Here is a 45,943-nt window from a genome sequence, read left to right on the forward strand (position 1 = left end):
CGCCGAGGTGCACGGTGCCCGCCCCGCGGACGTCCTCGGCGGTCCACGGGATCGGCTTCGACAACGCCCAGTCCACCTTGACCGTGGCGTCGTCCCAGACGAAGTTGTCCAGGTCCGCGCGCAGGCGCGGCGGCAGGTCACCGGGGTCGAGCAGGTCGCGGTAGAGCACCGGCGCCGGCACGGTCGCCAGCACCGCCCGCCGCGCGCGGGTGGTCTCGCCGGTGGCGTCGACCACCCCCCGGGCCGCCCCACCGGCGGTGAGCACCTTGGTGACCGGCCGATCGCAGAGGACCCGGCCCCCGCGCGCCTCCAGCCGGCGGAGGAGCGCGGTGCTCAGGCTGCCCGCGCCGCCCTCCGGCACCGGGAAGCCCTTGTCCTGGCCCAGCATGCCGAGCAGCCAGCCGAAGATGGCGCTGCCCGCCTGGCCGGGGCCGAGATCGGTGTGCAGCGCGTTGCCCGCCAGCAGCAGCTGACCGCCTTCGCCGGCGAACCGGCGGGTGCCGTAGGTCCGCACCGGCATGGTGGCCAGCCTGCCGAACCGCAGCAGGTCGGCCAGGCCCATGTGGCGGGCCAGCTTCAGCCCGGAGCGCACCGGCGGGAACGGGGTGAACAGGGCGTCGAGCAGGTGGTCGCGGATGCCGCGGAAGTTCTCGTACTCGCTCAGCCAGGCTTCGCCGTCGGCTTCGGCGAACTCGGCGACCGAGGCCGCGGTGCGGTGGGCATCCCGCGAGAGCAGCACCGTGCGGTCGTCGGGCAGCACGTGGGCCAGCACCTCGGGCGCGTGCCGCCAGCGGATGTCCAGCTCCAGCGACGCGAGCACCGGCGAGGCCGCGCCGAGCGGGTAGAAGGCGCTGAACAGGTCGTGCCGGAAGCCCGGCTCGATCAGCTCGGCGGTGCGGACCGCGCCACCCGGCTGGGCGGCGGCCTCCAGCACCAGCACCTCCCAGCCGGCGTCGGCCAGCAAGTTCGCCGCGACCAGGCCGTTCGGGCCCGCACCGATCACCACCGCGTCCGCCGTCATGCCCGGAGACCTACCCGGTGCGCTCATCCGCCAATCGTGTTTCCGGGCACCGCCGACCGGCAATCCGGGCGGATGCGCATCGTGGTGACGGGAGCGAGCGGCAACATCGGGACGGCGCTGCTGCGGGTGCTCGACGGCGACGAAGTGATCGGCCTCGCGCGCCGCCCGCCGGCGAACCCGCCGGTGCAGTGGGTGGCGGCCGATCTGGGGACCGCGTCGCAGGCGACGCTGCGGGAGGTGTTCAGCGGCGCCGACGCGGTGGTGCACCTGGCGTGGGCGATCTCCCCCGCCGCCGGTGACCCGCCGATGGCCAGGACGAACGAGAGCGGCACCAAGGCGGTGCTCGACGCGGTCGCCGCGACCGGGGTGCCCCGGCTGGTGGTCGCGTCCTCGATCGCCGCCTACCGCCCGGCACCGCGCTGGACCCGGGTGACGGAGGACTGGCCGATCGGCGGGATCGCCGCCAGCGCCTACAGCCAGAGCAAGGTCGTCCTCGAACGGCAGCTCGACGAGTTCGCCGCGGCGAATCCCGGGGTCCGGCTCACGCGCCTGCGCCCGTGCGGCGTGGTGCAGCGCGAGGCGGCCGGGGAGTTCGACCGCTGGCTGTTCAGCCCGCTGCTGCCGCTGGGGTTGCTCGGCCGGGTGCCGCTGCCGCTGTGGCGTGACCTGCGGCTGCAACTGGTGCACGCGGACGACGTCGCCGACGCCATCCGGCGCGTCCTGCGGCGCGACGCCGAGGGCGCGTTCAACCTCGCCGCGCCCGACGTGCTCGCCAGCGCCCGGCTGGCCACGCTGATCGGCGGACCGCGGGTGCCGGTGCCGCGCCGGGTGCTCGAAGTGGCCGCGAAGCTGTCCTGGCGCGGCGGGCTCCAGCCGCTGCACCCCGGGTGGCTCGAACTGGCCGATCGGGCCCCGCTCGCCGACACCTCCCGGGCCGAGGAGGTGCTGGCGTGGGAACCGCGGCACAGCGCCGCCGAAACCCTGTGCGAACTGCTCGACGGCTGGGCGGGCCGAGCCGGGAACGACAGCCCGCCGCTGGCGCCGCCGCGCTCCCGGCTCGGTGACCTGCGCCTCGGCCGGCCCAGCCGGCAGGCTTAATGCGCTTTCGCCCGGCCCACCGCGAGATCGCTCAGCCTGGACAGCGCTTCGGCGTTCCGGAGGCGGAGCAGCAGGGCCTGCACCGGGCCCGGCAGCAACCGGCCCGGCCCGGACAGCGCGCCCTCCTCCATGATCACCCGCGTCGACGAGGCCGACAGCGGTTCGAGCCGGAGGCGCACCCTGGCGGTGCCGAGCAGCCAGAGCCGAGCTTCGAGGTCGATCAGCCGATCGGGCACGCTTTCCCGCACCACGGTGGTGTCGTTGATGTGCACCGGCCACGCCCCGACGGAGTGGTGGATGCGGCTGCCCGGCTCGGGCCAGCCGGGATCGACGTCCCGGATGTGCGCGTTGCCCACCACCCAGGAGGAGTAGGACCAGCCATCGGCGAGCACCGCGTACACCGCGGGCGCGCTGACCGGTACTTCCAAGCTGACTTCGGACTTCAGGCTCGTCATGCCCCGCTGGATACCCAGCCGGGCGTCACCAACGCGTGTGAACCGCGCGGAAGGGGGAATGCCGTGGGCGTCGGCGAAAATTCCACGGGAGGAGAACCCCATGTCCCGCCCCCACCAGCACTCGGATTCCGGCGGCGTGGCCGTCCGGCGCACCCCGGTCCAGCTGGTCTCGATGGTCTACGGCGTGGTGTTCCTGCTGGTCGGCCTCCTCGGCTTCGTGCCGGGCGTGACCACCGGTTTCGACACGCTCACCTTCGCCGGGCACGAGTCGTCCGCGCTGCTGCTCGGCGTGTTCGCCGTGTCCGTGCTGCACAACCTCGTGCACGTGCTGTTCGGCGTGGCCGGGCTGATCATGGCGCGCACCCCGGCGGGGGCCCGCGCCTTCCTGCTCGGCGGCGGGGTGATCTACCTGGTGCTGTGGCTCTACGGCCTAGTCATCGACCACGGTTCCAGCGCCAACTTCGTGCCGGTCAACAGCGCGGACAACTGGCTGCACCTGGGCCTGGCGGTGACCATGATCGCCTTCGGCCTGGCACTGGGCCGCGGCCTCCGGCGCGCCTGATCACCCGGCGTCGCGGTTGTTCGCGATCGGTTCGTGCGGGTCGGTGTCCGGCTGGTCGATGCCGAAGCTGATGATCCGCTCGGGGTGGATGCGGATGACCGCGCCGTCGAGGTGCCCGTCCGGCTCGAAGCCGGTGATCGCTTCGGCGCGGCCCCGGATCGCCAGGCAGCGCACCCGCGGCGGGCCGGTGGACGGCCGGTCGTCGACGACGAAGGCGACCCGGCCGTTCGCCGCGATGTTGCGGAACTTCCGGCTCTTCGCCAGGTTCACCCCGCGCACCTCGATGGTGCGTTGAGCAAGGCGATTTCCGCTTCGGTGAACGACATGCCGTCAATCCGGCAACTTCAACCCCGGTTCAGGTCAAGTCAGCCCGTCCCGAGGCAGACGAACGGGCGGCGCATCGGGTCCACCGCCACCGCGTCGGCCAGGGCGACCGCCGGGCCGGCGCCACCGGCCAGCGCCCGGTGGTAGTCGTCCATCGCCGCCGCCGAAGCCTGGTCACCGACCTTGCTCAGCGGCGCGATCACCGTCTGGGAACCGCTGGCCAGCAGCGCGCTGGCGAAGCCGAGCGCTTCGTCACCGGGCCGGATGCGGTTGAGCGCCAGCTCGCACGCGGCCAGCACCACCTGCCGGGGTGGGCGCCGCAGCCCGGCCATCTCGTGCGCGAACATCGCGCCGTCGGCCAGTTCCAGCCGGGAGAACAACGCGTTGTCCGGCTCGTGCGCCCCGTGTGCGGCGATGTGCGCCAGTTTCGCGCCGTCCACCGCCGGCAGCACCGCGGTGGCCGTGGCTCCCGGGCCGGACAACTGCTTCGACGTGCGGTAGTGCGTGGCCAGCTTGTCGATCTCGGCGCGGGCGGCGGGCAGGCCGGGGCCGCGCACCAGCACCACCTTGCGCACGCGGTCGGCTTCGGCCAGTTCGGCGGACAGCCACGCGGTGGCCGACGGTGCCACCACGGTCGGCCGGTAGTGCAGGCTCGGCAGCACGCCCCACGGCACCGCGTACAGCCCGCCGGTCGGCACGATCACCAGGTCGCGGTCGCCGGTCAGCGCCAGCAGCGGGCGCACCAGCTGCGCGTCGAGGAGTTCGGCCTGCCGCCGCGCCGAGGTCATGATCACCTCGACCAGCGGCGCCGGGGTGTGGTCGGGGGCCACCGCGTTCAGGTCGACGTTGAGCATGCGCGCGCTTTCCGCCGCCTGCCGCGCCGAGCCGAGGCGGACGATCCGCGCGCTGCCGCCGACCACGACCACCGCGACCAGTTCGTCGGCCGAGGCCGCGAAGCTGATCAGCGCCCGGTCGCCGAGCCGCGTGGCCACTTCGTCCATTTTGGCCACCGGCCGGGGCCTGCCCCAACGACCGGTGTGCCACCCCATCCGGTGCGCCTCGCGCAGCAGTTCCGCGCGGCGCGCCTTGGCCGCGGCGGTCGGGTGCCCGTCGTGCAGCGCCTGGTGGATGGACTGGGTCAGGCCGCGGATCTCGGCGAGGCAGTCGGCCAGTTCGGGGTCCTCGGCCTTGGCGAGCGGTTCGTACCGGTAGGTCTGCGCCCGCGTGCGCTCGAGCCAGTCGAACAGCCGTCGCGGGTGCTCGCCGCCGAGCACCAGGCGCACCGCCAGCTCACCGAGTTCACGACCGTGCAGCGCGGTCCCGGAAACCAGTTCCAGCCCGCCCATCCGGTTGCGGACGCGGTCCAGTTCGGCCAGCCCGGCGCGGATCTCCCCCAGCGCCGCACGCCGGTCGCCCCCGGCGACGGCGAGTTCGGCCCGGCACAGCCGGCGCAGCATCCGGTGGTCGATCGGGGTGAGCTGCCCCGGCCGCGGCACCTCGGCCAGCAGTGCTTCGGCGCGCTCGAGATTGCCCCGCCGGACCTCCAGGCGCACGGTGAGCATGGTGGCCACCGCGGCCTGCCCGGCCAGCCTCGGCACGGTCATCGACCGGGCGTGCCGCAGCGCGCGGGCGGGCAGGGCGGCCGGGATCTCCCCGGTGCGCAGGGCGTCCGCGGTGTCCGCGCGCAGGCCGATGATGACCGCGTTGGCGACGCAGGTCTGGCAGCCCCACCGGCGCATCCGCCGCCACGCCGATTCCGCCAGCCCGCGGGCCAGGTCGAGGTCACCGGACATCAGCGCCGCTTCCGCGCGGAACAGTTCGGCTTGAGCCAGTTCCCTGGTGTTGCCCTGTTCCTGGCGCAGTCGTGGCAGCACCTCGTCGAGGTGCCTGGCCGCCTCGTCGGACAACCCGGCGGTGAGCAGCGCTTGCGCCTGCTCGTGCCGGAGCAGCGGTGGCACTTCCACGTCGAGTGCTCGATAAGCCCGTTCGCTTTCTTCGTAGCAGCGGAGCGCGGCGGGCACGTTGCCGGTGCGCCGTTCCAGCGTGCCGAGGTGACGGCGGATTTCGGCCGCCGATACCCGCAGCTCGTACTTCTCGGCCAGCTTGATGCCGCGGGTCAGGTCCTCCCGCGCACGCTTCACCCGGCCGAGCCGGATGCAGGCCAGCCCGCGGGTGGCCAAGGTGTTCAGCAGGGATTCGACCACCGGCACCGGATCCGCCGCGGCGGCGAGGCGTTCTTCGCGGTACGCCAGCGCCTCGTCGAAGCACTCGATGCTCTCTTCGTTGCGGCCACCGCCCATCAGCAGCAGGCCGCGGTTGTGGTTGACCGGCGCGGTCAGCTCGGCGCGCACCGCCGGATCGGCGAACCGGGCGATCACCAGGCGCACGTCGGCGAGCCTGGCCAGTCCGTCGTCGAGACCGCTGGTCTCCGCCTCGGCGAAGGCCAGCGTGGTCAGCAGCCGGATCCGGGTGCGCAGCCAGTCGTCCTGCTGCCCGGGCGGGACCGGGTGGATCGAGTCCAGCAGCCGGATCCCGCGGCGCAGCAGCCGGGTGGCTTCGTGCTGGCGCTGGGCGCACGAGGCGTCCACCCCGCTCTGGTGGAGCTCCCGTGCCCTGCGGATCACGTCGATCGGGCGCTGCTCGATTACCGGCACCCTTCTATGACAACACAGAACGTAGCCAAAAAGTCAGCCCGCCCAGCCGGATGGCGGCGGGCGGGCTGAAGATCACCGGTTGACCGGTGCGAAGGACTCAGCTCACGGCGCGGGCGGCGGCGACTGCGGGCAGCCGCCCGCGCAGTCCGTGGTCGCCTCGTGCGTGTGCCCCTCGTACCGGTCCTCCGGCTTCTCGACCGGCGTTTCCTGCACCGGAGCGGTCTCGGTCGTGGTCATGACGATCTCCTCCCCTACGATCTTCGTTACACCAACCGGGCGACCCAGTTCGGCCCGATTTCCCGGGCCGGTAGCTCTGTGTCCCCCATTCGCCGGTTCCCTCTAACCGCGAACGGCCTAATGATGGCACAACGGACGAATGATCGGGAAAATTTTCCACGCACTGTCACCACCGACGCGCCTCACCTGCATCGATGCCGCCGTTCGGCCTACCGGCCAGTGGTAGCCGCCAAATCGGCACGTCCCCGAGGAAAACGACATTCCGGACACAACTTGCCGTGCCCGCCCGGCACTTCCGCTCGCGAACCGTCCACAAGCGACGATCAGTGCCCGCTGCCCGGGGTGGCCACCATCGGCTCGGCGTACCGGCTGCCCGCCGCCGCGCCGGTCCGGTGTCCTCAATCGGCACCCCCCGGGCCGAGCCGCGCGGGCCGGTGGACGCCGCTGTGGCCGCCAGCGCGCTACCGAAAATTTGTTATCGTTGGAAACGTGCGCGTCGACCAGGTGGTACCCACCCGTGACCGGATCCTCCGTGCCGCCGCGGAGCTGCTCCAGGAGGGCGGTCGCGACGCGGTGTCCACCAGGGCGGTGAGCGCGGCGGCCGGGGTCCAGGCGCCGGCGCTGTACCGGCTGTTCGGTGACAAGGACGGCCTGCTCGACGCGGTCGCGTCCTACGGCTTCGAGGAGTACCTGGGCCGCAAGCACGACCTCGGCCGGACCGGCGACCCGGTCGAGGACCTGCGCCGCGGCTGGGACCTGCACGTCCAGTTCGGTTTGGCGCGCCCGGAGTTCTACGCGCTGATGTACGGCGAAGCCAGGCGCGGCGGCCCGTCGCCCGCCGCGAAGGAGGCCGCCGCGTTGCTGCACGGCATCATCTCGCGGATCGCCGAGGCCGGGCGGTTGCGGATGAGCGTGGAACGCGCCGCGGAGCTGACGCACTCGACCGGCGTCGGGGTGGTGCTGTCGCTGATCGCCCAGCCCGCCGGCGCGCGCGATCCGGAGTTCGCCACCGTGGCCAGGGAAATGGTGCTCGGCACGATCACCACCGGCGAGTCCGCCCCCGCGCCGCCTGCGGGCCGGTCCGCCCGTGCGGTGGCGCTGCGGGCCGCGCTGACCGAGGACTCGCCGTTCAGCCCGGCCGAACGCGCCCTGTTCGGCGAGTGGCTGGACCGCCTCGCCGACGCCTGAGCGCGGCCAGCCACGGCAGCCAGCGCTCGTCCGGCCCCCGGCCCGGTTGCCAGCCGGAATGCGCGCACAGGTAAGCCACGGCCAGCCCGGTCTCGCGATCGGCGAAGGCCAGCCGGCCACCGGCCCCGGCGTGCCCGAACGAGGCCGGCCCGAGCATCGGTGACGCACTGCGCTCCAGTTCGAACCCGAGCGAAAACCGTTGCGGGTGCGGCATTTCCACCGGTGTCGGCAGCCCGTCGGTCTGAGGAGCGCACGCGCGGTCCAGAGTGCCCGGCCGCAGGAGTCCATTGAGGACGGCCGAGTACAGCTTCGCCAGCGAACGCGCGTTCCCGATCCCGTTGGCCGACGGGATTTCCGCGGCCCGTCCGGCACGGGTGGTCAGCAGTTCGGCGAGCGCGGTCCGGTTCGGCCCGATCGGGGCGACGCGGTGCTCCTGCGCCGGCGGCAATCCGATCCACAGGTCCAGCCCGAGCGGCCGGGCGATCTCCCGGTCGAAGAACCGGCCGACGCTTACCCCGGTGACCCGCCGGACCACTTCACCGGCCAGGTAGCCGAAGGTGGTCGAGTGGTAGGCGAACGCCGTGCCGGGCGGCCACGCCGGGGTCATCGCGGCCAGCGCCGTGGTGCAGCGGTCCCAGTCGAGCAGGTCCGGCCCGTCCAGGTCGAACACGGGCAGCCCGGCCCGGTGGGACAGCAGGTGCGAAACCGGCAGCTCGGCCCGGAATCCGGGCCAGTACCGCGAAACCGGGGCGGTCAGGTCCAGCTCACCGCGTTCGGCGAGCAGGTGCACGCAGAGCGCCACCAGCGCCTTGGTGCACGACATGGTGACCGCGATCCGATCGGCCGCCCACCCGTGCCACAGGTCGACCACGGCGGCCCCGCCGGAGTAGACGGCCAGCTGGGCGCCACCGCCGTGGTCCAGCGCGAACGCCTCGCGCACGTCCTCGAACCCCGGCGCGACCGTGCCGTGGATCATCGCAGCGCGGGCAGGCCGGCCATCAGGGCGCACAGCGCGCGTTCGAGCGTCGGCACGAACGGCGGGCACAACGCGGCCAGCGCCGGGTCCCGGGCGTACACCTCACGCAGCGTGGACGGCGGGTTCGCCGCCGGGTACAGCGCGCCGGCGAAGATCGTGCCCGCCGCCGCCACGTCGTAGCCCTCCGCCTCGGTCAGGCCGAGCCCGGTTCCCGCGATCGCCGCGGCGAGTTCGCCGAGCACGGCGTGCACCCGGTGCTTGAACCGGGCCGCCGCCTCGACCGAGACGTTGTGCTCGAGCGTGGTCGCGGAGTGCCCGAGCAGATCGCAGAACAGCGGCCGCTCCTGCAGCGTCTCGGCCACCGCGGTGGCCAGCTCCCCGGCCGAGCCCACCCCGGCCAGCCTGCCGGTCAGCGCCTCACCCCACTCGGTCCAGCACTCCGCGGCGAGTTCGAGGTAGATCTCCTCGCGGGTGCCGAAGTAGCGGACCACATTGGACTTGGCCAGGCACACCGCGGCGGCCACGTTGCCGAGGCTGACCTCGCGGACGCCCGATTCCATGGCGAGGCGGCGGGCGGCGGCGAGGATGGCCTCGCGCCGCTGCCGCTTCTGCTCCGGCCGCCTGGCCCGGACGAATCCCTGTCCCATGTCGGCGCTCAGCATACGACCCCGGTTAAAAGAACGCCGTCCTCTTGTTAAGAGACCGTCGTTCCGTTAACCTCGGCGGCACCGGACGACACAGGAGGACCAGTGACCGAGCTGCGTTTGCGGGTCAACGGAGCCACCACGGTGCTCAGCCTTCCGCCGCAGGTCAGCCTGCTGGACGCGTTGCGCGAGCACCTCGGGCTCACCGGCACGAAGAAGGGCTGCGACCAGGGCGCCTGCGGGGCGTGCACGGTGCTCGCGGACGGGGTGCGGATCAACTCGTGCCTCGCGCTGGCGGTGCAGTACGAGGACGCGGAGATCACCACCGTCGAGGGCCTCGACCACCCGCTGCAGACCGCGTTCGTCCGCCACGACGGGCTGCAGTGCGGTTACTGCACCCCCGGTCAGCTCTGCTCGGCGGTCGGCCTGCTCGCCGAGTCGAAGGGCGAGGAGCTGACCGACGCCGAGATCCGCGAGCGGATGAGCGGCAACCTGTGCCGCTGCGGGGCCTACAACGGCATCGTGGACGCCATCCGCGAGGTGGCGGCCCGATGAGGACGTTCGCCTACCACCGCGCCACCGACGTGCCCACCGCGCTGCGGGCGATCGCCGGTGAGCCGAACGCCAAGTTCCTCGGCGGCGGCACGAACCTGGTCGACCTGATGCGGGCCGCGGTCGAGCAGCCGGACACCGTGGTCGACATCAGCCGGTTGCCGCTGACCGAGGTGGCGGAACTGCCCGGCGGGGGTGTGCGCATCGGGGCGCTCGTGCGCAACAGCACGCTGGCCACGCACCCGCTGATCCGCTCGCGGTACCCGGTGCTCAGCCAGGCCGTGCTCGCCGGGGCGTCCGCGCAGCTGCGCAACATGGCCACCGTGGGCGGCAACCTGCTGCAGCGCACCCGCTGCCCGTACTTCTACGACCCGGCGTCGGCGTGCAACAAGCGCGAACCCGGCAGCGGCTGCGACGCGCTGGGCGGGCACAACCGGGGCCACGCGATCCTGGGCACCAGCGGGTCGTGCATCGCCACGCACCCGTCCGACCTGTGCGTGGCGCTCGCCGCGCTCGACGCGGAAGTCGAGGTGGAGAGCCTGCGCGGGCTCCGCCGCCTGCCGCTCACCGAATTCCACCGGCTGCCCGGCGAGACCCCGCAGGTGGAGACCGAGCTGGCGGCCGACGAGCTGATCACCGCGGTCGAACTGCCCGCGCTGCCGTTCGCCGCGCGGTCGAGCTACCGCAAGGTCCGCGACCGCGCCTCGTACGCGTTCGCGCTGGTCTCGGTCGCCGCCGCGCTGGAGGTCCGCGAGCACGAGGTGACCGCGGTCCGGCTGGCGCTCGGCGGGGTCGCCGGAAAACCGTGGCGTGCCCGTGAAGCCGAGCGCGTGCTGCTCGGCGCACCGGCCACCGAGCAGTCCTTCGCCGAAGCCGCGGCAGCCGAACTGGCCGGCGCCACCGGCCGGGAGCACAACTCCTTCAAGATCGAACTCGCCCGCCGCACGCTCACCGCGACGCTGCGGCACCTGCTCACGAACGGGAGCGCGGCATGACCCAGGTGCAGGATCCCCCGCGGACCGGGGCCGTCGGCCGCCCGCTCGACCGGGTCGACGGCACCGCGAAGACCACCGGCGAGGCGCGCTTCGCCGCGGAGTTCCCGTATCCCCGCCTGGCCCACGCGGTCATGGTGCACGCGACGATCGCCCGCGGCCGGATCACCGCCATCGACACCGCGGCCGCGCTCGCCGTGCCCGGGGTGCTGACCGTGCTCACCCACGAGAACGCGCCGCGGATGAAGAAGCCGCCGAAGCCGAACCCGGTCAACCTGAGCACGCTGGCCTCCGGCACCAGGGTCAACTACCTCAACACCGACGAGGTGTTCTGGAACGGCCAGCCGATCGCGGTGGTCGTGGCCGGCACGCTCGAAGCCGCCAGGGAAGCCGCCACGCTGGTGAAGGCCGGGTACACGGTGATGAAGTCCACTGTGGACTTCGAAGCCGAGTTGCCGAACGCCGAACCGCAGGCGAGCAACCTGATCATGCCCGGTGGCGCGAAGAAGGGTGACGCCGAGGCCGCGCTCGCGGCCGCACCGGTTTCGGTGGACCTGCGGTTCTCCACGCCGATGCACAACCACAACGCGATCGAGCCGCACGCCACCACCGCGCTGTGGGACGGCGACCGGCTGACCGTGCACGACGGCACGCAGAGCGTCGACTGGGTGCGGCGGCACCTCGCGCTGAAGTTCGGCGTGCCGGCGGCCGGGATCCGGGTGCTGGCCCCGTTCGTCGGCGGCGGCTTCGGCGGCAAGGGCTCGGTGTGGGCGGGCACCGTGCTGACCGTGCTGGCCGCCAGGGTGACCGGGCGGCCGGTGCGCATGCTGCTCAGCCGCGAAAGCGTCTACCGCACGGTCGGCGGGCGGACGCCGTCGCGGCAGCGGGTGGCGCTCGGCGCGGGCACCGACGGGCGGTTCACCGCGTTGATCCACACCAGCATCACGCAGATCGGCAGCGGTGGTGGCGGGCCGGAGCAGGTGACCTCGCAGTCACGGCACCTCTACGCCGCCGAGAACATCCTGCTGCGGCAGGAAAACGTCGAACTCGACGCGGTGCCCAACACGTTCATGCGGGCCCCCGGCGAGTCGATCGGCACCTTCGCGCTGGAGGCCGCGGTCGACGAACTGGCCCACCGGCTGGGCATGGACCCGGTGGAGCTGCGCCTGCGGAACGAGCCCTCGGTGAACCCGCTGGACGGCAAGCAGTTCTCGCACCGGCTGCACCGCGAGTGCCTCACCAGGGGGGCCGCCGAATTCGGCTGGGCGGAGCGCACCCCGGAACCGGGTTCGATGCGGGACGGCCGGTGGCTGGTCGGCTGGGGTGTGGCGGCGGCCTACCACCCGGCGGTGCAGTTCACCGCCAACGTGGCGGTGCGGCTGTCCGCCGACGGTACGGTGCTGGTGCGCTGCGGGTTCCACGAGATGGGCATGGGCGGGGCGACCGCGCAGGCGCAGATCGCCGCGGACGCGCTGGACGTGCCGGTCGAGGCGGTCCGCGTCGAATACGGGGACACCGACCTGCCCACCGGCCCGGCCGCCGGCGGCTCCATGCAGACCGCCAGCGTCGCGGCGGGCCTGCTCAAGGCGTGTGAGAAGCTGCGGCGGGAACTGGACGGCCTGGCGGAGGAGCACCCCGGTCTCTCCCCCGCTGAAACCGTTGCGGCCGCCGGGAAACCGCACGTGGAAGCCTCGGTGGGCGCCGAGTCCGGGCTGGGCGCGGTGGCCGGGCAGGTCCGCACCATGACCAGGTTCGTCCGGGACCGGCGGCGCTGGGTGAAGGCGGCGAGCGGGGCGCACTTCTGCGAGGTGCGGGTCGACCGGGACACCGGCGAGGTGCGGGTTTCGCGGTGGACCAGCGTGTTCGACGTGGGCCGGGTGATCAACGCGAAGACGGCGGCCAGCCAGCTCAAGGGCGGCATCGTGATGGGCCTCGGCATGGCCCTGTCGGAGGCGACCGTGGTCGACCCGCGCACCGGGCGGATCGTGAACCCGAGCCTGTCGGAGTACCACGTGCCGGTGCACGCCGACGTCCCGCCGATCGACGTGCACTACCTCGACGAACCCGATCCGACCATGCCGCTGGGCCTGATCGGCATCGGCGAGGTCAGCATCACCGGCGTGGCGGGCGCGGTCGCGAACGCCGTCCACCACGCCACCGGCAAACGCGTCCGCGACCTGCCCATCACCCCGGACAAACTGCTCCGAGAACTCCCAGCCGAATGATCTCGGAGTACGGTTGGTCACCGATGTGTTGAGCACGGCGCGGAGGAGAGCGGTGACCGGGGAAGGCACTTCGGCCGGGCCGTCGGTGTGGACGAAGCCGTTGCGGGCACTGGCCACGATGGTCGACGCCCAGGTGGTCGACCAGGTGCGCGAACGGCAGGCGGACGTTGTTCTGGCTGAGGCCGCGGACGGGTTCGTGCTGGCGGGGTGGGACCACCGCACGGAGTTCCTGCGGGAAGGGCCGGAGCTGTTCCGGATCGTGGAGTACAGCCGCGACCTCGTTCGCAGCACGATGCGCACCAATTCCCGGGACGTCGTCGAGGTTGTGGTGCTGGCCATGGTGGAGGCCGCACCCAGGAGACGGCCGCGTCCGGACCGGCAGGCAGCGCTCGTGCGCCCGCTCGGTGAACGCGGGACGAGGGCGGAGTTCGGCGCGGGGCAGTGGGTGGAGTCCACGGAGCCCGTCGAAGGACTGGTCAGGACGCTGGGTTACGACATTCGCGAGCAGGACCGGTCCGGGCCGCGATCGCACCACGTCGAAGACGTGTTGTTCGACGTCTACCCGGACCTTTTCGTGCCCCCGCCCGGCGTGGTGATGCTGGAGCCCCACCCCGGCCGAAGGCTGGTGACGCGGGACGGGACCACACCACTGGCATTGGTGGACCTGGTCCCGTGGTTCAGGCCCGTTCACCGGTCCCACGGCCCGTTCCTGCACTGGTTCAGCACGGTGGCCGACTTCGTGCGCTGGGCTGTGGACGGGGTGGCCACCGTGCGCTTCACCCCGGACGTCGACGGGTGGGATCCCGTCGACCGCCTCCTGCTGGCCACCGAGCTGATGGGTTTCGCGCTGCGCCACTTCACCGACAGCATGTTGGTCGACAACCAGGCGCGCGGGCCTTGGACGACGCTGGCGCTGCGGTTCGAGTCGCTCGACCCGCTCGTCTGGCGGTGGTGCGCCCCGGGCACGGGAACGCCGCTTCCGCCCGGCCCCGACACCGACCGCGTGCTCGCCTCACCGGTGCGGGACTTCCGGCACGTGCCCGGCCGTCCTGAACTCCACGTCGACTTCCACCCCGAGCCCGTTCCCCGTGACGGCGCTCGCTGAACGGTGGGAGCGATGAAGGCCGGCTGAACCGCTCGGCCGAGGACGGGTGGTGCTGATCGTGGTGGTCAACCAGTCAAGCGCCGACCTCACCGTCGATGGCTTCGCGCAGGAAGTCGGCGTGGCCGTTGTGCCGGGCGTATTCGTGGATCAGGTGCAGCATCACCGTGCGCAGCGAAACGTCCTCGCCCCAGCGGGCGGCGTGCCCGGTCACGTCCAGCGATCCCGCTTCCCGCTCGATGCGGCGGGCGTGCTCGACCTCGGTCCGCCACGCCTCGAACGCCTCCTCACGGGTGGCGTTCGAGGCGTCGTAGGCGGCCTGGAAGTCGAAGTCGGGCGACCACACCAGCGGCAGGTCGGTCTCCTGGTTGATCACCCGCCGGAACCAGTTCCGCTCCACTTCGGCCAGGTGCCGGACCAGGCCGAGCAGCGAGAGCGTCGAAGGCGGGCTCGACTGCCGCCGCAGCTCCTCTGTGGACAGCCCGGCGCACTTCATCTCCAGTGTCGCGCGGTGGAAGTCCAAGTGGGCGCGCAGCGTTTCGCGCTCGGTCCCGCGCATCGGCGGGCTGATCCGTTCGGTCCCCATGGCCCGCATCCTACGGGGTGAGGTCGTACACGGTTTGCCCGCCGACGGTGGTGGCGGTGAAGTTCGCCTGCACCCACCCGGCGATCTCACTGCCGCCCCCACCGGGGCCGAAGCGCATCCCACCACCGCCTTCGCCGACGTAGTAGCCGATCCTGCCCTCCGCCACGTACTGCTGGAACTGCGCCGGCGTCGGCGCCGGGTCACCGCCGTTGAACCCGCCGATCGGCAGCACCGACTTCCCGGTGGCCAGCTGCAGCGGGGCGGCACCCCGCGTGCCGCTGCTCGCCGCGGCCCACTGCTCGGTGCTCGCCTCCAGCAACGCCGCCAGCTCCGCCGACGGGGCCTCGCCCTCCGGCATGCCCATGCCCGTCCCCAGCCCGGTCGACGGCCCGGACACCGGGATCGACCCGTTGTGCGGCACCGCCGCGGTGGCCACGGCGAACACCAGCGTGCCGGTCAGCCCGACGGCCACCGCCGCCACCGCCACCGCGCGCGCCACCCGCCGGAACTCTTGCACGCCGACGGCGATCGCGGTGGCCACCAGGATGCCGAGCACCAGCACGCTCCAGCGGATCGCCGGGTGCCAGGCGGAGATCCGGTCGAGCAGGATGTAGTCCCACACCGCGGTCACCGCGACCATCGCGGAGAGGAACAACCGCGGCGCCAGGTGCGCCCGGCCGCGCCACAGCTCCCGCCCGGCGATGGCGGCCAGCGCGGTGATCGCCGGGGCCAGCGCCACCGCGTAGTACGGGTGCACGGTGCCCTGCATGTAGCTGAACACCAGCGCGGTCACCACCAGCCAGCCACCCCATAGCACCAGCGCGGCCCGCGGGCGATCGGTGCGCGGGCGGCCGCGGGTGAACCACAGCCCGGCGAGCAGGCCGAGCAGCGCGGCGGGCAGCAGCCAGGAGATCTCGGTGCCGAAGCTGTCGCCGAACATGCGGCCGAGGCCGGTCTCCCCGCCGAAACCGACGTTGCCGCCACCGCCGCCGCCCATGCCGCCGCCGTTGCCCGAACCGCCGAAGATGCGGCCGAGACCGTTGTACCCCAGCGCCAGGTCGAGCACGGTGTTGTCGGCGGACCCGCCGATGTACGGCCGGGAGGCGGCAGGCCACAGGTCGGCGACCGCGATGTACCAGCCGGCCGAAACCACCACCGCGACCGCGGCGCCGAGCAGGTGCAGCAGCCGCCTGCCCAGCCCGGCCGGCGCGGCGATCAGGTACACCAGCCCGAACGCGGGCAGCACCAGGAACGCCTGCAGCATCTTGGCCAGGAAGCCGAACCCGATCGCCACCCCGGCGAAGGCCAGCCACTTCGGCGACGCCTGTTCCAGTGCCCGCACCACGCAGTAGGCGCCGAGCACCAGCAGGAAGGTCAGCAGCGCGTCCGGGTTGTTGAACCGGAACATCAGCGCCGCCACCGGGGTCACCGCGAGCGCGGCCCCCGCGAGCAGCCCGGCCACCGGCCCGGACCACCGGCGGACCGCCGCGTGGAGCAACGCCACCGAGCCGACGCCGAGCAGCGCCTGCGGCACCAGCATGCTCCAGCCGGAGAAGCCGAACACGCGTCCGGACAGGCCCATCAGCCACAGCGCGGCGGGTGGTTTGTCCACGGTGATCGTGTTGCCGGGGTCGAGCGAGCCGAAGAACCACGCCGTCCAGTCCATCGAACCGGCCTGCGCGGCCTCGGCGTAGAAGGCGTTCGCCCAGCCGGACGCCCCGAGGTTCCACAGGTAGAGCACGGCGGTGGCCAGCAGCAGCCCCCAGAAGGCGGGGCGGACCCAGCGGGCGGGCGCCGCGGTGTCCGATGTGGGCACCGCGGCGGCGGGAGCGGTCAGGGTGGCGGTCACTGGGACTCCGATCGGTTCCGGCGGGGGTTGAACACCCAGCCGCGCAGCAGCAGGAAGCGCAGCACGGTGGCGGTGAGGTTGGCCAGCACCAGCACGGCCAGCTCGATCGGCTGCGACGGGGTGGTGGCCGAGTGCAGCAGGGCCAGCGAACCGCTGGTCAGGCCGAGGCCGAGCAGGAACACCAGCATGCCTTCGAGGTGGTGCCGCCCGGCCCCGGCGGTCCCGCGCACGCCGAAGGTCAGCCTGCGGTTGGCCGCGGTGTTCGCCACCGCGGTCACCGCCAGCGCGGCGAAGTTCGCCGCCTGCGGGCCGACGCCACCACGCAGCAGCACGAACAGCAGCAGGTAGGCCAGGGTGCTGGCGACCCCGACCGCGGCGAACCGGACCAGCTGGCGGACCAGCCCGCCCGGCACCCCCGGTGCCTCCACCGGCGCCGGGGCGCGGTTGAGCTGGTCGCGCAGCCGGGTGATCGGCAGCGTGCCGGTGGCCAGCGCGCGGGCGAGCCTGGCGATGCCGCGCAGGTCGGCGAGCGCGGTGGCGACGAGGTCCACCCGGCTGTCGGGGTCGTCCACCCAGTCCACCGGGACCTCGTGGATGCGGGCGCCGGCGCGCTGGGCGAGCACCAGCAGTTCGGTGTCGAAGAACCAGCCGGTGTCGGCCACGTGCGGCAGCAGTTCGCGGGCCACGTCGGCGCGGATCGCCTTGAACCCGCACTGGGCGTCGGAGAACCGGGCCGACAGGGTGCCGCGCAGCAGCAGGTTGTAGCAACGCGAGATGATTTCGCGTTTCGCCCCGCGCACCACCCGGGCGCCGCGGGCCAGCCTGCTGCCGATCGCCACGTCGGAGTGGCCGGAGATGAGGGCGGCCACCAGCGGGGACAGGGCGGCCAGGTCGGTGGACAGGTCGACGTCGGTGTAGGCCAGCACCTGCGCGTCGGAGGCCAGCCACACGGTGTGCAGGGCGCGCCCGCGGCCCTTCTGCTCCAGGCGGACCGCGGTCACCTCGGCCAGTTCGCCCGCCAACTCCCCGGCGATCGCCCAGGTGCGGTCGGTGCTGGCGTTGTCGGCGATGGTGATCCGGAACCGGTACGGGAAGCGCAGGCTCAGGTACCGGTGCAGTTGCCGCACGCTCGGGCCGAGGTCGGTTTCTTCGTTGTAGACGGGCACCACGACGTCGAGCACCGGCGCCGGGCCGTCCGTCTCGACCGGCGCGCGCCGGGTGTCCGCGGGCAGAGTCGCTGTCATGCCGACCAAGCTGGGCCCGCGGGCTGGGTACTCCTTGTGCTGGCCCTGTGGACCCCCTGTGAGCCCGCCCGCCGCCCACCACCACCCTCAACCGAGCGCTACGCGCACTCCCCCAATGCCCGCCGCCCACCACCACCCTCAACGGAGCACTGCGCGCTCTGCTCCGAGGGTCCATAGCCACCCCCAAGCCCGGGCACAGCGGACACACAGGGAACCACCCGACCGTGGGACCGAATCGGAACCACGAGGAGTGAACCCAGATGACCGAGCCCGTCGATCCCCAGCCCGCCGAACCCACCCCGGAGTGGGGCGCACCGGCGCCCCGAGCGCGCTGGTCGGGCAAGAAGACCGCGGCCGCGGCAGCGGTCGCGGTCGGCATCGCGGCCACCGGCGGCGTCGCCGTCTACGCCGCCAGCGGCACTTCGGCCAGTGAGCAGGGCGGCCCCGGCGGCGGCATGATGATGGACGGCGGTGGCCCGGTGATCCGCCTGCCCGAGGGGCTGGCCTCCGCGCTGCACGGCGAGTACACCGTCTCCGACGGCAAGGGCGGTTACACCACCGAGGCGATGCAGGCCGGTGAGGTGACCGAGATCAGCGCCACGTCGGCCACGGTGAAGAGCGAGGACGGCTTCACGAAGACCTACACCATCGACGCCGGCACCACGTTCGGCCGCCAGGGCAGCGCCGCCGACATCACCGGCGGGGACACGGTCACCGTCACCGCGACCACCGGGGACGCGGCCACGGCGAAGACCATCTCGGAGCGGACCACGCAGCTGCCGGGCGGCAGGCCCCAGAACGGCCGGCAGCCACCGGGGAACTGAATCAGGCCACGGCACCCGATCGGCGAGGCGGGTTCGCGGACAGGCAAGCGGTGTCCGCGGGCTCGCGCAGCCGATCGAGGATCGCCGCACTGGACAGGCACTCGGCCAACGGTTCCCGGTCGATCTCGGTCCGCCAGGCGCGGAACATCATTTCCAGCGACGCGGCGCCTCGACTCTCGGTCATCGGGTACCTCTCCCAGCTCGGACGAAGCCGGGCGAGGATTACCCACTCCGGCGAGCGGCCAAACGCACGCCAGAGTGAGAGCTGGGTCACAGTTCGGCTTCGGCCGCCAGCGCCCGGTTCATCGCCTCGAACCGCGGCAGCGTGTCGGTCAGCAGTTCGCGGCGCAGCAGCGGCACCAGCACCCCGGTGAACCGCTCGCTGTGCTCGAGGCGCACCCGGCCGGGTCCGAGCGGTTCGAGGCAGAACCGGTGCTCGCCGGTGAACAAGCCGCCGCGGCCCGCCTTGCCGAGCCAGCGCAGCTCCCGGCCGGGGTCGGCGGCCAGCACGTCCGGGGTGAACACCCGCTCACCCTTCGGGCCCCGCATGGTCAGGCGCAGCACCGTGCCCACCTCCGCCTGCCCCTCGGCGGCGACGATGAACGGGTTCCACTCCGGGTACGCGGGCAGGTCGGTCAGCACCTGCCACACCCGGTCGGCGCTCGCGTCGATGTCGATCGAGGTGCGCAGCACCAGCGGGCGCACGTGGGTCCACAGCGCGTAACCGGTGAGGGTGCCGAGGCCGAGCAGGAGCGGCTTGCCCATGTTGCCTCCAGTGCCGTGAGCTGCGGCCGAGCATAGACCTACCATGTGGCGCATGGCGGGAACAGGCGGTTTGGGCGAGTTGGAACGCGCGGTGATGGACGTGCTGTGGGATCGCGGGGACGGCGCCGGGCCGGTGACGGTGCGTGCGGTCGCCGACGCCCTCGCCGAGCGCAACCCGGCCTACACCACCGTGATGACCGTGCTCGACCGGCTCGCGAAGAAGGGTTTCGTGCTCCGCGAGCGCGACGGCCGCGCCTGGGCCTACCGCCCGGCCGCCGGCCGCGACGCCTACGTCGCCCAGCTCATGCTCGACGCCCTCGAACTCACCGGCGACCGCGAAGCGGCACTGACCCACTTCGCCCGTTCGGTGAGCAATCCCGAGGCCGAAGCGCTCAGCCAGGCGCTGGACCGGCACCGGAAGTCCGGATGAGCGCGGTCGCGCACCTGGCCGTGACGCTGGTGCTCTGCCTGCTCACCGTGCCGCTGCTGCTGGGCGCGCGCTGGAGCAGCCAGAGCCCCGGCGCCGCCGTGGTGGCCTGGCAGCTGCTGCTGGCCACCGGGGTGCTGTGCGTGGTCGGCCTGCTCGCCGCGCTGGGCCTGGCGCCCTACGGCCGCCCGATGCTCCCGGCGCTGGGTGAGTTCACCGCCGAGCTGGCCACCGGCCTGCCGCGTGAACTGACCGCGGCGCACCTGGGCTGGCTGGCCGCCGCCGGGGTCACCGCGGTGCTGGTACCGGTCGTGGTGGTGGTGTCCACGGCGGGTGTGCTGCGGGTGCGGCGCCGCCAGCGCGACCTGCTGGCGCTGCTCGGGCGGGCGGACCCGGCCGCGCCGGGTGCCGTGGTGGTGGACCACCCGGCGCCGATGGCCTACTGCGTGCCGGGGCTGCGGCCGCGGATCGTGGTCAGCTCGGGCACGCTGGCCCTGCTGGACGCCGGGCAGCTGGCCGCGGTGCTCGGCCACGAGCGCGCGCACGCCCGCGAGCGGCACGACCTGGTGCTGGTGCCGTTCACCGCGTTGCGCCGGGTGCTGCCGAACTCGCGGTACGCCAGGGAGGTCTCCGCCGCCGTGGCGCTGCTGCTGGAGATGCGCGCCGACGACCGGGCGTGCCGGGCGCACACCCCGGGCTGCCTGCAGGCCGCGCTGCGGCGGTTCCACGAAGGCGGGTTCACCGCCCCCGCCGGCACGCTGGGGCTCGACGGGGACATCGCCGCCCGGCTGGACCGCATCGCCGAACCGCGGCGCCGGCGGCTGCTGCCCGCCCGCTGGTTCGCGCTGGCCGTGACCACGGCACTGGCGTCGACCCCGGTCAGCCTGTTCGTCTGGCCGGGCTGACCGCCGAAACCGGGTGTGCCGCACCCAGGAGAACCGCGTCCTGCCCAGCGGGCTCGAGCGGGCCCAGACTCGGGAACATGAACAGCAAAGCCAACAAGATCGTGTTGATCACCGGAGCGAGCAGCGGAATCGGGCACGCCGCGGCCCAGCGGCTGGCGGCCGAAGGGCACCAGGTGGTGCTGGGAGCCCGCCGAGCCGATCGGCTGGCCGACCTCGCCACGCGCATCCGCGAAGCCGGCGGATCAGCCGAATACCGGGAACTGGACGTCACCGACGCCGACGACTTCCGCGCCTTCGTCGCCTTCGCGCAGGAGCGGTTCGGCCGGATCGACGTGGTGGTGAACAACGCCGGCGTGATGCCGCTGTCCAACCTGGACGCCGGACTGGTCGGCGAGTGGGATCGCATGATCGACGTGAACATCCGCGGTGTGCTGCACGGCATCGCCGCGGCGTTGCCGCTGATGCGGGCGCAGGGGTACGGCCAGTTCGTCAACATCGCCTCGATCGGGGCGCACGAGGTGGTGCCGACCGCGGCCGTCTACTGCGCCACGAAGTACGCGGTGCGCGCGATTTCCGAGGGCCTGCGCCAGGAATCGGGCGGTGACGTGCGGGTGAGCGTGATCTCGCCGGGGGTCACCGAATCGGAGCTGGCTGACAGCATCACCGATCCGGAAGCGGCCGCGGGCATGCGCGAATACCGCAAGATCGCGCTACCGGCCTCCGCCATCGCCGACGCGATCGGCTTCGCCGTCGCACAACCGTCCGAAGTGGACGTCAACGAGATCGTGGTCCGACCGGCGGCGACCAGGTGAGAGAAAAGGGGCCGTGGCGGGCACCGGGCCCGCCACGGCCATGGGGTCACCCGCGGCGGCGGACGGCGTACTGGCGCGGCAGCACGACAGGGGTGGACCTGCCGCGGCCGGGGATCTTGCCCCCGGACCGCGCGGCGCGGCGCTCGCGCCGGTTCGCCGGCGCCGGAGTGACTTCGCTGGTTTGCTGGGCACGCATGAGGAAACCTCCTCGTCCTGGTGGAACGCACGGCACGGAGGCCGGAAAAGACGAGCCGCGAGGGCTACCCGGGAAACGGCACGCGCGGAAGCGGCGCGGCGAAGGGGGTGTCGGATCAGCTCACCCGGCCAAGTTAGCAAGCGCCGCGCGGGCCGCCAACTCATTTGACGCGATGGGTGCGGTTTGCTCGCGTGGGTCAGCGTCGCGGCGGGTCCCCGGACCGGACCGGCCACGAAGCTCCGCCGGCCGCGCCAGTGGGCGACCGATCATCGTGGTCGGTTCCCCGCCGCCTTCGCCCACGAGGTGCCCGCCCAGGCGGGTCAGCTGCGCCTGGGCCGCGGCCGGGTGCGCTCAGGAGGCCAGTTCGCCGGTGTCCTCGCCGGGCACCTCGAACTCGCACACCCGCACCCCGCGGCGGTAGACCACCACCGCCGACTCGGACCGCTCCCCCTCGGGCAGCACCAGCGCGGCGAACGTGCTCTCGCCGCCCATCCTGACGAACTCGTATTCGCGCACGATGCCCTCCTCGTTTCCCCTGCCACCCACTGTGACCAGCGGAACGACCCCGCGACAAGCGAATTTCCGGCAAAGACTTCCACCCGCCGACCATCCACCGGTAACCGCGGCGGGTACAGTCGGAAGTAGTTGAGGGCTTGTCGCACTCCGGTAGCCGAACCGGTTTCGTCTTCGGCGGAGACAACCGGCCCGGACGGGGCCGGGAACGGGAGCGCCGGCCATGCCGACCTCACTCGAACAACAGCACACCCTCGGCGACTACGCGGCGTTGTCGAAGCTGATCCGCAACGCCGGCCTGCTGGAGCGCCGTCGCGCTTACTACGCCGTCAAAATGGGCCTCACGCTGCTGGCGCTGGCCGGGGCGTGGGTGGCCTTCGCGCACATCGGCGACTCCTGGTGGCAGCTGTTCGTGGCCGCCTTCCTGGCGATCGTGTTCGCCCAGCTGGCCTTCATCGGCCACGACGCCGGGCACAAGCAGATCTTCCGCCGCGGCCGCCCGAACAACCTCGTCGGGCGCCTGCACGGCGGGCTGATCGGGATGAGCTACGGCTGGTGGAACAAGGGGCACAACCGCCACCACGCGAACCCGAACCACGAGCACGACGACCCCGACGTCAACATCGACGCCCTCGCCTTCACCGAGAACCAGGCGCGGCTGAAGACCGGCTTCCTGCGCTGGATGGCCAAGCACCAGGCGTACCTGTTCTTCCCGCTGCTCCTGCTGGAGGGCCTGAACCTGCACGTGGCCAGCGCGCGCGCCATCTGGACCGGCGAGGTCCGCTCGCGCAAGATCGACGGCGCACTGCTGGCGCTGCACTTCGCGGTCTACCTCACCGCGGTGTTCCTGGTGCTCTCCCCCGGTATCGCGGTGGTGTTCCTGGTGGTGCACCAGGGGCTGTGGGGCGTGTACATGGGCTGCTCGTTCGCGCCGAACCACAAGGGCATGCCGAACCCCACCGAGGAGGAGTCGCGGGACTTCCTGCGCAAGCAGGTGCTCACCTCGCGCAACGTCCGCGGCGGGTTCTGGGTGGACCTGGCCCTCGGCGGGCTGAACTACCAGATCGAGCACCACCTGTTCCCGCACATGCCGCGGCCGAACCTGCGCCGCGCGCAGCCGATCGTGCGGCAGTTCTGCCTGGACCGGGGCATCCCGTACGCCCAGTGCGGGCTGCTGCGGTCGTACCGGTACGTGCTGGAGCACCTGCACGAGGTCGGCGCCCCGCTGCGCGCCGCCCGCACCTGAGCGGTTTCTGACGGGGTGGGGTGGTAGGCAGGTCGGGTCAGCCCGCCACCGCACCCCTAGGATCGCCCCATGACCGCATCCGGACTCTCCGTGAGCGAACCCGCCGAGGTCCTGCGCCGGATCTTCGGCTACGACTCCTTCCGCGGCCAGCAGCAGGAGATCATCGAGCAGGTCACCGGCGGCGGCGACGCGCTGGTGCTGATGCCGACCGGTGGCGGCAAGTCGCTGTGCTACCAGATCCCGGCGCTGGTCCGCGACGGCGTCGGCGTGGTCATCTCGCCGCTGATCGCGCTGATGCAGGACCAGGTCGACGCGCTGCGGGCGCTCGGCGTGCGCGCGGGCTTCCTCAACTCCACCCAGGACTTCGAGGAACGCAGGCTGGTCGAGGCCGAGTTCGTCGCCGGTGAGCTGGACCTGCTCTACCTCGCCCCGGAGCGGCTGAAGGTCGAGTCCACGGTCAACCTGCTCAACCGCGGCAGGATCTCGCTGTTCGCCATCGACGAGGCGCACTGCGTCGCGCAGTGGGGCCACGACTTCCGGCCCGACTACCTGATGTTGTCGCAGCTGCACGAGCGCTGGCCGGACGTGCCGCGCATCGCGCTGACCGCCACCGCCACCGAGGCCACCCACCAGGAGATCGCCTCCCGGCTCAACCTCGGTGGCGCACGGCACTTCGTGGCCAGCTTCGACCGGCCGAACATCCAGTACCGGATCGTGCCGAAGAACGAGCCGAAGCGGCAGTTGCTGGAGCTGCTGCGCACCGAGCACAACGGTGACGCGGGCATCGTCTACTGCCTGTCCCGCAACTCGGTGGAGAAGACCGCGGAGTTCCTGTCCGCCAACGGTTTCCGCGCGGTGCCGTACCACGCCGGGCTGGACGCGCGCACGCGTGCCGAGAACCAGGCGCGGTTCCTGCGCGAGGAGGGGCTGATCGTGGTCGCCACGATCGCCTTCGGCATGGGCATCGACAAGCCGGACGTGCGCTTCGTCGCCCACCTCGACCTGCCGAAGTCCGTGGAGGGCTACTACCAGGAGACCGGGCGCGCCGGTCGTGACGGCCTGCCGTCCACCGCCTGGCTCGCCTACGGCCTGCAGGACGTGGTGCAGCAGCGCAAGATGATCGACACCTCCGAAGGCGACGACGCGCACCGTCGCCGCCTCGGCTCGCACCTCGACGCGATGCTGGCGCTGTGCGAGACGGTCGAATGCCGCCGGGTGCAGCTGCTCGCCTACTTCGGGCAGAAGAGCGATCCGTGCGGCAACTGCGACACCTGCCTGACCCCGCCGGAATCCTGGGACGGCACGGTGCCCGCGCAGAAGCTGCTGTCCACCGTGTACCGGTTGCAGCACGAGCGGCGCCAGAAGTTCGGTGCCGGGCAGCTGATCGACATCCTGCTCGGCCGCAAGACGGCGAAGGTCATCCAGCACGACCACGATTCGCTGACCGTGTTCGGCATCGGCACCGAACTGGCCGAGGCCGAATGGCGCGGCGTGGTGCGGCAGCTGCTGGCGCAACGCCTGCTCGCCGTCGAAGGTGACTACGGCACGCTGGTCCTGACCGAGGAAAGCGGCGAGGTGCTCGGCCGCCGCCGAGAGGTGCGGTTGCGCCGGGAGCCGGAACGCGTGGCCAAGGCGGCGAAGGTGGCCAAGGCCAAACGGGAACAGGCCGACCTGCCCGCCGAGGCGAAGCCGCTGTTCGACCTGCTGCGCTCGTGGCGTGCCGCTACCGCGAAGGAACAGGGCGTCCCCGCCTACGTCATCTTCCACGACAAGACCCTGCAGGAAATCGCCACCCGGAAACCGACTTCTCTGGAGGAGTTGGGCCAGGTGAGCGGTGTCGGGGAGAACAAACTCGCCAAATACGGCGAGCAAATCCTGGAAGCCCTCCAAACGGCTTGACGCGACAAGCCGCCGACCAACCACACGAGTCTGCCGCGTGACCACGTGTTCAACCGTGGCCACTCGCCACGGCCACCGGAAGGTGGTCAGTCCTCCTGGCCGGTCCGCACATCGGCGCCCGGGGACGGCGGCCCGTAACTGAAGGCCCGCACACGATAGGTCGCCGTCTTCTCCTCGGGCAGGGTGATCAGGCCCGCCGAGGTGACGTTCGGGTCGAGTACGGCGGCCACCCGGTAGTCGCCGGTGGTCCGCAGTTCCAGCAGGTAGCCCTCCTCGTCGGTGGCGTGGTCGGTCCAGGTGAACTGGATGCCGTTGGCGTGCCGCACGATGGCCCGGAAATCAGTGGGCGCGGCGTCACGCACGGAACGCTGCGTGACGCCGTCCTGCGGAGTGCTCACCGGGTTGGCCCAGTCGTGGTTCAGCGCCTGAGCCGCTTCGTCGAACTCACCGGGCGGCAGCACCACCTCGACGGAATCCGACACCGGCCCGGCATAGGACCGCAGGCGGTAGAAGAAGTGGGTGTGCGGAATGAGGTCCGGGTGGGTGTACCGGGTCTGCCCCGGCGGCATGAACTGCAGCACGGTGAACGGACCGCCGGGTTCGGTGGCGAACTCCAGCACCCGGCCCGCGGCACCGGGTTCGGCAGCCGGCCAGTCGAGCACCACGTCGTTGGTGCCGTCCAGCGTGGCCCGTAAACCAGGCGCGCAACCGGCGAGCAGCAACACGGACAGCAGCAGAACAGCTTTGCGCATGAGCAGTCCTCAGCGGGAGGGGCCGCCCCGGCGCCGGGCCGGGACGGCGGTGGACCGGATCACCTGCGCCAGAACTTGATCCCGCTCCAGACCACGGTCGCCGGACCGGCGCCGCTGTTGGTCCGGTAGGCGCCGAACTTGTCGTAGAAGCTGCCGCCGGGGCTGGACACGGTGTGCTTCAGCGACCCGTTGAGGTAAGTCCTGTGGTTGTTCCCCGGCTGGTGGACGGTGTTGACCCGGACCGTGGTGCCCACCGTCGCGCCGGTGGCCACGGTGTCGCCGCCGTGCACGGCGTAGAGCCGGCCACCGCGTTCCACCGCCAGCATGAAGAACGGCCCGGACGGGTCCTGGAAGGTCTGCTTCAGGCTGATCCGGGTGCCACCGAGGCTGCTGATCCGGAAGCTGCCCTCGAACTGGCGGGTGCCGCCGGTGTAGGTGGCGTAGCGGCGTTCGGCCCGCTGGTCACCGCTGCCGGTGGCGCAGGTGAGCGTGAACGTCAGGCCGCTGATCTGACCGCAGCCGCGTTCCTGCTCGTTGAACGAGGGCGAGTACGAGGTCCAGCCGCCGCCGTCGACCTGGGCACTGGCTGCGGGGGCGAGCAGGGTGGACCAGAGCGCGCACAGGATCGCGACGCCCGCCAGGGCGCGTTTTCTCGACATCTCCGACCTTCCATTTCGAACGGGGCGGCGGTTCGGTGGATGTCTGGCGGCCCGGTCAGCGTAACCGAATAAATCGGGGGCGTCACCGCCCGGCGATCGCTAGGTTCGGCAGACATGAACGCGGCGGACACCCACCTGGAAACCGAGCGCCTGGGCCTGCGGCCGATCACCCCGGCCGACGCCGGTCTGATCGTCGACCTGGATTCCGACCCGGCGGTGATGCGTTACCTCACCGGCGGCGCGCCGACCTCGCGCGAGCGAGCGGAGCACGAAGTCCTGCCGCGGATGCTGGAGTACGCGCGACGCTTCCCCGGCTACGGTTTCTTCGCCGCGCACGAGAAGGCGACCGGCGCCTTCGCCGGCTGGTTCCACCTCCGCCCCGACTTCGACGGCCCGGCCGACGAGCCGGAGCTGGGTTACCGCCTGCGCCGGGCCGCCTGGGGCAGGGGGTATGCCACCGAGGGCGCGCTCGCCCTGGTCGAAAAGGCGTTCACCGAACTCGGCGCGAAGCGCGTCTTCGCGGTCACGATGGCGGTCAACACCGGCTCCCGGCGGGTGCTGGAGAAGGCCGGGCTGCGTCACGTGCGCACGTTCTTCGGCGACTGGCCCGAGCCGATCGACGGTTCGGAACACGGTGAGGTCGAATACTCGCTGGACCGGTCCGAATGGCGGAAATAGGCCCCGGCACCCCGGACAGCCGCGGTGCCGTCCGCTACCTCTGGTGGCTGGTGCGCAGCCAGCCGTGGCGGGCGGTGCGCGGCTCGCTCTACGGCAGCGTGTGGATGGTCAGCACGATGCTGCCGCCCTACCTCAGCTCGCGGGCCATCGACAACGGCCTGCGCACCGGCGACTTCGCCACGCTGGCCGCCTGGACCGCGGCGGTGCTGGCGGCCGCGCTGTTCAACGCGCTGGTCGGCCTGCTGCGGCACCGCACGATGACCTTCGTCCGGGTCGACGCCGCGTTGCGCACCGTGCGGGTGGTGGCCCGGCACGTGACCCGGCTCGGCGCGACGCTGCCCAGCCGGGTGTCCGCCGGCGAGGTGGCGCACATCGGCGCGGCCGACATCAGCACCATCTCCACCAGCCTGACGGTGGTCGGCCCCGGGGTGGGGGCGTTGTTCGCCTTCGCCGCGGTGACCGTGCTGCTGCTGGAGGTGTCGCCGTTGCTGGCGCTGGTGGTGCTGATCGGCGTGCCCGCGCTGGCGGTCACCATCGTGCCCCTGCTCAAGCGGCTGCAGCGCAGCGAGGCCGAGTACCGCGAGCGGCAGGGTGAGCTGACCGCGCAGGTCGGTGACATCGTCGGCGGGCTGCGGGTGCTGCGCGGCATCGGCGGCAGCGAGCAGTTCTCCCGCCGGTTCCACGACTCGTCGCGGCTGCTGCGGGAGGACGGGTACCGCGTCGGCGCGGTGACCAGCTGGGTCAAGGCGCTGACCACCGGCATGCCGGTGGTGTTCCTCGCCGTGGTCACCTGGCTGACCGCGCGGATGACCGCCGCCGGGGAGATCTCCATCGGGGAGATGGTCGCCGTCTACGGCTACGTGGCCGCGATGGTGATCCCGATGTTCTTCCTGATCGAGGGCAGCGACCAGGTGACCAGGGGGCTGGTCGCGGCGGGCCGGGTCACCGCGCTGCTGCGGATCGAGCCAGAGGACGCCGGCGGGTGGCGGCCGGGGCCGGACGGCCCGGCGGACCTGGCCGATCCGGAGTCCGGGCTGGTGGTGCCGCCCGGGGTGCTGCTGGCCGTGGTGTCCGCCACGCCCGCCGAGTCGGCCGCGGCGCTCGACCGGCTCGGCCGGTACACCCGATCGGCGGTGACCTGGGGTGAGGTGCCGCTGGCCGAGGTCCGGCTCGACGAGGTCCGCGACCGCATCCTGGTCGCGCGCAACGAGGAGCACCTGTTCGCCGGTTCGGTGCGCGAAGCCGTGGCCACCCGCCCGGAGCACGACGACGCGGCGCTCGCCGCGGCGGTCCACGCCGCGGCCGCCGAGGACGTGGTCGCCGGTCTGCCGGACGGCCTCGATTCACGCCTGGCGGCCCGCGGGGCCAACCTGTCCGGCGGGCAGCAGCAGCGGCTGCGGCTGGCCAGGGCGCTGCTGGCCGATCCGGAGGTGCTGCTGCTGGTCGAGCCGGCGTCCGCGGTGGACGCGCCGACCGAGGCCCTGATCGCCGCCCGGCTGCGGGAGTTCCGCGCCGGGCGGACCACCGTGGTGGCCACCACGTCGCCGTTGCAGGCGGGGCAGGCCGACCTGGTCGCCTTCCTGGCCGATGGCCGCGTCGCCGCCACCGGTACGCACGCGAGCCTGCTGAAGACCGAACCGCGGTACCGCGAGCTGGTCTACCGCGGTGCCGAAGAGGAGGTGGCGCGATGAGCCTGCCGGTGGCCACCGCACCCGAGGTCCGGCGGGCGACCTGGCGGCTGGTCCGCGCCGACCGCCGGGCGGTCCTGCTGGTGCTGCTGCTCAACGGGCTCGCCGCGCTGGCCGGGCTGGCCGCCCCGTGGCTGGTCGGCCGGATCGTGGACCGGGTCGGCGCGGGCACCGCCACGGTGTCCGCGGTGGACTGGATGGCGGCGGCCATCATCGGCTGCGCGGTGGCGCAGGTGCTGCTCACCCGGTTCGCCCGCAACGCCGGGCACCGCTTCGGCGAGCGGACGCTGGCGCGGCTGCGGGAGGAGTTCGTCGACGACACGCTGGCGCTGCCCGCGCCGGTGGTCGAGCGGACCGGCACCGGTGACCTGATGGCCAGGGGTGCCGCGGACGTGTCGACGGTGGGCGTCACCCTGCGCGACGCGGCGCCGACGCTGTTCATCTCCTCGGTGCAGCTGACCTTCGTCTTCGGCGCCCTCTTCCTGCTGGACCCGCTGTTCGGGCTGTGCTCGCTGGTCGGGTTGCCGCTGCTGGTGCTGATCAGCCGCTGGTACCTGCGGCGCGCCAGGACGGCGTACCTGCACGAGGGGCAAACGCTTTCGGAGATGTCCGACAGCCTGGTCGAAACCGCGGAAGGCGCCCGCACGGTCGAGGCGTTCGGGCTGGCGCGGCGCCAGGTCGAGGCGACGGACGCCCGGGTGCGCGTGGCGTACGCGGCGCGGGTGCGGACGCTGTTCCTGCGGTCGGTGCTGTACCCGGTGGTGGATCTGGTCTACGCGCTGCCCGCCGCGGTGATGCTGCTGGCCGGCGGTGTCTTCGTGGCGAACGACCTGGTCACCCTCGGCGCGGCGATCTCGGCGGTGCTCTACGCCTGGCAGCTGACCGAGCCGATGGACTTCCTGCTGGACTGGCTGGACCAGCTGCAGCGCAGCAGCGCGTCGTTCGCGCGGCTGAAGGGCGTCGGCAAGGCGGTGCCGGAGCGGGCACCCACCACCGAGGTCCCCGCCGACGACCGGCTGGTGGTCCGCGACGTGCGGTATTCGTACGGTCCGGGCGGGGATGTGCTGCACGGGGTCGACCTGACCGTGCGCCCCGGCGAACGGCTCGCGCTGGTCGGCCCGTCCGGGGCGGGGAAGTCCACTTTGGGCAGGCTGCTGGCCGGTCTGGCGGCGCCGGGTTCGGGTTCGGTGACCGTGGGCGGGGTGCCGGTGGCGGAGCTGGCGCCGGAGGTGCTGCGGGAGCGGGTGGTGCTGGTTTCCCAGGAGCACCACGTGTTCCTCGGCACCATCCGGGACAACCTGACCATCGCCGCCCCGGACGCCTCGGACGCGCGGCTGCTCGCCGCCCTCGACGTGGTCGACGCGGGCTGGGTGCGCTCGCTCCCGTCCGGTTTGGACACCCGGGACGCACGACTGGACGCGCCGCAGGCGCAGCAGCTGGCGCTGGCGCGGGTGGTGCTGGCGGACCCGCACACCGTCGTCCTGGACGAGGCCACGGCCCTGCTGGACCCGCGCACCGCGCGGAACGTGGAACGCTCGGTCGCCGCGGTGCTCGAGGGGCGCACGGTGGTGGCCATCGCCCACCGCCTCCACACCGCCCACGACGCCGACCGGATCGCCGTGGTGGCCGACGGCCGGATCACCGAACTGGGCACCCACCACACCCTGGTCGACGCCGGTGGCCCCTACTCCACCCTCTGGCACTCCTGGCACGGCGACGCCCCTTGACCCGCTCTGGCTCACCTCCCTGCCCACCGGCAGCCGGGCACCATCACTTACCTCACCGGAGGCCGGGCACAACCCAACCACCCACCCACCCAACCTGCGACCGGACACGTGAAGCGACCACGGGAGCCACCCCACCAGAGGCCGGGCACGTAAGGCGACCACACCCACCCACCCGCCGACCGGCAGCCGGACACGGGAAGCGGCCACAACCACCCACCGCCAACCGGCAGCCGGGCACGGGAAGCGGCCCCGAGCACCCAGTCCCCCCGCCCCACCCCGGTCCACAGCCAGGAACACGGCGGGGAAGCGTTTGTCAAGGCATCTTTCCCGCCTTGACAAACGCTTCCCCGCCGTAGTCACACTGAAAAGCCGGGGTGGTCACTCCATCAGGACCTCGATCCCGCTCGCCGCGCTCGCTGCCCGGTGTCCCGCCAGCTCAGCCGTCTCCCCCTGCACCAGTACCAACCCCGTACACCCCCGCTGGTCACCCACGAACTCCAGCACATCCCCCACAGCAGCCGTCGGGTACCACTCCGGCTCACCCGGGTACTCCCCCAGCGTCTCCAGCCCACCCCACCCGGCCAACCGCCCCGGCCGGTCGGGGTAGACCAAGCTGAACGCCACCCCCGGCCCCCCGGGCAGCACCGCGTCCAGCAACGAAGGCCGCACGCCCAGCGCCATCTCGATCATCGCGGAATAGACGTTCGTGCCCAGTGATCGGCACAGCGCCTCGCCGACCAGGGCACCCCCGATGCGCGCGTTCACCTCGACCAGCTCCGGCCCGCCCACGCCCCAGACGAACTCGACGTGCCCGAACCCCCTCGTGTGCCCGGTGACCGCGAGCACCTCGCAAACCCAATCCCGCAGCAGATCCGTGTCCTTGTCCCCGAAAGCGACCGGGAACGCCGCCGACTCCTCCCGGAACCGGTGGACCGGCGACAGCGAACGGCTCGACACACCCAGCAGCCGCGTCTCCCCAGCCCACGTCAGCGTCTCCGCGCTGTAAACCGGCCCCGCCAGGAACGGTTCCGCGATCAACCGCCCCTTCAGCGGACCAGCCGCCGCCAGCACCGCCCGCAGTTCAGCAGCCGAACGCACCAAAGACACGTCCCGCGAAGACGTCCCCGCCGAATCCTTCACCACCAGCGGAAAACCCGCCAGCTCCGGTACCGCGTCCACGGCGGTGCCCCGGCTCAGCCCGCGGGCGTGCAGCAACTGCCGCACCCGTGCCTTGTCCCGCAACGTGCGCACCGCCTCCACCGGCGGACCGGCCAGACCGAAATCGGCGGCCAGCTGAGCACCCGCGACGGCCCACGTGTCGGTCGAGCCGATCAACCCCGCCAAGTCGGGCACCGCCGCCAGCGCACTGGTGCAAGCGTTTGCGTCGAACGTGTCCACGTCCACCACGCCCACGTCGATCCGGCTCAGCTCATACCGGTAGATCGACCGGTCACCGGTGAGCAACACCAGCCGCTGCCCGGCCGCGGCCGCCGCGTCGGCGAGCCGCCCCAGGCCGAACGACAGCGCCTCCAGCAACACGATGGTCATCCGTGCCCCCGCCGTGCCCAGTCCATCGTGGACCACGGCAGCGCCAGCTCGGCGGGCGAAGCCACCTCCAGCGGGAACAGCAGCTCCGGGTCCAGCGCCTCCTGGTGCCGCGAAAACACCTTGTCGACATACCGGTGCCCGGTGTCCGCGCCGATCACCAGGAACAACCGCCCCGGGTCGGCCCGCGCCTCCCACCGCGCCGCCAGGTACGCCGCCCCCGTGGACAACCCGGCGAACACCGCGTGCGAGCGCAGCAAGCCGACCGCACCCGCCATCGCGTACCGGAAGTCCACCCAGTGCAGCCGGTCGTACAACCGGTGCCGCACGTTGCCGAACGGGATGGCGCTGCCGATCCCGGCGATGATGGCCTCCGGATCGGACAACCGCTCGCTGCCGAACGTCACGCTCCCGAACGGCTGGATCCCGGTCAGCCGCACGTCCGGATCACGCCGCCGCAACACCTCGACCAGCCCGCCGGTGGACGCACCGGTGCCGACCGCGCCGACCACGGTCAGCGGCCCGGCGGGCAGCGAGCGCGTGGCGATCTCGGCCAGTTCGGCGTACCCGGCGTAGTGCACTTCGTCGTGGTACTGCCGCATCCAGTGCATACCGGGCCGTTCGGCGAGCAGTTCGCGCACCCGGCGCACCCGGCGTTCCTGGTCCAGTTGCAGGCTCGCCGACGGCGGCATCTGGTCCACCGTCGCCCCGAGCACCTCCAGCTGCGCGCGGATCGTGGCGTCCACGGTGGTCGACGCGACGATGTGGCAGTGCAGGCCGTAGCGGTGGCAGGCCATCGCCAGCGCGAGCGCGTAGATGCCGCTGGAGGAGTCGATCAGCGTCTGCCCCGGCCGCACCAGGCCGCTGTCCAGCAGGGACCGGACGGCACCGAGCGCGGCGTAGACCTTCATCGTCTCGAAGCGGGCCAGCACCAGGTTCGGGCCGAGGCGGATCAGGCTCGGGTCCTTGATCGCGTCGGTGATGTGCTCGTGCACCCCGGCCAGCACCGGGGTTTCCGGCACGCGCGTCATCGGCCGACCGAGCGCAGGTAGCGGGCCAGGTTCTCGGCCCCGGCGATGTTGCGCGGCCCGCTGACCAGTTCGCCGATCGACATCACGTGGAACCGGTTCTCCCGCACCGCCGGCGAGTTCTTCAAGCCCTCGAAGGACTTCACGAAGTCGATCTTCGCCTGGGCCGGTTGGTCGCCGTAGTCGACCACGACGATCACCTCGGGCTGGGCCCGCACCACCGGTTCCCAGCCGACCGAGCCCCAGCCGTCGGCCAGTTCCCCGAACACGTTGCGCCCGCCCGCCGCGGCGATGAGGTCGGTGGGCGCGGCGTGCTTGCCCGCGGTGTACGGCTGGTCGGTGCCCGAGTCGTAGACGAAGACCCTGGCCGGTTCCACCCCGGCGGGCACCCCCCGGCGGACCGCGTCGAGCCTGCCGCGCAACTGCCGGACCAGTTCGCCGGCCCGCGGTTCGACGTGGAAGATCTTGCCGAGGTTCTCCAGGTCGGCGAACAGCGCTTCGAGCGGGGAGACGTCGGCTCTGGCGGCACCGTAGTCCCAGCAGGTCTCGGTGTGCAGGTAGCTCCGGATGCCGAGCTGGCCGAGCAGGTCCGGGGTGATGCCGCGTTCCTCGCTGAACCCGGAGTTCCAGCCGGCGAACACCCAGTCGGCCTGCGCGTCGACCACGATCTCCCTGGTGATCCGCGCGGTGCCGAGGCGCGGCACCTTCGTGTAGTCGGCCTTGTACTCGGACCCGTCGATGGCCGGATCGGCCACCTCGTTCAGCACGTACCCGCGCATCCGGTCGGCGAGGCCGAGGGCGAACATCTTCTCGGTGCCGCTGATGTCGTAGGACACCGGGCGCTGCGGGGTGGGATAGGTGACCTGCTCCCCGCAGTTGGTCACCGTCGCGGTGGCGGATCCGCCCGCGGGCGCGGGCTCGACGGTGGCACCACACGCCGCCACCAGCGGGAGCAGCGCCAGCAGCGCGACCAGACGGGTTCTCATGCGGTTCGTGTCCTTTCGGGACTTCCGGGACTTCCGGGGTGCTCGGCACTGTGCAGGTCGTAGAGCAGCTGGGTGCGCCCGGTCCGCGGGTGGGCGACCACGCTGGCCCGCACGCCGAACACGTCGTGCACCAGCTCGGGGGTGAGGATCTCCGCCGGGGTGCCGCAGGCGGCCAGTTCCCCGTCGCGCAGCACGGCGATGCGCTGGCACACCGCGGCGGCCAGGTTGAGGTCGTGCAGCGCGACCAGCACGGTCAGCCCGCAGCCGGCCAGGAAGCTCAGCAGTTCCACCTGGTGGCGCACGTCGAGGTGGTTCGTCGGCTCGTCGAGCACCAGCACGCTCGGCTCCTGCACCAGCGCCCTGGCCATCAGCACCCGCTGGCGTTCCCCGCCCGAGAGCGAGAGCACGCTGCGCACCGCCAGGTGGGTGATGTCCATGCGGCGCAGGGCATCGCGGCACAGCTGCCGTTCCCGTGCGGTGAGCCGGGCGTTGCCGCGCTGGTGCGGGGACCGCCCGAGCGCGACGACCTCCTCCACGGTGAAGTCCAGCTCGGCCCGGCTGTCCTGGGTGAGCGCGGCGATCGACCGGGCGCTTTCCGCCAGCGGCACCCCGGCCAGGTCCTCGTCGTTGAGCAGCACCGCGCCGGTGGTCGGCCGCAGCGCCCGGTAGACGCAGCGCAGCGCGGTCGACTTGCCGCTGCCGTTCGGCCCGACCAGGCCGACCACCTCGCCCTCACCGACGTCGAGGTGCAGTTCGCGGACCAGCGCGCGCCCGGCGACCTCGACCGAGACCCCGTGGAGCGAGAGTTTCGCCTGTCCCATCAGCGATCTCCGAACATGTAGCCACGACGGCGCATCAGCACGACGAACACCGGCACCCCGATCAACGCGGTGATCACGCCGAGCGGCAGTTCCTCCGGCGCCACCACCACCCTGGCCAGCACGTCCACCCAGACCAGGAAGATCGCCCCGGCGAGCGGCGCGACGGCCAGCACCCGCCGGTGGCTGGAGCCGACCACGATCCGGACCACGTGCGGCAGCACCAGCCCGACGAACGGGATCGCGCCGCTGACCGCCACCAGCAGCCCGGTCGCCCCGGCGGTGAGCAGGAACAGCCCCCGCCGCAACGCCGCCGCGTCCACCCCGAGGCTGGCCGCGGTCTCGTCGCCGAGCGAGAGGATGTCCAGCGGCCTGCTCTTGCGCAGCAGCAGGACCACGGTGACCGCCACGGCGGCCGCCGCGATCGGCAGCGACTGCCAGCTCGCCGCGCCGAGGCTGCCGAGCAGCCAGAACAACACCGTCTGCGCGGCCTGGCTGTTCGGCGCCAGGAACACGATCATGCTCATCACCGCCTGGAAGGCGTAGGCCAGCGCGACCCCGGTGAGCACCAGCCGGAGCGGGGTGAGCCCGAGCGCGCTGCGGGCGGCGAAGTAGACCAGCACGGTGGCGACCAGCGCGCCGAGGAAGGCCGCCACCGACATGGCGAGCACCCCCAGCGAGGCGAACACCCCGAAGACCACCACGGCGGTCGCCCCGACCGACGCGCCGGAGGAGATGCCGAGCACGAACGGTTCGGCGAGCGCGTTGCGCACCAGCGCCTGCAACGCCACGCCGACCACGGCGAGCCCGGCCCCGACGACCACCGCGAGCAGCACGCGCGGGGTCCGCACGTCCCAGACGATCGAGTAACCGGTCAGCTCGGCCTGGGAGATCCGCCCGCCGGTGAACGCGGCCTGCAGGTAACGCAGCACGTCGTCGAACGGCACCACGGTCGGGCCGAGCGAGATCCCGGCGAGCACGGAAACCAGCAGCACCAGCGAAAGCAGGACGACGGCCCCGGTGAGACCGCCCCGCTTCGGGGCGTCGGGCGCCGTGGGTTCGGCGAGCAGGCGCCAGCGCGGCTCGCCCTCGACCTCAGTCCGCACGGCGGCCGCGCACGATCAGGCGCTTGGCGTGGTTGTCGTACGGGCTGCCGTCGAAGTCGCCGAAGCACTCCACCCCGGTGAACCCGGCCTGCTCGAACAACGCGCGGAGTTCCGCGGCGCTGTAGAGGAAACTGGTGATGGTGGCCCGCCGCACGGTGTCCCCGGCGACGAGTGTCCATTCGGTACGCAGGCGCGTCCAGTCGTCGAGGATGGTGTCGCGCATGAACACGGTGCCCTCCGGCACGTCGACCGCCTGCGGGCGGCCCACCCAGCCCGCCAGGACCTCCTTGCCCAGCACGTCGACCAGCAGCGTGCCATCGCGGTCCAGGCTGGCGCAGGCGTTGCGCAGCACCCGTGCGTTGTCGGCGGGGTCGTCGAAGTAGCCGAACGAGGTGTAGAGGTTGAGCACCACGTCGAAGGCACGCTCTTCGGTGAATTCGAGCATGTCCGCCCGCACCAGCCGGGCCTCGACCCCGGCTTCCCGGCAGGCTTCGCGGGCTCGCGCCAGCATGACCTCGCTCAGGTCCACCCCGGTGACCCGGTCGCCGCGGTGCGCCAGCGGGACCACGTGGATCGCCGGGCCGCAGCACAGGTCGAGCACCCTCGCCCCGGCGGGGAACGCCAGCAGCGGCGACTTGGCGACGAGTTCGGCGGCTTCGGCCGCCCGGCGGCGGGAGAACATCGCCCCGGCGAAGCCCGCCCACAGGTCGTCATCGTCGTACCAGGCCATGCACCCCGTCCTTCACTTCCTCGTCCCCCGGGGATCCGGAGTTCGAAGGAGAGGTCGTCGGCGAGGCGGCCGGGGTTCCGGTGGATTTCCGTCAGCTACCCGGATGGAGCAGTCAAACCGGTCGTCCATCACGCAGCCGGGTGACCGCGGTGACGATGGCACCGGCCTGCACCCCGGCCAGCCGGTGCGGTGGCACGAGGGTGCCCGGGGCGCGTTCGGCGACCTCGGCGCACCAGCGTTCGAACACCGGCGTCAGCTCCGCGCGGGCGGCGTCGATCTCCGGCGACGCCGGTTCGTCGGCGAACAGGCGCAGCAGCATCCCGGCGCAGCGCAGGCGGATCACGCTCGGCCACACCTGCCCGCCGGCGAAGCGGAACCAGCGCAGCGAATCGGTGATCGCGCGCTCGAACGGGCTGCGCCCGCTCAACCGCAGCGGGCGCAGCAGGCCGGTGAAGAAGTCCGCGTCCTGGCCGTAGGACGCGTCGGGGCGGGGCGGGCCGTGGTCCACCCACAGCGGGAGTTCGCTGATCAGCACGGCACTGCCGTAGCGCGCGGAGTAGTCCCGGGTGCTGCCACCGGTGAGCAGCGGCGCGCCCATCGCCTCGGCGATCGCGCCGAACGACGGCATCTCGAACACCCCGGGCGCGAGCGCACGGGCACCGGGGGCGTCGGGTTCACCGCTGTCCAGCGGGATCCCGGCGTCGTCCAGCAACGCGATCAGCGCGGCGTGGTACTCGGCGTCACCGCTGCCGCCGACGTAGTAGAAGCCGCCGCCGAAGTCGGCGTTGTGCAGTGAGGCGACCAGGTCCGGGCGGGTGGCGTCGATCAGCTCCATCAGCGCCCTGGTCTCCGGGATCGGCGTGCCGAAGCGCTGCCCGCGCCACTGCACCGGGAAGGTCCATTCGACCTGCTCGTCGCTCGGCGGCCGGTAGAAGTTGCGGGCCACGTGGTCGCGGGTGAGCGGGCCGTCGAACCAGCCTTCGTTGAGCCGCGTGCCGTCGGGGTCGGCACACGGCACGAAGTGCCAGGTGGCGTCGAGGGCGTCGCGGAGTTCGGTGTCCTGGGCGAGTTCGCGGATCAGCTGGCGGACGGTGAGCAGGCCGATCGGCTCGTTGGGGTGCGGGCTGCCGATCACCACCACCTGCCGCGGGCCGCCGCCGATCCGGACGTGGTGGATCGGGTCGCCGAGCTTCGACCGGCCGAGCACGGACACGGTGACCGTGCTCGGGTGCTTCTCGGCGATCTCGGCGGTGAAGCCGTGCACCTGGTCGACCGTGGGGAACCCGGTGGCGGGTTCCATCGAGCCGATGATCCTGGCGACCTCGTCCACGACGCCCTCCAGTGCGGTGATGCGACTACTGGTAATGATGCCTCGCCGGCCCGGCCAGTAGGTTCGAGCGCATGACACAGGAGTTGCTGTCCGTGGAGCAGGTCGCCGAGCGGCTGGGGCTGCACGTGCGCACGGTGCGCGGCTACGTGCGGGACGGGCGGCTCAAGGCGGTCCGCATCGGCAAGCAGTACCGCATCGCCCGCGAGGACCTGGCGGAGCTGACCGGCAGGCCCGTGGCCACCGGCGCCCCGCACGTCGAGGTGTCCAGCATCGTGCGGGTGGACGCGGTCGACGCGGCGACCGCGAACCGGATCACCACGCTGGTGCTGGGCGCGGTCAACGGCGCCAGGGACGACGACCAGCCGCTGCGCGTGGACACCCTCTACGACGAGGAACGCGGCTCGCTGAAGGTGGTGGTGCTCGGCGGGGTGGCCGCCACCACCGAACTGCTGCGGCTGATCGACGCGGTGACCGGTTAGAGCTCCCCCAGTGCGGTGACCGGGGATTCGACGCAGTCGGCGACGAAGCGCAGGAAGCCGCCCGCGGTGCCGCCGTCGCACACCCGGTGGTCGAAGGCGAGCGTGAGCTGGCCGACCTTGCGCGCCACCAGCTCGCCGCCGGCCACCCACGGCCGGTCGATGATCCGGCCCATCCCCAGGATGGCTGCTTCCGGGTGGTTGATGATGGCTGCGGAACCGTCCACCCCGAACACCCCGTAGTTGTTCACGGTGAACGTGCCGCCGGTCAGGTCCGCCGGGGTGAGCCGGCCCGCCCGCGCCGCGGCCGTGCGGTCACGCAGCGCATCGGACAGCGCGCGGGTGTTCAGCGTGTGCGCGTCGCGGACCACCGGCACGACCAGGCCCCGCTCGGTCTGCGCGGCGAACCCGAGGTGGATCTCGTCGAGCACCACGATCTCGTCGCGTTCGACGCGTGAGTTCAGCTCGGGGAACTTCTTCAGCCCGGCCACGGTGAACCGCGCGAGCAGGGCCAGCAGGCCGACCCCGTCGAGCCGGTCGCGGGCGGCGAGCAGTTCGGTGGCGTCGACGTCGACCCACACCGTCGCTTCGGGGATCTCCCGGCGTGACGCGGCCAGCTTGTCGGCGACCGTCTTCCGCGGGCCCGTCAACGGGATGCGGCGCCCCTTGGCGCGTCCGGCGCGTCCGGCGATCTCGCGTTCCACGTCAGCGCGCCGGATCACGCCCCGCGGTCCGCTGCCGGACACGGTGCCCAGGTCGACGCCGTGCTCCTTGGCCAGCCGGCGCACGATCGGCGAGATGACCGCCGTGGTCGTGCGCTGCTTCGCGGGACGCGGTGCCCGGCGGCGGCGCGTGCTCCTGGTGGTGGTGGACGTGCCGTAGCCGATCAGCACGTTGCCGCTCTCTCCGGTGTCGCTGCCGGGTGCCGGTTCCGGGACCACCACGCCCGGTTCGGTGAACCGGGGGGCCTCGCCCACGCTGAGCAGCGGTGCACCGACGGGCAGCGTCGTGCCCGCGTCGCCGTGCAGCGCGGTCACCTCCCCGGCGAAGGGGGACGGCACCTCGACCGCCGCCTTGGCGGTTTCCACCTCGACCACCGGCTGGTCCACGGTGATCGTCTCCCCGACCGACACCAGCCAGCGCACGATCTCCGCCTCGGTCAGGCCCTCCCCGAGGTCGGGCAGCAGGAACTCAGGCAACGCCGATCACCTCGTCGTCCCACTGCAACCGCGCGATCGCGTCCAGCACGCGGTCCACGCCCGGCAGGTGGTGCTCTTCCAGTTTCGGTGGCGGGTAGGGGATGTCGTAGCCGGTGACGCGCAGGACGGGTGCGTGCAGGTGGTGGAAGCAGCGCTCGGTCAGCCGGGCGGCCACCTCCGCGCCGTACCCGCAGAAACCGGACGCCTCGTGCACCACCACCGCGCGGCCGGTCTTGCGCACCGACGCGGCGACCGTCTCGTCGTCGAACGGCGACAACGTGCGCAGGTCGACCACCTCGACGTCCCAGCCCTCCTCCTCGGCCGCCTCGGCGCTGTCCAGCGCGGTCCGCACCATCGGCCCGTAGGCGATCAGCGTGACGTCGGCACCGCCGCGCCGCACGACGGCGCGGTCCATCGGCACGCCCGCGGTGAAGTCCACTTCGGACTTCGCCCAGTACCGGCGCTTCGGTTCGAGGAAGATCACCGGGTCCGGGGAGTCGATCGAGGCCCGCAGCAGGTGGTAGGCGTCCTCCGGGGTGCCGGGCGTGACCACGCGCAGGCCGGGGGTGTGCGTGTAGTACACCTCCGAGGAGTCGCAGTGGTGCTCGACCCCGCCGATGCCGCCGCCGTACGGGATCCGGATCACCACCGGCAGTTCGACCCTGCCGCGCGTGCGGTTGCGCAGTTTGGCCAGGTGGCTGGTGATCTGCTCGAAGGCCGGGTACGCGAAGGCGTCGAACTGCATCTCCACCACCGGGCGCAGGCCGTTCATCGCCATGCCGATCGCGGTGCCGACGATGCCGGACTCGGCCAGCGGGGTGTCGAACACCCGCTTCTCCCCGAACCGCGCGGCGAGGCCGTCGGTCACCCGGAACACCCCGCCGAGCGGGCCGACGTCCTCACCGAAGACGAGCACCCGGTCGTCGGCTTCGAGCGCGTCGGCCAGGCCGCGGTTCAGCGCACCCGCCATGGACAGTGCCGTCGCCGTCACCGCCGCTCCTCCGCCAGCTGGGCGGCCTGCTCCCGCAGCGCGGGGGTCGGCTCGGCGTAGACGTGGGCGAACAGGTCGGCCGGGTCCGGTTCGACGTCGGCGTTCATGCCGTCACGCACCTCCGCCGCGAACGCTTCGGCCTCGGCCAGCACGGCGTCGCGACGGGTGTCGTCGAGCAGGCCACGGGTGCGGAGGTAGGTCTCCAGGCGGTCGAGCGGGTCGCGGCTGAGCCAGTGGGCGACCTCGCCGGGGTCGCGGTAGCGGTTCGCGTCGTCGGCGTTGGTGTGCGCTTCGACGCGGTAGGTCTTGGCCTCGATCAGCGTCGACCCGCCGCCTTCGCGAGCGGCCCGCACCGCGTCGCGCACCACCGCGTACACCGCGGCCGGGTCGTTGCCGTCGACGAGGACGGACGGCACGCCGTAGCCGATCCCCTTGTGCGCCAGCGAAGGAGCCGCGTTCTGCTTGCTCATCGGCACGCTGATCGCGTAACCGTTGTTCTGCACCAGGAAGACCACCGGCGCCCGCCACACCCCGGCGAAGTTCAGCGCCTCGTGCGTGTCGCCCTCGCTGGTCGCGCCGTCACCGAGGAGCACCAGCGCGACGCTGTCCTCCCCCTTGAACCGCGCGGCGTGCGCGACCCCGACCGCGTGCAGCGTGTTGGTGGCCAGCGGGGTGCACTGCGGGCCGACGCGGTGCTCGTACGGGTCGTAACCGAGGTGCCAGCCGCCCTGGAGCAGCGTCAGCGTCTCGAGCGGGTCGACCCCGCGGGTGATCAGCGCCACCGAATCGCGGTAGGTGGGGAACAGCCAGTCCCGCTCCGCCAGCGCGAGCACGGCGCCGACCTCGCACGCCTCCTGACCGCGGGAGGAGGGGTAGACCGCCAGCCTGCCCTGCTTGGTCAGGGCGGTGGCCTGCGCGTCGAAGCGGCGGCCGAGCACCATGCGGCGGTGCAGGTCGAGCAGCACCTCGTCGCCGGGCATCGGCAGGGGCGGGTCCGCCACCGGCTCGCCCGCCGCGGAGAGCAGGGCGACCGGCTCGTCCGCGGGCAGGAGACCGCGTAGCTCGCTGGTGACCGTCGTCATGGCGCGAATGCTCCATCGCGCTCCGGCCAATTTTCCAGGGTCGCCGAGATTTCCTGGACGGTTGGCCGCCGAACGCCGTTAGTGTGGGCCACATGGCCGCACTGGACGAGACCGATCGCCGAATCGTCAAGGAGCTGCGGGCGGACGGCAGGCTGTCCATGCGGGCGCTCGCCGAACGCCTGCACATCTCGCGGGCGGCGGTCTACTCGCGGGTGGACCGGCTGCACCGCGACGGCGTGATCACCGGGTACAGCGCCACGATCGACCCGGAACGCGCGGGGCTGGGCATCTCGGCGTACGTGTACCTCAAGATCAGCCAGCACTCGTGGCAGGCGGTGCGCAAGCGGGTGCTGGAGATCCCCGAGGTCTGGCACGGGGCACTGGTCTCCGGGGAACACGACATCGTGTTGCTGGTGCGGGCGCCGGACGCGGCCAGCCTGCGGCACCTGGTGCTGCACCGGCTGCAGACCATGCCCGACGTGCTGTCGAGCCACACCGTGCTGGTGCTGGACGAGCTGCACAGCATCGATCAGCACTGACCAGGATTGACGAGAATTAGAACAAGTTCTACCGTGGCGGGGTGCTCACCCAGCCGTTCGCCGAAGCGATCGCCGAAGCCGAGAAGCTGATCACCAGCGCCCCGCACGTCCGGACCGAGCAGGACCTGAGCGAGGGCTACGACTACCTCAGCGGCAGCATCCGCGCGTCGCTGCAGCTGGCGTGGGCCTACGAACGGGACTTCCCGTACTTCGTGCAGTCCACCGGGCCGTACACGAAGATGGGCCTGGACAACCCGGACACCCTGTACTTCCACGCCTACCTGCGCGACGACGCCGAATACGTGGTCACCGGCCGCCGGGGCAGCACCACGGACCTGAGCTTCCAGGTGCTCGCGGGCGACTACACCCCGGTCGACGTGCCGGACACCGTCACCGCCTTCGACGACCGGTCGATCCGGATCGAGCCGGACGGCACCTTCGAGATCCGGTTCGGCCCGGGGAAGTCGGGCGATCCCGATTACTTCACGCTCGCCCCCGGTTCGGCGATGCTGGTCGCGCGCGAGGTGTACAGCGACTGGGCGGGCGAGGAACGCGGGCTGCTGAGCATCCAGCGGGCCGACCGGATCGGCGCAGCACCCCCGCCCCCGGCGCCGGACAAGGCCGCCAAGCGCTACGGCGTGGCCGGGAAACTGCTGCTCAACCGGCTGCACACGTTCCTGAAGTTCCCGGAGTGGTTCTACCTCGGCCTGCCGGTGAACACCATGACCGAGCCGCGGACCACGCCGGGCGGGCTGACCACGCAGTTCTCCTCGGCTGGGCACTACGACCTGGCCGACGACGAGGTGCTGGTGGTCACCGTGCCCGCCTCCGACGCGCCGTACCAGGGCATCCAGCTGGGCAGCCGGTGGTACGTCTCGCTCGACTACGTCAACCACCAGACCAGCCTCAACACCTCGCAGGCCCGCATCGATCCCGACGGCAAGATCCGGTTCGTGGTCAGCGAACGCGACCCCGGCCTGGCGAACTGGCTGGAGCGCACCGGGCACACGCGGGGCTTCGTGCAGATCCGCTGGCAGCGGCTGGCCCGGGAGCTGAAGCCGGAGGACGGGCCGGAGGTGGAGGTGGTGCCGTTCGCCGAACTCCCCCGCCGGCTGCCGTACCACCAGCAGGCCCGGGTCACGCCGCGCGAGCACGCAGCCCGGATCGCGGCCCGGCAGGCCGCCTTCGCCACCAGGATGCTCGGATGACGCCGCTCGACGGGAAGGTGGTGGTGGTCTCCGGCATCGGACCGGGGCTGGGCCGGTCGATCGCGGTGCGGGCCGCGGTGGCGGGGGCGGACGTGGTGCTGGCCGCCCGCACCGGAGCGCGGCTGGCGGAGGTGGCGAAGGAGGTCACCGCACTCGGGCGGCGAGCGCTCCCCGTGCCCACCGACATCGCCGGCGCCGCAGCCGCCGAGCACCTCGCCGAACGGGCCGTCGCCGAGTTCGGCCGCGTGGATTCTCTGGTGCACAACGCCTTCGCCTTCCCGCCGATGGGTGACCTGCTCGACGCCGAGCCGGACGCCATCCGGACCGCGCTGGACACCACCGTGCTCGCGGCGCTGCGGCTGACCCGGCTGCTCACCCCCGCGCTGGCCGAAGCGGGCGGTTCGGTGGTGATGATCAACTCGGCGGTGATCCGGCACTCCCGGCGGAGCTTCGGCGCGTACAAGATGTCGAAGACGGCCCTGCTCTCGCTGGCCCAGTCGCTGGCCACCGAACTCGGCCCGCGCGGCATCCGGGTGAACTCGGTGGCACCGGGCTACATCTGGGCCGATGCGCTGAAGTGGTGGTTCGGGCACCTGGCGGAGGAACGCGGGGTCACCCGCGAGGAGGTCTACGCCGAAACCGCGGCCACCACGGACCTGCGGCGGCTGCCCGAACCCGACGAGATCGCCGACGCCGTGGTCTTCCTCGCGTCGCCGATGGCCAGCGCGATCACCGGGCAGTGCCTGGACGTCAACTGCGGCGAGTTCCACCACTGAGGGGACGGCATGGCACGGGACACGGTCGGCACCGTCGAGGACCTGCACGCGTCGGCCACCAAGGTGACCGGCCTTTCCGACTTCGGTGAGGACGACTACACCGAGGGACTGGCGGTCCTGCTCGACGCCTACGCACGCGAGGCGGAGCTGACACCGTTCGGGAAGAAGATCAAACGCGCCTTCCTGCGGGGTGCGTTGGTCGCGCGCCTGCTCAGCGAAGCCGGGTGGAAACAGCACCCCGGTTACGCCGACGTGCGGATCGACCGGCCGATCTTCGTCACCGGGCTGCCGCGCACCGGCACCACCGCGCTGCACCGGCTGCTCACCGCCGATCCCGCGCACCAGGGCCCGGAACTGTGGCTCACCGAGGTCCCGCAGCCGCGGCCACCGCGGGAGACGTGGGCGTCGAACCCGGTTTTCGCGCGCATCCAGGCCGGGTACGAGCAGCACCACCAGGAGCACCCGGAGTTCATGGGCCTGCACTACAGTTCGGCCGAGCAGGTGGAGGAGTGCTGGCAGCTGCTGCGCCAGTCGCTCCGGTCGATCTCGTACGAGTGCCTGGCCCACGTACCGTCCTATTCGGACTGGTTGCGCACGCAGGACTGGACCACGGCCTACCGCAGGCACCGCGACGTGCTGAAGCTGATCGGCCTGAACGACACCGGCCGCCGGTGGGTGCTGAAGAACCCGAGCCACCTGTTCGCCCTGGACGAACTGCTCGCGGTGTACCCGGACGCGCTGGTGGTCCAGACCCACCGCGCTCCCCGCACCGCGATCGCCTCGGTGTGCAGCCTCAACGAGAACGCCGCGGCGGACTGGTCGACCGCGTTCCACGGCGAGGTCGTCGGCCGGAGCCAGCTCGCGCTGTGGTCACGCGGCCTCGCCGAGTTCCGTGCCGCCCGGTCGAAGTACGACGCGGCCCAGTTCCACGACGTCCAGTACGAGGACTTCGTCCACGACCCGATCGGCACGGTGGAGCAGGTCTACCGGCATTTCGGCCTGCCCCTCACCGCGGAAGCCCGGGCGAACATGGCTGCCCTGCACGCGGAAAGCCGTTCGGGGAGGCGGGCTCCTTCGCATCGTTATCGGCTTTCGGACTTCGGTCTTGCTGAGGCTGAGGTCGATGCTGCGTTCGCCGCTTGAGCATCTGGGCGGGGAGGGGGACGGGAATCCACCCCGGTTTTTCATTGTGACTACGGTGGAGGTGGTTTGGTCAAGGCGGGAAAGATGCCTTGACAAAGCCATCCCCGCCGTGTTTCTGGCTTCGGGCCGGGTGGAGGGGGGAGTGTGGGTGGGGGTGGGGTTTGGGTGCCCGGCTTGCGTTTTGCA

General features: G+C 72.3%; 47 protein-coding genes (1 of these 47 running past the window's edge). 21 read left to right on the forward strand and 26 right to left on the reverse strand.

What is annotated here, in order from left to right:
* Positions 1 to 1,048, reverse strand: the 5' portion of a protein-coding gene (locus AC07EG_RS30415; protein ID WP_478256652.1) for a phytoene desaturase family protein. The gene continues 557 nt to the left of window position 1, outside the view; the window shows 1,048 of its 1,605 coding nt (coding positions 1-1,048); it begins with the start codon at positions 1,046 to 1,048; the stop codon falls past the left edge of the window.
* Positions 1,049 to 1,093: 45 nt separating this feature from the next.
* Here AC07EG_RS30415 and AC07EG_RS30420 point away from each other — a divergent pair, with 45 nt between their 5' ends.
* On the forward strand, positions 1,094 to 2,119 hold the full coding sequence (locus AC07EG_RS30420; RefSeq protein WP_478256653.1) for an NAD-dependent epimerase/dehydratase family protein: 1,026 nt from the start codon (positions 1,094 to 1,096) through the stop codon (positions 2,117 to 2,119).
* Here the strand turns inward: AC07EG_RS30420 and AC07EG_RS30425 are convergent.
* Positions 2,116 to 2,574: an SRPBCC family protein gene (locus tag AC07EG_RS30425; protein WP_478256654.1), complete on the reverse strand. Its 459-nt coding sequence runs from the start codon at positions 2,572 to 2,574 to the stop codon at positions 2,116 to 2,118. The genes AC07EG_RS30420 and AC07EG_RS30425 overlap by 4 nt on opposite strands.
* A gap of 100 nt (positions 2,575 to 2,674) precedes the next feature.
* Between AC07EG_RS30425 and AC07EG_RS30430 the strand changes: the two genes are divergently transcribed.
* Positions 2,675 to 3,136, forward strand: a complete 462-nt coding sequence (locus tag AC07EG_RS30430) for a DUF4383 domain-containing protein (RefSeq protein WP_478256655.1) — start codon at positions 2,675 to 2,677, stop codon at positions 3,134 to 3,136.
* On the opposite strand, the gene AC07EG_RS30435 is transcribed toward AC07EG_RS30430, so the two are convergent.
* From AC07EG_RS30435 to AC07EG_RS30445, 3 genes are all read right to left on the reverse strand, one after another.
* Positions 3,137 to 3,406, reverse strand: a complete 270-nt coding sequence (locus AC07EG_RS30435) for a PNPOx family protein (protein ID WP_478256656.1) — start codon at positions 3,404 to 3,406, stop codon at positions 3,137 to 3,139.
* A gap of 95 nt (positions 3,407 to 3,501) precedes the next feature.
* A complete protein-coding gene (locus tag AC07EG_RS30440; protein ID WP_478256657.1) occupies positions 3,502 to 6,114 on the reverse strand; it encodes a CHAT domain-containing protein in 2,613 nt (870 codons plus the stop codon).
* 102 nt (positions 6,115 to 6,216) lie between these two features.
* Positions 6,217 to 6,351, reverse strand: coding sequence for a hypothetical protein (locus AC07EG_RS30445; protein WP_478256658.1), 135 nt, complete (start codon positions 6,349 to 6,351; stop codon positions 6,217 to 6,219).
* Between the two features lie 489 nt (positions 6,352 to 6,840).
* Here AC07EG_RS30445 and AC07EG_RS30450 point away from each other — a divergent pair, with 489 nt between their 5' ends.
* On the forward strand, positions 6,841 to 7,539 hold the full coding sequence (locus tag AC07EG_RS30450; RefSeq protein WP_478256659.1) for a TetR/AcrR family transcriptional regulator: 699 nt from the start codon (positions 6,841 to 6,843) through the stop codon (positions 7,537 to 7,539).
* Here AC07EG_RS30450 and AC07EG_RS30455 read toward each other — a convergent pair.
* The gene (locus AC07EG_RS30455) at positions 7,481 to 8,515 is read right to left on the reverse strand and encodes a serine hydrolase domain-containing protein (protein WP_478256660.1); all 1,035 of its coding nucleotides are present in this window, start codon (positions 8,513 to 8,515) and stop codon (positions 7,481 to 7,483) included. The genes AC07EG_RS30450 and AC07EG_RS30455 overlap by 59 nt on opposite strands.
* A complete protein-coding gene (locus AC07EG_RS30460; protein ID WP_478256661.1) occupies positions 8,512 to 9,162 on the reverse strand; it encodes a TetR/AcrR family transcriptional regulator in 651 nt (216 codons plus the stop codon). Before AC07EG_RS30460 ends, AC07EG_RS30455 begins: the two co-directional genes overlap by 4 nt.
* 102 nt (positions 9,163 to 9,264) lie before the next feature.
* On the opposite strand from AC07EG_RS30460, the gene AC07EG_RS30465 reads away from it, so the two are divergent.
* From AC07EG_RS30465 to AC07EG_RS30480, 4 genes are read left to right on the forward strand one after another with little or no spacing between them, the layout of a single operon-like run.
* Positions 9,265 to 9,714: a (2Fe-2S)-binding protein gene (locus AC07EG_RS30465; protein ID WP_478256662.1), complete on the forward strand. Its 450-nt coding sequence runs from the start codon at positions 9,265 to 9,267 to the stop codon at positions 9,712 to 9,714.
* Positions 9,711 to 10,706 (forward strand): FAD binding domain-containing protein, encoded by a 996-nt coding sequence (locus AC07EG_RS30470; RefSeq protein ID WP_478256663.1) that lies wholly within the window; start codon positions 9,711 to 9,713, stop codon positions 10,704 to 10,706. Before AC07EG_RS30465 ends, AC07EG_RS30470 begins: the two co-directional genes overlap by 4 nt.
* Entirely contained in the window at positions 10,703 to 12,928 is a 2,226-nt protein-coding gene (locus AC07EG_RS30475) for a xanthine dehydrogenase family protein molybdopterin-binding subunit (RefSeq protein ID WP_478256664.1), read from the forward strand. The genes AC07EG_RS30470 and AC07EG_RS30475 overlap by 4 nt, the downstream gene beginning before the upstream one ends.
* A 52-nt stretch (positions 12,929 to 12,980) precedes the next feature.
* Complete coding sequence (locus tag AC07EG_RS30480; protein ID WP_478256665.1) at positions 12,981 to 14,033, forward strand: hypothetical protein; 1,053 nt, start codon at positions 12,981 to 12,983, stop codon at positions 14,031 to 14,033.
* A 73-nt stretch (positions 14,034 to 14,106) separates the two neighbouring features.
* Here AC07EG_RS30480 and AC07EG_RS30485 read toward each other — a convergent pair whose 3' ends face one another.
* The 3 genes from AC07EG_RS30485 to AC07EG_RS30495 are packed head-to-tail and all read right to left on the reverse strand — an operon-like array spanning position 14,107 to position 17,709.
* A complete protein-coding gene (locus AC07EG_RS30485; RefSeq protein WP_478256666.1) occupies positions 14,107 to 14,616 on the reverse strand; it encodes a DinB family protein in 510 nt (169 codons plus the stop codon).
* 10 nt (positions 14,617 to 14,626) lie between these two features.
* Entirely contained in the window at positions 14,627 to 16,465 is a 1,839-nt protein-coding gene (locus AC07EG_RS30490) for an ArnT family glycosyltransferase (protein ID WP_478256667.1), read from the reverse strand.
* Complete coding sequence (locus AC07EG_RS30495) at positions 16,462 to 17,709, reverse strand: bifunctional glycosyltransferase family 2/GtrA family protein (protein ID WP_478256668.1); 1,248 nt, start codon at positions 17,707 to 17,709, stop codon at positions 16,462 to 16,464. The genes AC07EG_RS30490 and AC07EG_RS30495 overlap by 4 nt, the downstream gene beginning before the upstream one ends.
* Before the next feature lie 260 nt (positions 17,710 to 17,969).
* Here AC07EG_RS30495 and AC07EG_RS30500 point away from each other — a divergent pair, with 260 nt between their 5' ends.
* Positions 17,970 to 18,533 carry a hypothetical protein gene (locus AC07EG_RS30500; RefSeq protein ID WP_478256669.1) on the forward strand — a complete coding sequence of 188 codons (564 nt, stop codon included), beginning with the start codon at positions 17,970 to 17,972 and terminating at the stop codon, positions 18,531 to 18,533.
* 1 nt (position 18,534) lies between these two features.
* Here AC07EG_RS30500 and AC07EG_RS30505 read toward each other — a convergent pair whose 3' ends face one another.
* Together AC07EG_RS30505 and AC07EG_RS30510 are read right to left on the reverse strand one after the other, a co-directional pair.
* Positions 18,535 to 18,717 (reverse strand): hypothetical protein, encoded by a 183-nt coding sequence (locus AC07EG_RS30505; protein ID WP_478256670.1) that lies wholly within the window; start codon positions 18,715 to 18,717, stop codon positions 18,535 to 18,537.
* 86 nt (positions 18,718 to 18,803) lie between these two features.
* On the reverse strand, positions 18,804 to 19,298 hold the full coding sequence (locus AC07EG_RS30510; RefSeq protein WP_478256671.1) for an SRPBCC family protein: 495 nt from the start codon (positions 19,296 to 19,298) through the stop codon (positions 18,804 to 18,806).
* A 52-nt stretch (positions 19,299 to 19,350) separates the two neighbouring features.
* Here AC07EG_RS30510 and AC07EG_RS30515 point away from each other — a divergent pair, with 52 nt between their 5' ends.
* The 3 genes from AC07EG_RS30515 to AC07EG_RS30525 all read left to right on the forward strand — a co-directional run bounded on the left by AC07EG_RS30515 (position 19,351) and on the right by AC07EG_RS30525 (position 21,442).
* A complete protein-coding gene (locus tag AC07EG_RS30515; protein ID WP_478256672.1) occupies positions 19,351 to 19,728 on the forward strand; it encodes a BlaI/MecI/CopY family transcriptional regulator in 378 nt (125 codons plus the stop codon).
* Positions 19,725 to 20,630 (forward strand): M56 family metallopeptidase, encoded by a 906-nt coding sequence (locus AC07EG_RS30520; RefSeq protein ID WP_478256673.1) that lies wholly within the window; start codon positions 19,725 to 19,727, stop codon positions 20,628 to 20,630. The genes AC07EG_RS30515 and AC07EG_RS30520 overlap by 4 nt, the downstream gene beginning before the upstream one ends.
* A gap of 77 nt (positions 20,631 to 20,707) precedes the next feature.
* A complete protein-coding gene (locus tag AC07EG_RS30525) occupies positions 20,708 to 21,442 on the forward strand; it encodes an SDR family oxidoreductase (protein WP_478256674.1) in 735 nt (244 codons plus the stop codon).
* A 46-nt stretch (positions 21,443 to 21,488) separates the two neighbouring features.
* Here AC07EG_RS30525 and AC07EG_RS30530 read toward each other — a convergent pair whose 3' ends face one another.
* Together AC07EG_RS30530 and AC07EG_RS30535 are read right to left on the reverse strand one after the other, a co-directional pair.
* Positions 21,489 to 21,638, reverse strand: coding sequence for a hypothetical protein (locus AC07EG_RS30530; protein WP_478256675.1), 150 nt, complete (start codon positions 21,636 to 21,638; stop codon positions 21,489 to 21,491).
* Positions 21,639 to 21,989: 351 nt separating this feature from the next.
* Positions 21,990 to 22,154, reverse strand: a complete 165-nt coding sequence (locus AC07EG_RS30535) for a hypothetical protein (protein WP_478256676.1) — start codon at positions 22,152 to 22,154, stop codon at positions 21,990 to 21,992.
* A 220-nt stretch (positions 22,155 to 22,374) separates the two neighbouring features.
* On the opposite strand from AC07EG_RS30535, the gene AC07EG_RS30540 reads away from it, so the two are divergent.
* The gene (locus tag AC07EG_RS30540; RefSeq protein WP_478256677.1) at positions 22,375 to 23,397 is read left to right on the forward strand and encodes a fatty acid desaturase family protein; all 1,023 of its coding nucleotides are present in this window, start codon (positions 22,375 to 22,377) and stop codon (positions 23,395 to 23,397) included.
* A gap of 69 nt (positions 23,398 to 23,466) precedes the next feature.
* On the forward strand, positions 23,467 to 25,296 hold the full coding sequence (recQ, locus tag AC07EG_RS30545) for a DNA helicase RecQ (protein ID WP_478256678.1): 1,830 nt from the start codon (positions 23,467 to 23,469) through the stop codon (positions 25,294 to 25,296).
* A gap of 86 nt (positions 25,297 to 25,382) precedes the next feature.
* Here recQ and AC07EG_RS30550 read toward each other — a convergent pair whose 3' ends face one another.
* On the reverse strand, positions 25,383 to 26,048 hold the full coding sequence (locus AC07EG_RS30550) for a fibronectin type III domain-containing protein (protein ID WP_478256679.1): 666 nt from the start codon (positions 26,046 to 26,048) through the stop codon (positions 25,383 to 25,385).
* 59 nt (positions 26,049 to 26,107) lie between these two features.
* Positions 26,108 to 26,707 (reverse strand): hypothetical protein, encoded by a 600-nt coding sequence (locus AC07EG_RS30555; RefSeq protein ID WP_478256680.1) that lies wholly within the window; start codon positions 26,705 to 26,707, stop codon positions 26,108 to 26,110.
* A 114-nt stretch (positions 26,708 to 26,821) separates the two neighbouring features.
* Here AC07EG_RS30555 and AC07EG_RS30560 point away from each other — a divergent pair, with 114 nt between their 5' ends.
* Genes AC07EG_RS30560 through AC07EG_RS30570 form a run of 3 tightly spaced genes read left to right on the forward strand, consistent with a single transcriptional unit; the run spans position 26,822 to position 30,800 of the window.
* Positions 26,822 to 27,385: a GNAT family N-acetyltransferase gene (locus AC07EG_RS30560; RefSeq protein ID WP_478256681.1), complete on the forward strand. Its 564-nt coding sequence runs from the start codon at positions 26,822 to 26,824 to the stop codon at positions 27,383 to 27,385.
* The gene (locus AC07EG_RS30565) at positions 27,373 to 29,076 is read left to right on the forward strand and encodes an ABC transporter transmembrane domain-containing protein (protein ID WP_478256682.1); all 1,704 of its coding nucleotides are present in this window, start codon (positions 27,373 to 27,375) and stop codon (positions 29,074 to 29,076) included. Before AC07EG_RS30560 ends, AC07EG_RS30565 begins: the two co-directional genes overlap by 13 nt.
* A complete protein-coding gene (locus AC07EG_RS30570) occupies positions 29,073 to 30,800 on the forward strand; it encodes an ABC transporter ATP-binding protein (RefSeq protein WP_478256683.1) in 1,728 nt (575 codons plus the stop codon). The genes AC07EG_RS30565 and AC07EG_RS30570 overlap by 4 nt, the downstream gene beginning before the upstream one ends.
* A 378-nt stretch (positions 30,801 to 31,178) precedes the next feature.
* Here the strand turns inward: AC07EG_RS30570 and AC07EG_RS30575 are convergent, their stop codons facing one another.
* From AC07EG_RS30575 to AC07EG_RS30605, 7 genes are all read right to left on the reverse strand, one after another.
* Complete coding sequence (locus tag AC07EG_RS30575; protein WP_478256684.1) at positions 31,179 to 32,348, reverse strand: ATP-grasp domain-containing protein; 1,170 nt, start codon at positions 32,346 to 32,348, stop codon at positions 31,179 to 31,181.
* Entirely contained in the window at positions 32,345 to 33,376 is a 1,032-nt protein-coding gene (locus AC07EG_RS30580) for a pyridoxal-phosphate dependent enzyme (RefSeq protein ID WP_478256685.1), read from the reverse strand. Before AC07EG_RS30580 ends, AC07EG_RS30575 begins: the two co-directional genes overlap by 4 nt.
* Positions 33,373 to 34,359: an ABC transporter substrate-binding protein gene (locus tag AC07EG_RS30585; protein WP_478256686.1), complete on the reverse strand. Its 987-nt coding sequence runs from the start codon at positions 34,357 to 34,359 to the stop codon at positions 33,373 to 33,375. Before AC07EG_RS30585 ends, AC07EG_RS30580 begins: the two co-directional genes overlap by 4 nt.
* Positions 34,356 to 35,180, reverse strand: coding sequence for an ABC transporter ATP-binding protein (locus tag AC07EG_RS30590; RefSeq protein ID WP_478256687.1), 825 nt, complete (start codon positions 35,178 to 35,180; stop codon positions 34,356 to 34,358). Before AC07EG_RS30590 ends, AC07EG_RS30585 begins: the two co-directional genes overlap by 4 nt.
* On the reverse strand, positions 35,180 to 36,247 hold the full coding sequence (locus AC07EG_RS30595; protein WP_478256702.1) for a FecCD family ABC transporter permease: 1,068 nt from the start codon (positions 36,245 to 36,247) through the stop codon (positions 35,180 to 35,182). Before AC07EG_RS30595 ends, AC07EG_RS30590 begins: the two co-directional genes overlap by 1 nt.
* 25 nt (positions 36,248 to 36,272) lie before the next feature.
* Positions 36,273 to 37,013, reverse strand: coding sequence for a class I SAM-dependent methyltransferase (locus AC07EG_RS30600; RefSeq protein WP_478256688.1), 741 nt, complete (start codon positions 37,011 to 37,013; stop codon positions 36,273 to 36,275).
* A gap of 112 nt (positions 37,014 to 37,125) precedes the next feature.
* Complete coding sequence (locus AC07EG_RS30605) at positions 37,126 to 38,343, reverse strand: M14 family zinc carboxypeptidase (protein ID WP_478256689.1); 1,218 nt, start codon at positions 38,341 to 38,343, stop codon at positions 37,126 to 37,128.
* A 71-nt stretch (positions 38,344 to 38,414) separates the two neighbouring features.
* Between AC07EG_RS30605 and AC07EG_RS30610 the strand changes: the two genes are divergently transcribed.
* The gene (locus AC07EG_RS30610) at positions 38,415 to 38,822 is read left to right on the forward strand and encodes a helix-turn-helix domain-containing protein (RefSeq protein ID WP_478256690.1); all 408 of its coding nucleotides are present in this window, start codon (positions 38,415 to 38,417) and stop codon (positions 38,820 to 38,822) included.
* On the opposite strand, the gene AC07EG_RS30615 is transcribed toward AC07EG_RS30610, so the two are convergent.
* Genes AC07EG_RS30615 through pdhA form a run of 3 tightly spaced genes read right to left on the reverse strand, consistent with a single transcriptional unit; the run spans position 38,819 to position 42,091 of the window.
* Positions 38,819 to 40,018: a dihydrolipoamide acetyltransferase family protein gene (locus AC07EG_RS30615; RefSeq protein ID WP_478256691.1), complete on the reverse strand. Its 1,200-nt coding sequence runs from the start codon at positions 40,016 to 40,018 to the stop codon at positions 38,819 to 38,821. The two genes, AC07EG_RS30610 and AC07EG_RS30615, sit on opposite strands and share 4 nt — an antisense overlap.
* Positions 40,011 to 40,988 carry an alpha-ketoacid dehydrogenase subunit beta gene (locus AC07EG_RS30620; protein ID WP_478256703.1) on the reverse strand — a complete coding sequence of 326 codons (978 nt, stop codon included), beginning with the start codon at positions 40,986 to 40,988 and terminating at the stop codon, positions 40,011 to 40,013. The genes AC07EG_RS30615 and AC07EG_RS30620 overlap by 8 nt, the downstream gene beginning before the upstream one ends.
* Before the next feature lie 17 nt (positions 40,989 to 41,005).
* Positions 41,006 to 42,091 carry a pyruvate dehydrogenase (acetyl-transferring) E1 component subunit alpha gene (gene pdhA / locus AC07EG_RS30625; RefSeq protein WP_478256692.1) on the reverse strand — a complete coding sequence of 362 codons (1,086 nt, stop codon included), beginning with the start codon at positions 42,089 to 42,091 and terminating at the stop codon, positions 41,006 to 41,008.
* 92 nt (positions 42,092 to 42,183) lie between these two features.
* Between pdhA and AC07EG_RS30630 the strand changes: the two genes are divergently transcribed.
* Genes AC07EG_RS30630 through AC07EG_RS30645 form a run of 4 tightly spaced genes read left to right on the forward strand, consistent with a single transcriptional unit; the run spans position 42,184 to position 45,757 of the window.
* Complete coding sequence (locus AC07EG_RS30630; RefSeq protein WP_478256693.1) at positions 42,184 to 42,630, forward strand: Lrp/AsnC family transcriptional regulator; 447 nt, start codon at positions 42,184 to 42,186, stop codon at positions 42,628 to 42,630.
* 41 nt (positions 42,631 to 42,671) lie between these two features.
* Positions 42,672 to 43,838, forward strand: coding sequence for a hypothetical protein (locus AC07EG_RS30635; protein WP_478256694.1), 1,167 nt, complete (start codon positions 42,672 to 42,674; stop codon positions 43,836 to 43,838).
* Complete coding sequence (locus AC07EG_RS30640; RefSeq protein WP_478256695.1) at positions 43,835 to 44,614, forward strand: SDR family oxidoreductase; 780 nt, start codon at positions 43,835 to 43,837, stop codon at positions 44,612 to 44,614. The genes AC07EG_RS30635 and AC07EG_RS30640 overlap by 4 nt, the downstream gene beginning before the upstream one ends.
* Before the next feature lie 9 nt (positions 44,615 to 44,623).
* Entirely contained in the window at positions 44,624 to 45,757 is a 1,134-nt protein-coding gene (locus tag AC07EG_RS30645) for a sulfotransferase family protein (RefSeq protein ID WP_478256696.1), read from the forward strand.
* Positions 45,758 to 45,943: the final 186 nt, after the last annotated feature.

The sequence above is a fragment of the Amycolatopsis sp. NPDC045836 genome (genome assembly GCF_056431745.1).

Excerpts from the sequence above, each read along its gene's own strand:
- AC07EG_RS30420 (WP_478256653.1), top strand. The coding sequence starts at position 1,094 with ATGCGCATCGTGGTGACGGGAGCGAGCGGCAACATCGGGACGGCGCTG.
- AC07EG_RS30425 (WP_478256654.1), bottom strand. The coding sequence starts at position 2,574 with ATGACGAGCCTGAAGTCCGAAGTCAGCTTGGAAGTACCGGTCAGCGCG.
- AC07EG_RS30430 (WP_478256655.1), top strand. The coding sequence starts at position 2,675 with ATGTCCCGCCCCCACCAGCACTCGGATTCCGGCGGCGTGGCCGTCCGG.
- AC07EG_RS30445 (WP_478256658.1), bottom strand. The coding sequence starts at position 6,351 with ATGACCACGACCGAGACCGCTCCGGTGCAGGAAACGCCGGTCGAGAAG.
- AC07EG_RS30455 (WP_478256660.1), bottom strand. The coding sequence starts at position 8,515 with ATGATCCACGGCACGGTCGCGCCGGGGTTCGAGGACGTGCGCGAGGCG.
- AC07EG_RS30460 (WP_478256661.1), bottom strand. The coding sequence starts at position 9,162 with ATGGGACAGGGATTCGTCCGGGCCAGGCGGCCGGAGCAGAAGCGGCAG.
- AC07EG_RS30470 (WP_478256663.1), top strand. The coding sequence starts at position 9,711 with ATGAGGACGTTCGCCTACCACCGCGCCACCGACGTGCCCACCGCGCTG.
- AC07EG_RS30475 (WP_478256664.1), top strand. The coding sequence starts at position 10,703 with ATGACCCAGGTGCAGGATCCCCCGCGGACCGGGGCCGTCGGCCGCCCG.
- AC07EG_RS30485 (WP_478256666.1), bottom strand. The coding sequence starts at position 14,616 with ATGGGGACCGAACGGATCAGCCCGCCGATGCGCGGGACCGAGCGCGAA.
- AC07EG_RS30495 (WP_478256668.1), bottom strand. The coding sequence starts at position 17,709 with ATGACAGCGACTCTGCCCGCGGACACCCGGCGCGCGCCGGTCGAGACG.
- AC07EG_RS30500 (WP_478256669.1), top strand. The coding sequence starts at position 17,970 with ATGACCGAGCCCGTCGATCCCCAGCCCGCCGAACCCACCCCGGAGTGG.
- AC07EG_RS30505 (WP_478256670.1), bottom strand. The coding sequence starts at position 18,717 with ATGACCGAGAGTCGAGGCGCCGCGTCGCTGGAAATGATGTTCCGCGCC.
- AC07EG_RS30510 (WP_478256671.1), bottom strand. The coding sequence starts at position 19,298 with ATGGGCAAGCCGCTCCTGCTCGGCCTCGGCACCCTCACCGGTTACGCG.
- AC07EG_RS30515 (WP_478256672.1), top strand. The coding sequence starts at position 19,351 with ATGGCGGGAACAGGCGGTTTGGGCGAGTTGGAACGCGCGGTGATGGAC.
- AC07EG_RS30520 (WP_478256673.1), top strand. The coding sequence starts at position 19,725 with ATGAGCGCGGTCGCGCACCTGGCCGTGACGCTGGTGCTCTGCCTGCTC.
- AC07EG_RS30525 (WP_478256674.1), top strand. The coding sequence starts at position 20,708 with ATGAACAGCAAAGCCAACAAGATCGTGTTGATCACCGGAGCGAGCAGC.
- AC07EG_RS30530 (WP_478256675.1), bottom strand. The coding sequence starts at position 21,638 with ATGCGTGCCCAGCAAACCAGCGAAGTCACTCCGGCGCCGGCGAACCGG.
- AC07EG_RS30540 (WP_478256677.1), top strand. The coding sequence starts at position 22,375 with ATGCCGACCTCACTCGAACAACAGCACACCCTCGGCGACTACGCGGCG.
- recQ (WP_478256678.1), top strand. The coding sequence starts at position 23,467 with ATGACCGCATCCGGACTCTCCGTGAGCGAACCCGCCGAGGTCCTGCGC.
- AC07EG_RS30550 (WP_478256679.1), bottom strand. The coding sequence starts at position 26,048 with ATGCGCAAAGCTGTTCTGCTGCTGTCCGTGTTGCTGCTCGCCGGTTGC.
- AC07EG_RS30555 (WP_478256680.1), bottom strand. The coding sequence starts at position 26,707 with ATGTCGAGAAAACGCGCCCTGGCGGGCGTCGCGATCCTGTGCGCGCTC.
- AC07EG_RS30560 (WP_478256681.1), top strand. The coding sequence starts at position 26,822 with ATGAACGCGGCGGACACCCACCTGGAAACCGAGCGCCTGGGCCTGCGG.
- AC07EG_RS30565 (WP_478256682.1), top strand. The coding sequence starts at position 27,373 with ATGGCGGAAATAGGCCCCGGCACCCCGGACAGCCGCGGTGCCGTCCGC.
- AC07EG_RS30570 (WP_478256683.1), top strand. The coding sequence starts at position 29,073 with ATGAGCCTGCCGGTGGCCACCGCACCCGAGGTCCGGCGGGCGACCTGG.
- AC07EG_RS30575 (WP_478256684.1), bottom strand. The coding sequence starts at position 32,348 with ATGACCATCGTGTTGCTGGAGGCGCTGTCGTTCGGCCTGGGGCGGCTC.
- AC07EG_RS30580 (WP_478256685.1), bottom strand. The coding sequence starts at position 33,376 with ATGACGCGCGTGCCGGAAACCCCGGTGCTGGCCGGGGTGCACGAGCAC.
- AC07EG_RS30585 (WP_478256686.1), bottom strand. The coding sequence starts at position 34,359 with ATGAGAACCCGTCTGGTCGCGCTGCTGGCGCTGCTCCCGCTGGTGGCG.
- AC07EG_RS30590 (WP_478256687.1), bottom strand. The coding sequence starts at position 35,180 with ATGGGACAGGCGAAACTCTCGCTCCACGGGGTCTCGGTCGAGGTCGCC.
- AC07EG_RS30600 (WP_478256688.1), bottom strand. The coding sequence starts at position 37,013 with ATGGCCTGGTACGACGATGACGACCTGTGGGCGGGCTTCGCCGGGGCG.
- AC07EG_RS30610 (WP_478256690.1), top strand. The coding sequence starts at position 38,415 with ATGACACAGGAGTTGCTGTCCGTGGAGCAGGTCGCCGAGCGGCTGGGG.
- AC07EG_RS30620 (WP_478256703.1), bottom strand. The coding sequence starts at position 40,988 with ATGGCGGGTGCGCTGAACCGCGGCCTGGCCGACGCGCTCGAAGCCGAC.
- pdhA (WP_478256692.1), bottom strand. The coding sequence starts at position 42,091 with ATGACGACGGTCACCAGCGAGCTACGCGGTCTCCTGCCCGCGGACGAG.
- AC07EG_RS30630 (WP_478256693.1), top strand. The coding sequence starts at position 42,184 with ATGGCCGCACTGGACGAGACCGATCGCCGAATCGTCAAGGAGCTGCGG.
- AC07EG_RS30640 (WP_478256695.1), top strand. The coding sequence starts at position 43,835 with ATGACGCCGCTCGACGGGAAGGTGGTGGTGGTCTCCGGCATCGGACCG.
- AC07EG_RS30645 (WP_478256696.1), top strand. The coding sequence starts at position 44,624 with ATGGCACGGGACACGGTCGGCACCGTCGAGGACCTGCACGCGTCGGCC.